Origin of the sequence: Pseudomonas sp. SBT1-2 (assembly GCF_028640875.1) — a bacterium.
In the GTDB taxonomy this organism is placed as follows: Bacteria; Pseudomonadota; Gammaproteobacteria; order Pseudomonadales; family Pseudomonadaceae; genus Aquipseudomonas; species Aquipseudomonas chlororaphis_I.
This window is the reverse complement of the sequence record NZ_JAQZAA010000082.1, coordinates 110,303-165,791: the sequence shown is the minus strand read 5'-3', so window position 1 is coordinate 165,791 and position 55,489 is coordinate 110,303. Positions and strand designations below refer to the sequence as shown.

50 protein-coding genes and 5 tRNA genes (2 of these 55 cut by a window edge) are annotated in these 55,489 nt (G+C 62.3%); 35 read left to right on the top strand and 20 right to left on the bottom strand.

The genetic code is table 11. The features are described 5' to 3' along the window. Both lolD and PVZ78_RS16075 read left to right on the top strand, forming a co-directional pair. A protein-coding gene (lolD, locus tag PVZ78_RS16080) for a lipoprotein-releasing ABC transporter ATP-binding protein LolD (protein ID WP_164485193.1) crosses the window boundary here: on the top strand, nucleotides 1-437 show its 3' portion. Its footprint begins 247 nt before the window's first position; 437 of the gene's 684 nt are visible here — the last part of the coding sequence; its start codon lies beyond the left edge, outside the window; its stop codon occupies nucleotides 435-437. A 64-nt stretch (nucleotides 438-501) separates the two neighbouring features. Then, nucleotides 502-1,746 (top strand): lipoprotein-releasing ABC transporter permease subunit, encoded by a 1,245-nt coding sequence (locus PVZ78_RS16075; protein WP_009047979.1) that lies wholly within the window; start codon nucleotides 502-504, stop codon nucleotides 1,744-1,746. Between the two features lie 62 nt (nucleotides 1,747-1,808). On the opposite strand, the gene PVZ78_RS16070 is transcribed toward PVZ78_RS16075, so the two are convergent. Both PVZ78_RS16070 and PVZ78_RS16065 read right to left on the bottom strand, forming a co-directional pair. Then, nucleotides 1,809-3,170 (bottom strand): heavy metal sensor histidine kinase, encoded by a 1,362-nt coding sequence (locus PVZ78_RS16070; protein ID WP_016704933.1) that lies wholly within the window; start codon nucleotides 3,168-3,170, stop codon nucleotides 1,809-1,811. Further along, nucleotides 3,170-3,850 (bottom strand): heavy metal response regulator transcription factor, encoded by a 681-nt coding sequence (locus PVZ78_RS16065; protein ID WP_007926961.1) that lies wholly within the window; start codon nucleotides 3,848-3,850, stop codon nucleotides 3,170-3,172. The genes PVZ78_RS16070 and PVZ78_RS16065 overlap by 1 nt, the downstream gene beginning before the upstream one ends. A gap of 155 nt (nucleotides 3,851-4,005) precedes the next feature. On the opposite strand from PVZ78_RS16065, the gene copI reads away from it, so the two are divergent. Both copI and queF read left to right on the top strand, forming a co-directional pair. Continuing rightward, nucleotides 4,006-4,560, top strand: coding sequence for a copper-resistant cuproprotein CopI (copI, locus tag PVZ78_RS16060; RefSeq protein ID WP_009047981.1), 555 nt, complete (start codon nucleotides 4,006-4,008; stop codon nucleotides 4,558-4,560). Between the two features lie 68 nt (nucleotides 4,561-4,628). Beyond that, on the top strand, nucleotides 4,629-5,459 hold the full coding sequence (gene queF, locus PVZ78_RS16055; protein WP_016704931.1) for an NADPH-dependent 7-cyano-7-deazaguanine reductase QueF: 831 nt from the start codon (nucleotides 4,629-4,631) through the stop codon (nucleotides 5,457-5,459). Between the two features lie 48 nt (nucleotides 5,460-5,507). On the opposite strand, the gene PVZ78_RS16050 is transcribed toward queF, so the two are convergent. Continuing rightward, complete coding sequence (locus PVZ78_RS16050) at nucleotides 5,508-5,771, bottom strand: DUF4404 family protein (protein ID WP_007926964.1); 264 nt, start codon at nucleotides 5,769-5,771, stop codon at nucleotides 5,508-5,510. A 113-nt stretch (nucleotides 5,772-5,884) separates the two neighbouring features. Further along, nucleotides 5,885-6,505, bottom strand: coding sequence for a hypothetical protein (locus PVZ78_RS16045; protein ID WP_009047983.1), 621 nt, complete (start codon nucleotides 6,503-6,505; stop codon nucleotides 5,885-5,887). 202 nt (nucleotides 6,506-6,707) lie between these two features. Here PVZ78_RS16045 and PVZ78_RS16040 point away from each other — a divergent pair, with 202 nt between their 5' ends. After that, entirely contained in the window at nucleotides 6,708-7,391 is a 684-nt protein-coding gene (locus PVZ78_RS16040; RefSeq protein WP_009047984.1) for an MlaA family lipoprotein, read from the top strand. Between the two features lie 60 nt (nucleotides 7,392-7,451). Here PVZ78_RS16040 and PVZ78_RS16035 read toward each other — a convergent pair whose 3' ends face one another. Then, nucleotides 7,452-7,751 carry a PilZ domain-containing protein gene (locus PVZ78_RS16035; protein WP_016704930.1) on the bottom strand — a complete coding sequence of 100 codons (300 nt, stop codon included), beginning with the start codon at nucleotides 7,749-7,751 and terminating at the stop codon, nucleotides 7,452-7,454. Nucleotides 7,752-8,028: 277 nt separating this feature from the next. Here PVZ78_RS16035 and rssB point away from each other — a divergent pair, with 277 nt between their 5' ends. After that, nucleotides 8,029-9,210: a two-component system response regulator RssB gene (rssB, locus tag PVZ78_RS16030; RefSeq protein ID WP_007926968.1), complete on the top strand. Its 1,182-nt coding sequence runs from the start codon at nucleotides 8,029-8,031 to the stop codon at nucleotides 9,208-9,210. Continuing rightward, nucleotides 9,210-9,692, top strand: a complete 483-nt coding sequence (rssC, locus tag PVZ78_RS16025; RefSeq protein ID WP_007926970.1) for an anti-sigma factor antagonist RssC — start codon at nucleotides 9,210-9,212, stop codon at nucleotides 9,690-9,692. Before rssB ends, rssC begins: the two co-directional genes overlap by 1 nt. A 74-nt stretch (nucleotides 9,693-9,766) precedes the next feature. On the opposite strand, the gene tal is transcribed toward rssC, so the two are convergent. The 3 genes from tal to PVZ78_RS16010 all read right to left on the bottom strand — a co-directional run bounded on the left by tal (nucleotide 9,767) and on the right by PVZ78_RS16010 (nucleotide 12,748). Then, nucleotides 9,767-10,693 (bottom strand): transaldolase, encoded by a 927-nt coding sequence (tal, locus tag PVZ78_RS16020; RefSeq protein ID WP_009047986.1) that lies wholly within the window; start codon nucleotides 10,691-10,693, stop codon nucleotides 9,767-9,769. 189 nt (nucleotides 10,694-10,882) lie between these two features. Next, nucleotides 10,883-11,884, bottom strand: coding sequence for a tRNA dihydrouridine(20/20a) synthase DusA (dusA, locus tag PVZ78_RS16015; RefSeq protein ID WP_080768798.1), 1,002 nt, complete (start codon nucleotides 11,882-11,884; stop codon nucleotides 10,883-10,885). Nucleotides 11,885-12,109: 225 nt separating this feature from the next. Further along, nucleotides 12,110-12,748, bottom strand: coding sequence for an FMN-dependent NADH-azoreductase (locus PVZ78_RS16010; protein ID WP_028682984.1), 639 nt, complete (start codon nucleotides 12,746-12,748; stop codon nucleotides 12,110-12,112). Nucleotides 12,749-12,842: 94 nt separating this feature from the next. Between PVZ78_RS16010 and PVZ78_RS16005 the strand changes: the two genes are divergently transcribed. Further along, nucleotides 12,843-13,697, top strand: coding sequence for a LysR substrate-binding domain-containing protein (locus PVZ78_RS16005; RefSeq protein ID WP_273828945.1), 855 nt, complete (start codon nucleotides 12,843-12,845; stop codon nucleotides 13,695-13,697). A 52-nt stretch (nucleotides 13,698-13,749) separates the two neighbouring features. Here PVZ78_RS16005 and PVZ78_RS16000 read toward each other — a convergent pair whose 3' ends face one another. Beyond that, entirely contained in the window at nucleotides 13,750-14,238 is a 489-nt protein-coding gene (locus PVZ78_RS16000) for a hypothetical protein (RefSeq protein WP_038631255.1), read from the bottom strand. 250 nt (nucleotides 14,239-14,488) lie between these two features. Here PVZ78_RS16000 and PVZ78_RS15995 point away from each other — a divergent pair, with 250 nt between their 5' ends. Then, nucleotides 14,489-16,051 carry a sensor domain-containing diguanylate cyclase gene (locus PVZ78_RS15995; protein ID WP_009048079.1) on the top strand — a complete coding sequence of 521 codons (1,563 nt, stop codon included), beginning with the start codon at nucleotides 14,489-14,491 and terminating at the stop codon, nucleotides 16,049-16,051. 3 nt (nucleotides 16,052-16,054) lie between these two features. Here the strand turns inward: PVZ78_RS15995 and PVZ78_RS15990 are convergent, their stop codons facing one another. Then, nucleotides 16,055-16,645 carry a GNAT family N-acetyltransferase gene (locus PVZ78_RS15990; protein WP_016704926.1) on the bottom strand — a complete coding sequence of 197 codons (591 nt, stop codon included), beginning with the start codon at nucleotides 16,643-16,645 and terminating at the stop codon, nucleotides 16,055-16,057. Nucleotides 16,646-16,832: 187 nt separating this feature from the next. Here PVZ78_RS15990 and PVZ78_RS15985 point away from each other — a divergent pair, with 187 nt between their 5' ends. Then, complete coding sequence (locus PVZ78_RS15985; protein WP_101282064.1) at nucleotides 16,833-17,669, top strand: arylamine N-acetyltransferase family protein; 837 nt, start codon at nucleotides 16,833-16,835, stop codon at nucleotides 17,667-17,669. A 12-nt stretch (nucleotides 17,670-17,681) separates the two neighbouring features. Here PVZ78_RS15985 and PVZ78_RS15980 read toward each other — a convergent pair whose 3' ends face one another. Next, on the bottom strand, nucleotides 17,682-18,104 hold the full coding sequence (locus tag PVZ78_RS15980) for a DUF4952 domain-containing protein (protein WP_009048082.1): 423 nt from the start codon (nucleotides 18,102-18,104) through the stop codon (nucleotides 17,682-17,684). A gap of 61 nt (nucleotides 18,105-18,165) precedes the next feature. After that, entirely contained in the window at nucleotides 18,166-18,585 is a 420-nt protein-coding gene (locus PVZ78_RS15975) for a hypothetical protein (protein WP_041988511.1), read from the bottom strand. Between the two features lie 239 nt (nucleotides 18,586-18,824). Here PVZ78_RS15975 and PVZ78_RS15970 point away from each other — a divergent pair, with 239 nt between their 5' ends. Continuing rightward, nucleotides 18,825-20,363, top strand: a complete 1,539-nt coding sequence (locus tag PVZ78_RS15970) for a nucleobase:cation symporter-2 family protein (RefSeq protein WP_273828944.1) — start codon at nucleotides 18,825-18,827, stop codon at nucleotides 20,361-20,363. Nucleotides 20,364-20,418: 55 nt separating this feature from the next. On the opposite strand, the gene PVZ78_RS15965 is transcribed toward PVZ78_RS15970, so the two are convergent. Further along, complete coding sequence (locus PVZ78_RS15965; RefSeq protein ID WP_273828943.1) at nucleotides 20,419-21,576, bottom strand: MFS transporter; 1,158 nt, start codon at nucleotides 21,574-21,576, stop codon at nucleotides 20,419-20,421. A 562-nt stretch (nucleotides 21,577-22,138) separates the two neighbouring features. Beyond that, nucleotides 22,139-22,214: transfer RNA gene (locus tag PVZ78_RS15960), tRNA-Asn, on the bottom strand. Nucleotides 22,215-22,484: 270 nt separating this feature from the next. On the opposite strand from PVZ78_RS15960, the gene PVZ78_RS15955 reads away from it, so the two are divergent. Continuing rightward, nucleotides 22,485-22,718: a hypothetical protein gene (locus PVZ78_RS15955; protein WP_273828942.1), complete on the top strand. Its 234-nt coding sequence runs from the start codon at nucleotides 22,485-22,487 to the stop codon at nucleotides 22,716-22,718. A 6-nt stretch (nucleotides 22,719-22,724) separates the two neighbouring features. Here the strand turns inward: PVZ78_RS15955 and PVZ78_RS15950 are convergent, their stop codons facing one another. Beyond that, nucleotides 22,725-22,919, bottom strand: coding sequence for a hypothetical protein (locus PVZ78_RS15950; RefSeq protein WP_009048087.1), 195 nt, complete (start codon nucleotides 22,917-22,919; stop codon nucleotides 22,725-22,727). A gap of 134 nt (nucleotides 22,920-23,053) precedes the next feature. Then, nucleotides 23,054-24,250 carry an amino acid aminotransferase gene (locus PVZ78_RS15945; RefSeq protein WP_009048088.1) on the bottom strand — a complete coding sequence of 399 codons (1,197 nt, stop codon included), beginning with the start codon at nucleotides 24,248-24,250 and terminating at the stop codon, nucleotides 23,054-23,056. A 335-nt stretch (nucleotides 24,251-24,585) separates the two neighbouring features. Between PVZ78_RS15945 and uvrB the strand changes: the two genes are divergently transcribed. From uvrB to PVZ78_RS15880, 13 genes are all read left to right on the top strand, one after another. Then, a complete protein-coding gene (uvrB, locus tag PVZ78_RS15940) occupies nucleotides 24,586-26,601 on the top strand; it encodes an excinuclease ABC subunit UvrB (protein WP_273828941.1) in 2,016 nt (671 codons plus the stop codon). 240 nt (nucleotides 26,602-26,841) lie between these two features. Further along, nucleotides 26,842-28,323, top strand: coding sequence for a glutamate--tRNA ligase (gltX, locus tag PVZ78_RS15935; RefSeq protein ID WP_101282067.1), 1,482 nt, complete (start codon nucleotides 26,842-26,844; stop codon nucleotides 28,321-28,323). Between the two features lie 237 nt (nucleotides 28,324-28,560). Next, nucleotides 28,561-28,636: transfer RNA gene (locus tag PVZ78_RS15930), tRNA-Ala, on the top strand. A gap of 78 nt (nucleotides 28,637-28,714) precedes the next feature. Continuing rightward, nucleotides 28,715-28,790: transfer RNA gene (locus PVZ78_RS15925), tRNA-Glu, on the top strand. A 53-nt stretch (nucleotides 28,791-28,843) separates the two neighbouring features. Continuing rightward, nucleotides 28,844-28,919 (top strand) — tRNA-Ala (locus PVZ78_RS15920). An 80-nt stretch (nucleotides 28,920-28,999) separates the two neighbouring features. Beyond that, nucleotides 29,000-29,075 (top strand) — tRNA-Glu (locus PVZ78_RS15915). 182 nt (nucleotides 29,076-29,257) lie between these two features. Next, nucleotides 29,258-29,797 carry a TetR/AcrR family transcriptional regulator gene (locus PVZ78_RS15910; RefSeq protein ID WP_273828940.1) on the top strand — a complete coding sequence of 180 codons (540 nt, stop codon included), beginning with the start codon at nucleotides 29,258-29,260 and terminating at the stop codon, nucleotides 29,795-29,797. Nucleotides 29,798-29,826: 29 nt separating this feature from the next. After that, complete coding sequence (locus PVZ78_RS15905; RefSeq protein ID WP_009048090.1) at nucleotides 29,827-30,660, top strand: alpha/beta fold hydrolase; 834 nt, start codon at nucleotides 29,827-29,829, stop codon at nucleotides 30,658-30,660. A gap of 48 nt (nucleotides 30,661-30,708) precedes the next feature. Further along, complete coding sequence (locus tag PVZ78_RS15900) at nucleotides 30,709-31,146, top strand: acyl-CoA thioesterase (RefSeq protein WP_009048091.1); 438 nt, start codon at nucleotides 30,709-30,711, stop codon at nucleotides 31,144-31,146. A gap of 100 nt (nucleotides 31,147-31,246) precedes the next feature. Next, nucleotides 31,247-32,206, top strand: a complete 960-nt coding sequence (locus tag PVZ78_RS15895) for a tRNA dihydrouridine synthase (protein ID WP_273828939.1) — start codon at nucleotides 31,247-31,249, stop codon at nucleotides 32,204-32,206. Between the two features lie 120 nt (nucleotides 32,207-32,326). Continuing rightward, the gene (locus PVZ78_RS15890; RefSeq protein ID WP_038580533.1) at nucleotides 32,327-32,773 is read left to right on the top strand and encodes an Hsp20 family protein; all 447 of its coding nucleotides are present in this window, start codon (nucleotides 32,327-32,329) and stop codon (nucleotides 32,771-32,773) included. Between the two features lie 186 nt (nucleotides 32,774-32,959). After that, nucleotides 32,960-33,658, top strand: coding sequence for a DUF1266 domain-containing protein (locus tag PVZ78_RS15885; RefSeq protein WP_016704918.1), 699 nt, complete (start codon nucleotides 32,960-32,962; stop codon nucleotides 33,656-33,658). Next, on the top strand, nucleotides 33,655-36,339 hold the full coding sequence (locus PVZ78_RS15880) for a DUF805 domain-containing protein (RefSeq protein WP_273828938.1): 2,685 nt from the start codon (nucleotides 33,655-33,657) through the stop codon (nucleotides 36,337-36,339). Before PVZ78_RS15885 ends, PVZ78_RS15880 begins: the two co-directional genes overlap by 4 nt. On the opposite strand, the gene PVZ78_RS15875 is transcribed toward PVZ78_RS15880, so the two are convergent. From PVZ78_RS15875 to PVZ78_RS15865, 3 genes are all read right to left on the bottom strand, one after another. Then, a complete protein-coding gene (locus tag PVZ78_RS15875) occupies nucleotides 36,336-38,027 on the bottom strand; it encodes a molecular chaperone HscC (protein WP_273828937.1) in 1,692 nt (563 codons plus the stop codon). The two genes, PVZ78_RS15880 and PVZ78_RS15875, sit on opposite strands and share 4 nt — an antisense overlap. A 108-nt stretch (nucleotides 38,028-38,135) precedes the next feature. Continuing rightward, nucleotides 38,136-41,414, bottom strand: a complete 3,279-nt coding sequence (locus tag PVZ78_RS15870) for an EAL domain-containing protein (RefSeq protein WP_009048096.1) — start codon at nucleotides 41,412-41,414, stop codon at nucleotides 38,136-38,138. 81 nt (nucleotides 41,415-41,495) lie between these two features. Then, nucleotides 41,496-42,386: a LysR family transcriptional regulator gene (locus PVZ78_RS15865; protein ID WP_009048097.1), complete on the bottom strand. Its 891-nt coding sequence runs from the start codon at nucleotides 42,384-42,386 to the stop codon at nucleotides 41,496-41,498. Nucleotides 42,387-42,531: 145 nt separating this feature from the next. On the opposite strand from PVZ78_RS15865, the gene leuC reads away from it, so the two are divergent. From leuC to PVZ78_RS15835, 6 genes are all read left to right on the top strand, one after another. Next, nucleotides 42,532-43,950, top strand: a complete 1,419-nt coding sequence (gene leuC / locus PVZ78_RS15860; RefSeq protein ID WP_009043027.1) for a 3-isopropylmalate dehydratase large subunit — start codon at nucleotides 42,532-42,534, stop codon at nucleotides 43,948-43,950. A gap of 10 nt (nucleotides 43,951-43,960) precedes the next feature. Beyond that, entirely contained in the window at nucleotides 43,961-44,605 is a 645-nt protein-coding gene (leuD, locus tag PVZ78_RS15855; protein WP_273828936.1) for a 3-isopropylmalate dehydratase small subunit, read from the top strand. A 227-nt stretch (nucleotides 44,606-44,832) separates the two neighbouring features. Further along, a complete protein-coding gene (gene leuB, locus PVZ78_RS15850; RefSeq protein WP_273828935.1) occupies nucleotides 44,833-45,915 on the top strand; it encodes a 3-isopropylmalate dehydrogenase in 1,083 nt (360 codons plus the stop codon). A 54-nt stretch (nucleotides 45,916-45,969) separates the two neighbouring features. Further along, a complete protein-coding gene (gene asd, locus PVZ78_RS15845; protein ID WP_007921989.1) occupies nucleotides 45,970-47,082 on the top strand; it encodes an aspartate-semialdehyde dehydrogenase in 1,113 nt (370 codons plus the stop codon). Nucleotides 47,083-47,266: 184 nt separating this feature from the next. Next, nucleotides 47,267-48,277, top strand: coding sequence for an aspartate-semialdehyde dehydrogenase (locus PVZ78_RS15840; protein WP_257374363.1), 1,011 nt, complete (start codon nucleotides 47,267-47,269; stop codon nucleotides 48,275-48,277). A gap of 202 nt (nucleotides 48,278-48,479) precedes the next feature. Continuing rightward, the gene (locus PVZ78_RS15835; RefSeq protein WP_210532789.1) at nucleotides 48,480-51,089 is read left to right on the top strand and encodes a FimV/HubP family polar landmark protein; all 2,610 of its coding nucleotides are present in this window, start codon (nucleotides 48,480-48,482) and stop codon (nucleotides 51,087-51,089) included. A gap of 78 nt (nucleotides 51,090-51,167) precedes the next feature. Here the strand turns inward: PVZ78_RS15835 and PVZ78_RS15830 are convergent, their stop codons facing one another. Then, a complete protein-coding gene (locus tag PVZ78_RS15830; RefSeq protein WP_273828934.1) occupies nucleotides 51,168-51,827 on the bottom strand; it encodes a M24 family metallopeptidase in 660 nt (219 codons plus the stop codon). Between the two features lie 230 nt (nucleotides 51,828-52,057). Here PVZ78_RS15830 and truA point away from each other — a divergent pair, with 230 nt between their 5' ends. The 4 genes from truA to folC all read left to right on the top strand — a co-directional run. Next, nucleotides 52,058-52,882 carry a tRNA pseudouridine(38-40) synthase TruA gene (truA, locus tag PVZ78_RS15825; protein ID WP_016704910.1) on the top strand — a complete coding sequence of 275 codons (825 nt, stop codon included), beginning with the start codon at nucleotides 52,058-52,060 and terminating at the stop codon, nucleotides 52,880-52,882. 64 nt (nucleotides 52,883-52,946) lie between these two features. Further along, a complete protein-coding gene (locus PVZ78_RS15820) occupies nucleotides 52,947-53,570 on the top strand; it encodes a phosphoribosylanthranilate isomerase (RefSeq protein ID WP_016704909.1) in 624 nt (207 codons plus the stop codon). 268 nt (nucleotides 53,571-53,838) lie between these two features. After that, nucleotides 53,839-54,759 carry an acetyl-CoA carboxylase, carboxyltransferase subunit beta gene (gene accD / locus PVZ78_RS15815; protein WP_007921980.1) on the top strand — a complete coding sequence of 307 codons (921 nt, stop codon included), beginning with the start codon at nucleotides 53,839-53,841 and terminating at the stop codon, nucleotides 54,757-54,759. Beyond that, nucleotides 54,756-55,489, top strand: partial view of a bifunctional tetrahydrofolate synthase/dihydrofolate synthase gene (folC, locus tag PVZ78_RS15810; protein WP_273828933.1) — the 5' portion only. It continues 574 nt past the right edge of the window; only the first 734 of its 1,308 coding nucleotides appear in the window; the start codon lies at nucleotides 54,756-54,758; the stop codon falls past the right edge of the window. Before accD ends, folC begins: the two co-directional genes overlap by 4 nt.

Below are 55,489 nucleotides of genomic sequence, written 5' to 3'. Positions count from 1 at the left end.
GCCTGTTGCGCAACCGCTCCCTCGGTTTCGTCTACCAGTTCCACCACCTGCTGCCGGAATTCACCGCCCTGGAAAACGTCTGCATGCCGCTGCTGATCGGCAAGACCGCGATCCCGGAAGCCCGTCAGCGGGCCACGGCCTTGCTGGAGCGGGTCGGGCTGGCCCATCGCCTGGAGCACAAGCCGGCCGAGCTGTCTGGTGGCGAACGCCAGCGTGTGGCCATCGCTCGCGCCCTGGTCAACAAGCCAGGGCTGGTGATGCTCGACGAGCCGACCGGCAACCTCGATTCCCACACCGCGCAAGGCATTCAGGACTTGATGCTGGAACTCAGCACCTCGATGCGTACCGCGTTCCTGGTGGTGACCCACGACATGAACCTGGCTCGCCAGATGGATCGCGTCCTGCACCTGCAGGAAGGTTGCCTGACGCCCATCTGACTGGCTGCAACCCGGCGCCTGAAACAGGCGCCGGGTCTTTAATTTCCATACGGTGCCCCAGCGAATGTTCAGACCGTTATCGATCTTTATCGGCACGCGCTATACCCGCGCCAAGCGCCGCAATCGCTTTGTTTCCTTCATCTCCATGACCTCGATGATCGGCCTCGCCCTGGGCGTGCTGGCGATGATCGTGGTGTTGTCGGTGATGAACGGTTTCCAGCGCGAAATGAGCTCGCGCATCCTCGGCATGGTGCCCCACGCCACCATCGTCGGCGTCAAGCCGATCGACGACTGGCAGCCGGTGGCCGCCGCGGCGATGAAAAATCCCGAGGTGACGGCCGCGGTGCCGTTCACCGAGATGGAGGGCATGCTCTCCTACAAGGGCTCGATGCAGCCGATTCAGATCAGCGGCATCGACCCGGCCCAGGAAGGCAAGGTCTCCATCGTTGCCCAGCACATCGTGCAGGGCCGTCTGGATGCCTTGAAACCGGGCGAGTTCGGGGTGGTGATCGGTGAGATCACGGCACGCCGCTTCCGCCTGAATGTCGGCGACAAGCTGACCCTGATCGTGCCGGAAATCAGCTCTGCGCCGGGCGGCATCACCCCGCGCATGCAGCGTTTGAACGTGGTCGGGGTGTTCAAGGTCGGGGCCGAACTCGACGGTTCCATGGGCTTGATCCATGTGGCCGATGCCGCCGAGATGCAGCATTGGCAGCCGAACCAGGTGCAGAGCGTGCGCCTGGCGGTCAAGGACCTGTACGCCGCGCCCAAGGTTTCCAGCGACATCGCGGCCAGCCTGGGCGCTGGCTTCAAGGCCGATGACTGGACCCACACCCAGGGCAGCCTGTTCAGCGCGATGAAGATGGAAAAGACCATGATCGGCCTGTTGCTGCTGATGATCGTCGCCGTGGCCGCGTTCAACATCATCGCCACGCTGATCATGGTGGTGAACGACAAGGGCGCGGACATCGCGATCCTGCGCACCATCGGCGCCACGCCACGGCAGATCATGGCGATCTTCATGGTCCAGGGTACGGTGATCGGTATCGTCGGCACCTTGATCGGTGGCGTGCTGGGAGTGATCGCGGCGTTGAACGTCAGTGCGCTGGTGGGTTGGCTGGAACGGGTCAGCGGCCAGCACATCTTCAGTTCCGACGTGTACTTCGTCAGCAACCTGCCTTCCGAGCTGCAGGGCGGCGATGTGGCCCTGATCTGCACCGCGGGTTTTGTCCTGAGCTTCCTGGCGACCCTGTATCCGGCCTGGCGCGCGGCCAAGGTCGAGCCGGCGACGGCGTTGCGTTACTCGTAAGATCCAGGACCGCCATCGCGAGCAAGCTCGCTCCTCCGGGGAGCTTGCTCGCAACCCCTGCGCTAGTCCTGCCTCGGCAACTCAATCACAAAGCTCGTCCGGCCCTGCGCCGATTCGCAACGAATCTGCCCGCCATGGGCGCGGATGATCGATTGAGTGATGGCCAGCCCCAAGCCTGCATGTTCACTGCTGCCTTCATGGCGCGCCGGGTCGGCGCGGTAGAATCGGTCGAACAGTCGTGGCAAGCGTTCAGGCGGAATACCTTCGCCGGTGTTTTCCACCCGCAGGAATGAACCCTTGGCGGTCTCGCCAAGCCGCACCCGCACTTCGCCGCCAGCCGGGGTGAAGCGCAGGGCGTTGTCCAGCAGGTTGGAAAGGGCGCGACGCAACATGCTGCGGTCGCCCTGGATCTTCGCACTGCCTTCGCGCCCCAGGGCGATGCCGGCGTCTTCGGCCAGCGGCGAATAGAACTCCAGCAGCATGTCGGTTTCGTCACCCAGCTCCAGTGCTTCGCGCTTTGGCGTCAGCAGGCCATGGTCGGCCTTGGCCAGGTAGAGCATGTCGTTGACCAGTTGGGCCATCCACTGCAGCTCTTCGAGGTTGCTGTGCAGCGCTTCGCGATAGTCTTCCAGCGCCCGTGGGCGGGTGAGGGTGACCTGGGTGTGGGTCAGCAGGTTCGACAGTGGGGTGCGCAGTTCATGGGCGATGTCCGCCGAGAACGCGGAGAGACGCTGGAAGGAGTCGTCCAGGCGCCCGAGCATGGCATTGAAGGCCTGGGCCAGTTCGGCCAGTTCGCCGGGCATCTGCTGCTCCGGCAAGCGCTGGGTCAGCGAGCTGGCTGAAACACCCGCGGCGACCTCGCTCATCCGCCGTAACGGACGCAGGCCGCTGCGCGCCGCCCAGGCCCCGAGCAGCGCAGTGGCCAGTGCCGAAAGGCCGACGGTCAGCCAGATCAGGTGCTGCATGCGTTGCAGGAAGTGCTGGTGGTGGGTGATATCGAGCATCAGGGTCAGCTCTGGCGAGCCGGCCTGGCCGGGCTCCAGGGCTGCACTGTAGATGCGGTAGGCGGTACCGTCGTGTTGCAGACTGTGCAGTCCGGTCGGCTGGGCCGCAGTGGCCGGCAACCCCTTGGCGCTGTCGAACCAGACGGCGCCATCCGCGCCTGTGACCCGCAGCGTCAGGTCCGGTTGATGGCTGAGTTCATCCTGCAACTGCGCCTTGCGTTCGGCAAAGCGTTGCGGGTCGGCGGCGCCCTGCAGCGCACTGCGCATGGCGATCAGCTTGCCTTCCAGCAGTTGCTGGTCGAGTTCGATGAAGTGCGCCTCGCTGGCGCGGCTGAACAGCACCCCGGCGAGCAGCGAAACCACCGCGGTGCAGCCGGCGAACAACAGGGCCAGGCGCCCACTCAGGGTCAAGCGGCGCATCAGGCCTGGCGCTCTTCGAGCACGTAGCCCATGCCGCGCACGGTGTGGATCAGCTTGTTGGGGTAATCGTCATCGATCTTCAGGCGCAGGCGGCGGATCGCCACTTCGATGACATTGGTGTCGCTGTCGAAGTTCATGTCCCAGACCTGAGAGGCGATCAGCGTCTTGGGCAGCACTTCGCCCTGGCGCCGCAGGAGCATTTCCAGCAGCGAGAACTCCTTGGCGGTGAGGTCGATGCGTTGGCCGTTGCGTTCGACCCGTCGGCGAATCAGGTCCAGGCGCAGGTCCGCCAGTTGCAGGGTGGTTTCCTGGGGCGTGGAGCTGCCGCGGCGCAGCAGGCTGCGAACCCGGGCCAGCAGTTCGGAGAAGGCGAAAGGCTTGACCAGGTAATCGTCGGCGCCCAGCTCCAGGCCGTGAACCCGGTCTTCCACCGCATCGCGCGCGGTCAGGAACAGTACCGGTATCTCCAGCCCGGCGCCGCGCACGGCTTGCAGGATCTGCCAGCCATCGCGGCCCGGCAGCATCACGTCGAGAATCAACAGGGAATAGTCGCCGGTCAGCGCCAGGTGTTGGCCGGTGGTGCCATCGGCCACCAGCTCGGCATTGAAGCCGGCCTCGCTCAGGCCCTGGCGCAGGTAGTGGCCGGTTTTCGGTTGGTCTTCGACGATCAGCAATTTCATGGGCGACTCATGGCAAATGGAACGCGGGCTTTATACCGTGGGCAACGGCCGCATGGCACAAGCTGACAAAGTTGTAATTTAGCAGTCAGCCAGCTGGCAGCGGTGCGGCCTTAGAGTTTCACACACGCTGAACCTCATCTTATTGGAGTACGACTATGTTTTTACCCAAGAGTGTTTTACCTCGTTCGTTGACGCTGGCCGCGTGTTTGCTGGCATTGGGTGCGCCGGCCTGGGCATCGCCGGCGCAGACCTACGATTTCGGTCAGGCGGCCTCGGCGGCCAAGGCCACGCGTACGGTGGAAGTGGTCATGAACGACATGTCCTACACCCCCAAGAGCCTGGACATCAAGGCTGGCGAGACCGTGCGTTTCGTCTTGATCAACAAGGGCCAGTTGCTGCATGAGCTCAATCTCGGTACCGCGGCCATGCATGCCGAGCACCAGCAGGAAATGCTGAAGATGCAGCAGAGCGGCATGCTGACACCTACCGCGATGAAGAGTATGCCCGCCGGGGCCATGGATCACGCCGCCATGGGGCATGGCGCGATGCCCGGCATGAAGCACGACGATCCGAACAGCGTGCTGGTGGAGCCGGGCAAGACCGCTGAGCTGACCTGGACCTTCAGCAAGGCCGGCAGCCTGGAGTTCGCCTGCAATATCCCGGGGCACTATCAGGCGGGCATGGTCGGCAAGCTGACCGTCAGCCAGTAAGCGCCTGGGGCTCAAAGGCGGAGGCAAAGACTGATAGAATCGCCTGATTCTTCAGTCAGGTTTCCGCCATGCATCCCGCAGCCGAACATTCGCCGCTGGGCAAGTCCAGTGAATACGTCTCCACCTACACACCGTCCTTGCTGTTCCCGATCCCGCGGGCGGCGAAATGGGCCGAGCTGGGCCTGAGCGCCGACACCCTGCCTTATAAAGGCGTGGACTTCTGGAACTGCTTCGAGCTGTCCTGGCTGCTGCCTTCCGGCAAGCCGGTGGTGGCCATCGCCGAGTTCAGCATTCCGGCGGACTCACCGAACATCATCGAGTCGAAGTCGTTCAAGCTGTACCTCAACTCGCTGAACCAGACCCCTTTCGCGGATCGCCAGAGCCTGGAAGAAACCTTGCGTGCCGACCTCTCGGCGGCGGCCGGCAAGCCGGTGGGCGTGCGGATCCGCAGCCTGGGCGAAGTGGAGGCGGAAGGTGTGGTGGCCTTGCCGGGGACCTGCATCGACGAGCTGGATATCAACGTCAGCAGCTATGAACATCCACGTCCGGAGCTGCTGCAGTGCGACAGGTCGCGGATTGTCGAGGAGAGCGTGCACAGTCATCTGCTCAAATCCAATTGCCCGGTCACCAGCCAGCCGGACTGGGGCAGCGTGGTGGTGGAGTACCGTGGCCCGGCGCTGGACCACGCCAGCCTGCTGGCCTACCTGGTGAGCTTCCGCCAGCACTCGGACTTCCATGAGCAATGCGTGGAGCGGATTTTCCTCGACCTGCAGCGTTTGCTGCAGCCGGAGAAGCTCACGGTGTATGCGCGTTATGTGCGTCGTGGCGGCCTGGACATCAACCCGTATCGCAGCACCGAAACCGCGAGTTTCGCCAACTTCCGACTGGTTCGCCAGTAATGAAAAAGCCCCGCTCTGGTAGCGGGGCTTTTTTTGTTTGTAAGGGGGTTAAATCCCCATGTTGCCGAGGGTTTGCACGATGTTGCGCAAGGTGCCGGCAATGGCGGGGTGCTCAAGCTCGAAGCGTTCGACGGCGAGGTTGACCCCGTCGGCCAGGCTGGTGTCCTGGGTGGCGTTTTCCAGTTTGAGCTCGAGCTCGATCTGTTGCATCAATTCCTGCAGATTGGCGCGTTCTGCTTCCGAAAGCGGTGGGTTCTGCTCCAATTGCTCGCGCAGGGTATTGAGCTGTTCTTGCAGTTCGCGGGCAGGCATGGCGTTCTCCCTTCATTGATAGGCACAGCCATGGACCGCGCCGATTCGCTAAAGGTCCATGTCTGAACCTTAGCGTAATCCACTCGCGGGCAATGTGCATGATCTTGATCAAGTCAGGGTTTTTCACCCTTCAGGCGACGCTGGCCGATGTCGGCGAGGCAGGTCGGCAGCTCTCCCAGATGGTCGATCACCGAGTGCACGCCGAGGCTGAATAGATGCAGGGTCGCCTTGCCACGCTTGAGCTCGCGTTCCTGCTGACTCAGCGCCTGCCATTGCGCCGGGCTCATGCCACAGAGCGAACCGCAGGACGCCAGGCCGATGGTCCACAGGCCGGCGTTGAGGCCCGATTGCAGCAGGCGCGGTTCGCCGCTGACCAGCACGCAGCCGTCCAGCCGGCTGGCATTCAGGGCCATCAGCGCCTGCCAGCAGGCATCGGGAGCAGGCCAGCGGGAGCCTGTGTTGGGGGAGGCGATGACCCAGTCGGGTAGTGAACTCGCCAGGCGCTGGCTGAGACTGTCGGGCAATTCGTCGAGCCAGGCGCAAGGTACGCCTTGTTGTTGCAGGCTGTGCAGGATGTCCAGGGCGCCGTGGGTGGCGTGGGCCTGTTCCAGGACCGGGTGATCGGCGCTGTGCAGGCGCATCCGCGCGCCGAAATCCACCAGGCAACCGCTGAGGCCAAAGAGCACGGCGGTCAAGGTGGGGGCGGATACAGGCAAGGCTTCGGCGTGAGGCATCGTGACGTCCCTGAAATACCTTGCAAGCGTATCGACGGCAGATGACCGTTGGGTGACAGCCCCGTGAACAGGCCATGCAAACGAGGGGGGAGAGGGCTAAGCGCTGCGCCAGTGCTGCATAAATGGATATATCCGACTTATACTAGCGCGCTTACCGCCAGGGCATAGCGCCCGCGACAGTACAATCCAAGGAGTTTCTGCTATGCGCTGGAGCAATCGTCTCGCTCAGCTTATGTGTGCCGGCATGCTGCTGGTGCCGGTTTTGGCCCACGCTGCGGAAGACGATCCGTGGGAAAGCATCAACCGCCCGATCTTCACCTTCAACGACACCATCGATACCTATGCGCTGAAACCCTTGGCAAAAGGTTATCAGGCCGTAACGCCGCAATTTCTCGAAGACGGCATTCACAACTTCTTCCGTAACATCGGTGATGTCGGCAACCTGGCCAACGATATCCTGCAGGCCAAGCCCCATGCCGCTGCCGTCGACACTGCGCGGCTGTTGATGAACACCACCATCGGCGTAGCGGGCTTTTTCGATGTGAGCACCAAGATGGGTTTGCAGCGTAACGATGAAGACTTCGGCCAGACCCTGGGTTACTGGGGGGTCGGCAGCGGTCCTTACGTGATGCTGCCGTTCTTCGGTCCGAGCACCCTGCGCGACGCGCCGGCCAAGTATGTGGACAGCTTTACCGACGGTTACCGTTATGTGAACGACGTGCCGGTGCGTAACAGCGTGTTTGCCCTGGAGGTCGTCGACACTCGCGCCAGTCTGCTGTCGAGCGAGAAGCTGATCAGTGGCGACAAGTACACCTTCATTCGCAATGCCTACCTGCAGAACCGCGAGTTCAAGGTCAAGGACGGCAAGGTCGAAGACGATTTTTAAGCTTTGACCCAGTCATGAAAAAGGCGGCCTCGAGGCCGCCTTTTTTCATGGGTTTCAGAATCAGTTCATCTTCAGGATTGTAAGGCCAAGTTTCTGGCCGTTGCCTTCCAGTTCGGTGACCCAGACCACTTCGGTGTCCGCTTCCAGTCCCCTGAGGGCAGCATGGTCGGAATCGATACGCACGCTGAGCTGGTCGCCAACCTTGAATGAGCGTGGTGCCCGGACCTGCATGCCACTGCTGGAAAGGTCGATACAGACGGCTGGAATCACCTGGCCCTGATGGATCAGCGTGACCTCTGCATCCACCCGCATGCGGATGTAATCGCGCTTTTCACTGTAGTCACGATCGTTTGGGCTCATAGGCTCCATCCTGCGTTTAAGTTGCGGATTTGTCTGTTCTTATAACTCCCGGTGATTTGAGGTGTAAAGACGTCCAGCGACCATCGGCATGAGCTTGAAACGCCCCGCGGATGGGAGTACCGTCTGCGCCTTAGAAGGGCACCTCTGATGGTCGAGCGTGCAGGGCTACGGGCCCTGGCTCCGTTTCCAGAGTGGCTAGAAAGCGAATCCAGTAGTGTGTGTCCAGGCCTCGTGCCCAGCCACCTACGCCAACCTAATTCTGGCGCCGTTTGCCCACATGCCAAAAACCAGTGCCACGCTGCTGATAATCGATGACGACGAAGTAGTGCGCGCGAGCCTCGCGGCCTATTTGGAAGACAGTGGCTTCAGCGTCCTGCAGGCCAGTAACGGCCAGCAGGGACTTCAGGTGTTCGAGCAGGAAAAGCCCGACTTGGTGATCTGCGATCTGCGCATGCCGCAGATGGGCGGCCTCGAACTAATCCGTCAGGTAACCGACATCGAGCCGCAAACCCCGGTCATCGTGGTTTCCGGTGCCGGTGTGATGAACGATGCCGTCGAGGCCCTGCGCCTGGGCGCAGCGGACTATCTGATCAAGCCGCTTGAAGACCTCGCGGTGCTGGAGCACTCGGTGCGCCGGGCACTGGATCGTGCGCGCCTGCTGCTGGAAAACCAGCGCTACCGGGAGAAGCTGGAAGCCGCCAACCGTGAGCTCGAAGCCAGCCTGAGCCTGTTGCAGGAAGATCAGAACGCCGGGCGCCAGGTGCAGATGAACATGCTGCCGGTGAGCCCCTGGACCATCGATGAGTTCAAGTTCGCGCACCAGATCATCCCGTCGTTGTACCTGTCCGGTGATTTCGTCGATTACTTTCGTGTCGACGAGCGCCGCGTAGCCTTTTACCTGGCGGATGTTTCCGGACATGGCGCGTCATCGGCCTTTGTCACGGTGCTGCTCAAGTTCATGACCACGCGCTTGCTGTTCGAGTCCAAGCGCAATGGCACTTTGCCGGAATTCAAGCCGTCGGAAGTTCTTGGCCATATCAACCGTGGTCTGATCAGCTGTAAGCTGGGCAAACACGTGACAATGGTCGGTGGCGTCATCGACGAGGAGACGGGCTTGTTGACCTATAGCATTGGCGGACACCTGCCATTGCCTGTGTTGTACACGCCAGACAGTGTGCGTTACCTGGAAGGGCGCGGTCTGCCGGTAGGCTTGTTCAATGAAGCCACCTATGAAGATCACATTCTGGAACTGCCTCCGAGCTTCAGCTTGACGCTGATGTCTGATGGCATTCTGGACCTTTTGCCGGAACCCACACTCAAAGAGAAAGAGGCCGCCTTACCTGAACGGGTGAGAACGGCAGGCGGCAGCCTGGATGGTCTGCGGCAAGTTTTTGGATTGGCCACGCTAGGGGAGATGCCGGATGATATCGCCCTGTTGGTGTTGAGCAGGAATCTTTAATGAGTACCGGTAGAATCCAGTTCGCCGAGCAGGACGGCACCTTTGTCCTGAAGTTTATCGGTGAAGTGCGCCTGACCCTGTGTTCGGCGCTGGATGCGACTATTGAGCGGATCTTCACGGCGCTGAATTTCTCGGCGATCGTGATCGACCTGACCGAAACCCGTAGCATCGACAGCACCACCCTGGGCCTGCTGGCCAAGCTGTCGATCCTGTCGCGGCAAAAGGTCGGCCTGTTGCCGACCGTCGTCACCACCCACGAAGACATCACTCGGCTGCTGCAGTCCATGGGCTTCGATCAGGTGTTCAACATCGTTGACCGTCCGATCCCATGCCCGGAATGCCTGACCGACCTGCCATCCCAGGACCAGTCGGAAGAGGTGGTGCGGCTCAAGGTGCTGGAAGCGCACAAGATCCTCATGGGCTTGAACGACTCCAACCGCGAGGCGTTCCACGATCTGGTGAATGCCCTGGAACGTAACTGATCCGATAAAAGCGGCAGCGCATAAAAAAGGGCGAACCCACGAGGGTTCGCCCTTTTGCGTTGGCGCTCGCTCGATCAGAGCTTGGCGGCCAGCAGTGCCTCGAGTTTTTCCTGGTCGCGGGCGAACTGACGAATACCTTCGGCCAGTTTCTCGGTAGCCATCGCGTCTTCATTGGAGGCCCAGCGGAACTGCGCTTCGTTCAGGCTCTGGCGGGCTTCGCCAGCATGGCCCGGCGTCAGTTTGCGCTCCAGCTTGCCGGTATCGGCGGCCAGCTTCTCGATCAGGTCGGGGCTGATGGTCAGGCGGTCGCAGCCGGCCAGTTGCTCGATCTGGTTCAGGTTACGGAAGCTTGCACCCATGACCACGGTCTTGTAGTCATTGGCCTTGTAGTAGTTGTAGATGCGGGTCACCGATTGCACGCCCGGATCGTCGGCGCCGGTGTAGTCGTTGCCGCTGGCCTTTTTGTACCAGTCGTAGATACGGCCCACGAACGGCGAGATCAGGAACACGCCGGCCTCGGCGCAGGCGATCGCCTGGGCGAAGGAGAACAGCAGGGTCAGGTTGGTCTGGATGCCTTCGCGTTCCAGTTGCTCGGCAGCGCGGATGCCTTCCCAGGTGGAGGCGATCTTGATCAGTACACGATCACGGCCGATGCCAGCCTTGTCGTACAGCTCGATCAGGCGATGGGCGCGCTTGAGCATGGCGTCGGTGTCGAACGACAGGCGTGCATCCACTTCGGTGGAAATACGGCCCGGGATCAGTTTGAGGATTTCTTTACCCACCGCGACGCCAAAGCGGTCGCTGGCCAGGCCGACATCGCCCTTGACGTCGCTGACGCAGGCATTCAGCAGCTCGGCGTAACCCGGAATGGCCGCGGCCTTGAGCAGTAGGGAAGGGTTGGTGGTGGCGTCTACCGGTTTGACCCGGGCGATAGCGTCGAAGTCGCCGGTGTCGGCAACCACGGTGGTGAACTGCTTGAGTTGTTCCAGCTTGGAAGTCATGAGTGTGCTCTGTCCTGTGGGTCTGTTGACATTACCCGAGCGCTGACAGCCGCTCAAGGGCGTGAAGAGGTAAGCGGAGGCCTAAACAAGCCCCAAGGGCAACAACCTGAAAAACAGGTGTTTGAATGCTGGGGCGCTATCCGTTTACTACGATGCCAAAACACCCGTCAGGTTCAACCCGCGCGACCGTTAGCGACCTTCGAGCAACTGCCCCGCCTGATCCAGCAGCGCCAGCGGATCCTTGGCCTTGTGGATGTCCACCGAGAGCAGTTGGCGGAACTTGCGCGCCCCCGGAAAACCGGTGCCCAGCCCCAGTACATGGCGAGTGATGTGGTGCATGGCGCCACCTGTGGCCAGGTGCCTGGCGATATAGGGCCGCAACTGTGCCAGCGCTTCGGCCCGGGAAATCACCGGCGCCGTGCTGGCGAACAACTGTTGATCCACCTCCGCCAGCAGGTAAGGATTGTGATAAGCCTCGCGGCCCAGCATCACCCCGTCGAAAGTCTGCAAGTGCTCATGGCAGGCTTCCAGGGTCTTGATGCCGCCGTTGAGGATGATCTCCAGCTCGGGGAAGTCCGCCTTCAGTCGTGCCGCCACGTCATAACGCAGCGGAGGAATGTCACGGTTTTCCTTCGGCGATAGTCCTTCAAGAATCGCGATCCGCGCATGCACGGTAAAGCTGGTGCAGCCGGCCTCGCGCACCTGGCCGACGAAGTCGCACAACTCTTCATAACTGTCGCGGCCATTGATGCCGATCCGATGCTTGACCGTCACCGGAATGCTCACCGCATCGCGCATCGCCTTCACGCAATCGGCCACCAACCCCGGATGCCCCATCAGACAGGCACCGATCATATTGTTCTGCACCCGATCGCTCGGGCAGCCGACGTTGAGGTTCACCTCGTCGTAACCATGCTCCTGCGCCATCCGCGCACAAGCCGCCAGATCCGCCGGCGTACTGCCACCCAACTGCAACGCCAGGGGATGCTCGGACTCGTCATGACGCAGAAAACGCTCATGATCGCCATTGAGCAACGCACCGGTGGTGACCATCTCGGTGTAGAGCAGGGCGTGCTTGGACAGCAGGCGCAGGAAGAAGCGGCAATGGCGGTCAGTCCAATCCATCATCGGCGCCACAGAGAAGCGGCGAGAAAGGACTGGCGAAGCAGTTGGAGCAGGAGATAAGAGCATTGGGCAATCTGGATGGGTGAGGCGAAGGAGGGGAAGTTTATCAGGAATGGCGTTCCGGGGTTGGGAGGGCGCGTGTATCAGGAGGATGAATGGTCTTCGTTTCTTATGTTCCGGTCGGTTGTATGAATAGCAGCAGGGTAATAAAAAGCGGGCAGCCTTAAGGTTGCCCGCTTTTTTGTTTGGTCCGATAGCTGCTTGGTTAGGCGAATTTTCGCTGCATTTGAATCACTTGAAGCAATCTGCCAACTCCCTGGCGCGATTCCCGGCCTCTTGTCGCGCCGCCTGATCCACCTCATACCCCAGGATGGTCTTTTCCACGATCAACGCGTGCACCTGGGTAACTCCGACGAACTTCAGCCAGGCCTCGACGTAGGGCTTCTGGAAGTCGAAGCGCTCTGCTGGTGTGTCGGATTGCGGCGAGAAGTCGAGGCCGCGGGCGTAGGCGACGACCGCGGTTTTGTTGTGCAGCAGGCCGCGCAGGCCGTGTTCGGCGGTGAAGCTGAAGAGGATGTCTTTCTGCGTGACCAGGTCGATGAAGTGCTTGAGCTTGTAGGGAATGCTGTAGTTCCACAGGGGTACGGAAAGTACCAGCAGGTCGGCGTTGTGCAGGTGGGCGGCGAGGGTTTCGAGGGTACTCCAGGCGTCTTGCTGGTCGGGGGACAGGGCTATGCCTTGCAGGCCGGCGTATTTGGCGTCCATGGCGTGCTGGTCGAACTCCGGCAGGTCCAGGCTCCACAGGTCCAGGGTGCTGACTTCGGTGTGGGGATGGTGGGTCTGGTAGCGGTCGATAAAACCGCGGGCGATTTGTTGCGAGGCGGAGCGCTCTTTGCGGGGGGAGCATTGGATATGCAACAGGCGGGTCATGACGGCATCTCGGAGGAGGAATGCCGGCATTGCAACATAGCGCTTGGCGGAATATAAATCGTAAATAAATGGCTGATTGATCACGTATCTCTATATGTTCGATGTTCTGTTGCTCAAGACTTTTGTGACGGTGGTGGACGAGGAAGGCTTCAGCCGTGCCGCCGAGCGGCTGCACCTGACGCAGTCGGCGGTCAGCGGGCATCTGCGGCGCCTGGAAGAGCAGGTTGGCAAGCCGTTGCTGACCCGTACCACGCGTTCCCAGCATTTGACCGCCGATGGCGAGCGCCTGATGGCCTATGCCCGCGCCATCCTCGCCTTGAACCGCGATGCCTGGGCCGAGCTGACGCGTTCGCCGTTTCACGGCCGGGTGCGGATAGGCATGTCCGAGGACTTTGTCGAGCCCCGCCTGCTGCGCCTTTTGCAGGAGTTCGCGGCGCAGTACCCGGGCATGGAAATCGATATACAAGTGAATATTCCCGGCACGCTGCTGGAGCGCATGCAGCAGGGCGGTCTTGAGGTGGTCATCGGTTCGCTGTGTGAAACCCGTGAGTCGGGCCTGCTGCTGTGGCAGGAACCGCTGGTATGGGCCAGTTCCGCGTACCTGGTCGGGCGCTTGCCGACACCCTTGCCGCTGGCGCTGTTTCCCGAGCCATGCCCTTATCGGGCGGTGGCCCTGCAGCGTCTGGCGCAAGCGGGAATCGCCCAGCGTACGGCAATGCTTTGCCCCAGCAACGCGGCGTTGCGCACGGCCGCCCTGTCCGGGTTTGCGGTGGCGCCGATAGCTACGAGTCAGGTGGGGCAGGGGCTTGCGGTGTTAGGGGTCGAGCATGGCTTGCCGGCATTGCCCGATGCGGAGTTTCGGTTGTTCACGGCCAAAGATGCCGATCAGGGCATAGTGGCTGCGTTGTCCCAGGTGATCGTGGCCTATTGTGCGGCGCGGCGGGTCTAGCCGTCGGCCTCAGCGGCGCGACTGCCCGAAGGGGCAGTCGCTTGAGCGAAGGTCAGAGATCCAGACCTTCCTGGATCACCGACAGCAGGGTGTCTTCATTGAGTTCGAGCGGGTCCGGCCTGGTTTTACCGGGACCTGGAACCGTCTGGATCAGCCAGTGCCCCTCGCCATGCTCGCTACCGCTGCGCAGCATGTAGCGCTCCGGGCCTTTGCCATGGATTTCGACACGCCCGGCGCCACCGGTGGTGAAGCGGGCGATGGGGTCGAGGAGGATGCTTTTATGGTTGCCCTCGATCAGCAGTTGATCGATGGCATAGTTGAAGGTGGCGCCAGAGGAGTGGCTCTCGAACACGCGAGTGGGGACGCGCCGGATATTCAGGCCGACCTCTGACAAGGGTGTCAGCCAGGTCTCGACCTGGTGGTACATCTCATAGACCTGTGCAGGCCACAGCTCGATGGCCTTGTCTGCCGAGATGTCCTCCTTGGCCCAGCTGTCCTGTTTTTGTTTCAGCCTTGCGGCGAGTTCATCGACCTTACTCATTCCGATTTCCTATCGTGATGTGAGGGTAAGTGTAGTCTCGGAAGGTACTTTACCTTGGCGGACGGTGACCAGCGATTCATGACCATCTGCCGATGCTTGTATTGTGACGAGGTGTTTTTTATATATCCCTGATGGGCATCAGAAAAATGCTCTACATTTTCAGACGGTGCCACCCTGAATTGTCCGCTATTACCTCTTAGGATTGGCCAGCCCGGCTGCATCGCATGCCTTACCTTGCCAGGATGATGCTTTGCCTATCCCGATTCACGATCCTCACCATTCTTCCGATCGAACCTTGAAGCGGCTGCCGCTGCTCAAGGCCGCGGTGGTATTCATTTCGATGGTTTGCCTGTGCCTGTGCGGCCTGCTTTATCTGCAGCTGGCGCAGTCCTATCACTACGATATGGCGCGGGCGCAGGTCGCCTCGTCGAACCTGACCCGGGCCATGGCGCAACAGGCCGAGGACACCTTCATCGAGGCCGACCTGGTGCTGGCCAGCCTGGCCGACTGGATTCAGAAGGACGGTTATGGCCCGGCGCAGAAGCCTTTCCTGCAGAAGATCTTTGCGCAGAGGGCGCAGGCGCTCAAACAGATGCATGGGCTGTTCCTGTTCGACCGGACGGGGCAATGGGTGGTCACCTCGTTCGATCGCTTGCCCCGCGGCGAAGGCGTGGCCAATCGGGACTACTTCCGCTTTCATCAGCAGAACACTTCCTTGCTGGCTCATGTCGGGCCGGCGATCCGCAGCCGGGAAAACGGTGAGTGGATCATTCCGCTGACACGGCGGCTGAACGACAGGCAGGGCAATTTCGAGGGCGTATTGCTGGCCGGCATCAGGCTGGCCTATTTCGACCAGTTCTTCAAAAGCTTCGATATCGATGACAGCGGCACCATGTTCCTCGCCCTGTCCGATGGCACCTTGCTGGCGCGGCGCCCGCTGGAGGAGCGGCAGATCGGTGCGTCCCTGGCGCGCGGGGAGATTTTCAGCAAGTACTTGCCCGAGGCGCCCTCGGGCACTGCGATGATTCGTTCGCTGGTCGACAAAAAGATGCGGCTCTACGGCTATCGCCAGCTGGAGGCCTACCCGCTGGTGGTAGGCGCGGCCAGCTCGAAGGATGCGGTCCTCAAGGACTGGTATGCCAGCGCCTACCAGTCCAGCGCCATTGTCGCCCTGGTGGTGCTGGGCATCGGCCTGTTCGGCTGGGTGTTCGTGCATCAGCTGCGCAACGGCGAACGCATCGAGGCGGACCTGCGGGCCGCGCAGGCGGCGCTGGAGGTGATCGCGACCCATGACAGCCTGACCGGCCTGGCCAATCGCCGGCTGCTCGAGCGGGCGCTGGAGACCGAGTTCGGGCGTGGAGGGCGGCAGGCGAGCCCGCTGAGCCTGATCATGCTCGATATCGATTTTTTCAAGCGCTACAACGACACCTACGGCCATGTCGCCGGAGACCAGTGCCTGGCCGAGGTGGCGCAGGTGCTGAGGGATTGCTGTCAGCGCAAGGCCGACCTGGTGGTGCGTTATGGCGGGGAGGAATTCGTGGTGCTGTTGCCTGACACCGAGATGCCGGGCGCCCTCGCCATGGCCGAGCAGATTCGTCGCAGCGTCATGGAAAAACACATCCCGCACACCGGCTCGCCCTTTGGCCGGGTCACTCTCAGCCTGGGGTGCTACTGCTTCGTGCCGAGCGGGCGCGACAGCATCGAGGCGTTCCTCGAACACGCCGATGCCGCGCTGTATCAGGCCAAGAAATCCGGGCGCAATCAGGTGGCGATCGAGAGCGTCAACCAGCCGTTGGCGCGCTCGGACCGCTGACAGTCAGGCTTGGTCCTGATCCGGGTAGCCCAGCTTGCGTTCGAGCTGTTGCCTCACTTGTGGCCACTCATCGTCGATGATGCTGAAGCGCACCGAGTTGCGCTTGCGCCCATCGGGCATGATCCGTTCATGACGCACGATGCCTTCCTGCTTGGCTCCCAGGCGCAGGATGGCGTTGCGCGATTTCTCATTGATTTCGTCGGTGGTGAATTGCACTCGCACACAGCCGAGCACCTCGAAGGCATGGCGCAGCATCAGGTACTTGGCTTCGGTGTTGACGAAGGTTTTCTGCCAGCGCGTGGCGATCCAGGTGCTGCCGATTTCCAGCTTGCGGTTCTTGCGGTCGATCTTCCAGAAGCGGGTGCAGCCGATCACCTCGTTGCTGGCCTTGAGGACGGTGGCGAAGGGCTGGACTGTGCCAGCATCGCGGCCGCCGAGGGCAATCTGCAAGTAATCGTTCACAGTCTCGCTGGACGGCACCACGGTGAACGGCAGGTTCCACAACTGGCCATCCTCGGCGGCCTTGACCAGGGCGTCGGCGTCGGAGAGTTGCAGCGGTCGCAGGAGGATTCGCGGGCCTTCCAGTGTTTCCATGACAGGTTTTTCCGGCAGTGATGGAGGGGGCTTCGGCCGCCTATTACAGGCACACGCCCAAGCCTTGGCAAGGTCCATTAATGGGCTGTTTCGAGCAGGGATATTGGCCAAATCAATTGTCGGTTCGGGGCATTAATGGCTTATACATAGCGCCGATATGCGACACCTCATGCATAAGGACAACCCCATGAGTCAGCCCCACCTGATGAACTTCGCGCTTTACCTGCAACGGCTCGGCTATGACAGTGCACCGCCACCGACCCTGGCGACCTTGCGCGAGCTGCAGTTGCGCCACACCAGCACCTTCGCTTTTGAAAGCCTGTCGACCCTGTTGCGCGTGCCGGTGCCGATCGACCTGGCTTCGGTGGAGCACAAGGTCCTGCATGAGGGCCGTGGCGGTTACTGCTACGAACTCAACCAGATGTACCAGGTGCTGTTGCAGCACCTGGGCTACGAGGCGCGCGGCATTACCGGGCGGGTGGTGATGGGCGGGCCGGAAGATGCCTGGTCCGCGCGCGCTCACCGCCTGGTGCTGCTGACCCTGGACGGCGTGCGTTATGTTTCGGATGTCGGCTTTGGCGGCATGGTGCCCACCGCGCCGCTGCTGCTCGATACCGAGGACGAGCAGGCCACGCCCCACGAGCCCTATCGCATCACCCAGCGTGATGGCAGCTACACCCTGCGCGCCAAGGTCGCCGGCGAGTGGCGGGCGATGTATGTATTCGATCTGCAGCGGCAGGAAGCCGTGGATTACGAAATGGGTAACTGGTTCGTCTCGACCCACAAGAACTCGCCGTTTCTCGGTCAGCTGAAAGTCGCGCTGATGGGTGAAGGCCTGCGCCGGACCCTGAATAACGGCAGCTACGCCGTGCATCGCCTGGGCCAGGACAGCGAGCGGCGGCAGATCACCGACCCCGACGAGTTGATTGCCCTGTTGCAGAACGAGTTCGCCATTCGGGTTCCGCAACATCCGCGGCTGCGAGAGGTCCTTGGCGAATTGCTCGCGCTGCCGCAACCGGCCTGATCGGTCCGGGCTTCAGGGTTCCTCGGTGTCGAGGTCGATAGTCAGATAGAAATAGTCGATATCCCCCCAGGCTTCGCGGCGATCGACGAAGGTTTCCGCCGACCCCATGAATACGCTGTAGCCCAACTGGTTGCGCGGGTCGCGGTAGAAGCCAGGCGGCGCATCCCAGACACAACAGGAGCGCCGCAGGGGCGGCATCCGGAACTGCTCGCCCAGGTAGCGTTCGGCAGCCTGGGCATCACGCCCTGCCAGGCGATAGGTGGCGCGCAGCGGCTTGGTTTGCAACTCGGGTTCGGCGTGACATTCGAGGAACTCGATATAGGTGGGTTTGTTGCCGATTTGTACCAGGAAATCGCCGCAGACCGGCGCGGCCTGGGCGCTGGACGCCAGTATCAACAATGCAGGGCTGATCAGGATCGAGAGGCATCTGTTCATGTGGCGATTCCTTCCAGGCTGAGCAGTCTTTTGCTGAGCAAGGCCCCCGGGCAGCTCAGGGTCAGCGCCATAAAGGCATCTGCTCATCACCATCCTTCAGCTGCCGGCGATACGTCCAGTGAGTCAGCAGCGCAATCAATGCACTGTCCAGCAGCCAGAGCGGCATCAGCAAACGCAAGGCTGGGTGAAGGCAGAGCACTCCGGCAATCGTCAATCCCAGCAGCAGGCTGCTGAGCCAATTGGCCAGGCCCTTGGCGCAGAGCAGGGCGTACAGCGGGGTAAACACCAGCGCCATGGGCAGAAAGCCGAATATCGCGCCGCCGGCGACGAACAGGGCAAAGGTCCCCAAGCCAGCCCAGAACCCTTGCCATAGGCTGTCGGTGAAGCTGGCGCTGTACATGGCCAGGACAAAACCCTGTAAGGCCACGACCGTGCGGAAGCTGCCATAGGCGAGGATAAAGGTTTGCCATAGATGATTCATTCAAGCGCTTCCATGCGTAGACGAAGGGCGTTGCCTGGGTAGGCGCCCTTTGGAGGCGGGGGATTCTATCAGGGTGTCTGACGCAGTGTTCGGCAGGTGAAAGGCGGGGGCGGGTTATCGGGTATCGCGGTTTTATGAGGTTGGGCTGTGTCGAATAAAGTGTATACAACTCTATAGACATTTGTCTCTACTGTTGAATACAGTGTGCCCCATAACAAAAACCAGGGAACCCCCCAACCATGAAAACGCCCTCTGTTTCACCGCAACGGCCTGAAGATGAAAACCTCGGTCTTGGCGCGAATATGGCTTACGGCCTGCAACATGTTCTGACCATGTACGGCGGTATCGTTGCGGTGCCTTTGATCGTCGGCCAGGCTGCTGGCCTGGCCCCGGCGGACATCGGTCTGCTGATCGCGGCGTCGTTGTTTGCCGGCGGCCTGGCGACACTCCTGCAGACCCTCGGCCTGCCGTTTTTCGGTTGTCAGTTGCCGCTGGTCCAGGGCGTGTCCTTCTCGGGCGTGGCGACCATGGTGGCGATTGTCAGCAGCGGTGGCGAAGGGGGCTTCCAGTCGATTCTCGGGGCGGTGATCACCGCCTCGCTGATCGGTCTGCTGATCACTCCGGTGTTTTCACGCATCACCAAGTTCTTTCCGCCGCTGGTCACGGGCATCGTGATCACCACCATCGGCCTGACCTTGATGCCGGTGGCCGCGCGCTGGGCCATGGGTGGTAACAGCCATGCGGAAAACTTCGGCAGCATGGCCAATATCGGCCTGGCAGCAATCACCCTGGTGTTGGTATTGCTGCTGAGCAAGATCGGCAGCGCGACCATCTCGCGGCTGTCGATCCTGCTGGCCATGGTGGTGGGGACGATTATCGCGGTGTTCCTGGGCATGGCCGATTTCTCCATGGTCACCCAGGGGCCGATGTTCGGCTTCCCGACGCCGTTTCATTTCGGCATGCCGACCTTTCATTTCGCCGCCATCCTGTCGATGTGCATCGTGGTCATGGTGACCCTGGTGGAGACCTCGGCCGACATCCTCGCGGTGGGTGAGATCATCGACACCAAGGTTGACTCCAAGCGTCTGGGCAATGGCCTGCGCGCCGACATGCTGTCGAGCATGATCGCGCCGATCTTCGGTTCCTTTACCCAGAGCGCCTTCGCCCAGAATGTCGGGCTGGTGGCGGTGACCGGGATCAAGAGCCGTTATGTGGTGGCCACCGGCGGGGTGTTCCTGGTGATCCTCGGCCTGCTGCCGTTCATGGGGCGGGTGATTGCCGCGGTGCCGACCTCGGTGCTTGGCGGTGCCGGTATCGTGCTGTTCGGCACCGTGGCGGCCAGCGGTATCCGGACCCTGTCCAAGGTCGACTACCGCAACAACGTCAACCTGATCATCGTCGCCACCTCGATTGGCTTCGGCATGATTCCCATCGCTGCGCCGAATTTCTACGACCATTTCCCAAGCTGGTTCGCCACCATCTTCCATTCCGGCATCAGCTCGTCGGCGATCATGGCCATCGCGCTGAACCTGACGTTCAACCACTTCACCCTGGGCAACTCGGATCAGCAGTCGGTGTTCGCCGTGGCGTCCGAGCGCACCCTGCGTTACCAGGACCTGGCGGCGCTGCGTGAAGGCGATTATTTCAGCGGCGGCAAGCTGCACGATGCCGAGGGTAATGAGATCCCGGTGCTGGATACCTCCCATGGCGAGCACTCTGCGGCTGCTCATCAGTCCTCGGCCCATGCCTCGGGCGCGGCCCAAGCCAGCAAGGTCTAGGGCCGGTTGATCGAGTCGCCAGGCTGGCCGCAATCAGTCCAGGCCTGGCGGCCGGTTACTCCGCGACCCGGTCCGGCAGCCCTTGCCGGACCAGCGACAAGGCGAACAGCACCACCACTGCGGCGGCCGCTGATAGCGCCAAGGGCAGGCCGTGGGCGCTACCGCTCATGGCGGCGCCGCTGAGCAGCGGCCCCAGCAGGCTGCCGATACCCCACAACAACCCCGCGCTGGCGTTGGCCGTGACCAGGTCGGGGCCGCTGAATTCCTGGCCGATCAGGATGATCGCCAGGGTATACACCCCGCCAGCCGCCGCGCCGAGTATCACCAGGCTCGGCCAGAGCAGCGTCGGGTAGTTCATCAGCAACGGCAGCCCCAGGCCGATCACCAACGACACCACGCCGCAGCCCAGGTAGATGGCGGCGCGTCCGGCCTTGTCCGACAGCCAGCCCAGGGGAAACTGGAACGCCGCATCCCCCAGCAGAATGATGCTGACCATCAGCGCCGCGAGTTTGATGGCGTAGCCGTGAGTTGCGGCGTAGACCGGAAACAGCGAGAGAACCACCGTATCGAAGAAGGCGAAGAACAGGATGCCCACGCACAGCGCCGGCGCCACTCGGATAAAGCCCAGTACCGAGAAACTCTTGTTCTCGGCGTGGGCGGCGACAGGGCGCTGGCGTGGCAGGGTCAGCCAGATCACCGCAATGGCCAGCAGGTAACCCGCGCTGACGCTGGCGATCACTGCTGGACCTTCGGTGCCGAGCAGGGCCACCAGGCCCGGGCCAATCATTTGGAACACCGTGAAGCAGGTGGTGTAGACCGCGATCACCCGCCCGCGCACGGTGTCCGTGGCCATCTCGTTGACCCAGGTTTCCCCCAGGATGATGATCAGCCCGGCGCCGAAGCCCATGACGATCCGCGCCAGCCCCAGGCTGGTGAGGCTGATCCCGGGGATTTCCAGGGCGCCGATGCTGAGGGCGCACAGACTGAAACACAGCAGGTAGATCTGCCGGCGGCTGAGTCTCTGGCACAGGCCGTTCACCAGGAACGCCGACAGCATCATGCCGGCGGCGGGAAGGGCCGACATGATGCCGATCTGGGTGTTCGAGGCGCCGGCCTGGTACAGGCGCAAGGCAATGACCGGCACGGTGGAGCCGATGCTCAGGCCGACAATCGAGATGCCGAGGATCAGCGCGGCCAACAGGGTTTTGTTCATGGAAGACACCTGCGCCCGACGAGTCGGGCGCTCAAAGACGGTTTGCGGTGGCGCGGCGCTTTGGTTCGGGCAGGGTTCCGGTTCGACTTACGCAGGCGTAGGCCGGGCCGGGAGTCTGCGGTGCAAAGCGGCGGATGGATCGGTACGCGGCGGGCAAGGGCCGCTGCGGCATCAGCTCCGCGCCGGGTTCGGACGCAACGGTGGCGTCAGGCGTGAGGGGAGAAGGTGAAGGCGAACAGCACGCTGCGGCGGCGTCGATTGATCGCGCAGTCGGATTGCGACATCGCGAAGGTCTGCGATGGGCTCATCGAGAGAAAACTGTGATGGGACTGTGCGGGAAAAAACATGAGTCGTGACGGCTGGCGTGAGAAGGGGCACAGCCTACTTCAGGCGCTGGCGTCAGGCAATCGGAGACAGGCCGGAATCGGGCGCAGCGCAAACACCTATCCGCATGCCGATCTGGCATGCGGTGAATCGATCTTGGGGGAGGGTGACGCTGAGCTGATTCGCCGTAGGAGCAGGGCGCTCCTGGAAGTATTGCTGGCTAATCAGTGTAGGAATATGGCTCCACGACCTGGACTCGAACCAGGGACCCAGTGATTAACAGTCACTTGCTCTACCAACTGAGCTATCGCGGAATGCGGCGTATCTTACTGATTAAAAAGGAGAAGTCAAGCATCCAAAAACAAAGTTTGGCTTGGGTGGGCTTGTTTGGTCCTGGTCACGACGCCAATCCGCGGCTATTTGCCCGTTGGCGGTTACCGGAACCGCGGCACAGGTCTACCATGGCGCCCCGGCAGTGGTTTCACGCGCTCCCGGCTTCTCGCCGAAAAGGTAACGCTCATGACCCTGTTCAAGTTTTTACCCGCCGTAGTGCTTGCCCTGTCGCCTCTGTCTGGGGAGGCCCTATGAGCATCGAGCAAATCAGCCTGCCCAAAGGCGTCGGTCCCCAGGCCATGAAACTGTGGGACGCCATTATCCAGGCCGGATCGGCCGCTGAATTGAGCCGTGCAGGTGGCAAGGCCGAGGGTTTTGTCCTGGGGCTGGAAAGCACCAAGGCCATCAAGGGCCAGGTCGCCGAGTCGCTGTATGTGGCGTTCGATGATGCCGCCAGCCAGCGCAGCGTTGAACTGGCCGGTTGAGCGCTCTTAACCGCCGAAGGTAAAGGTGCCCAGCATGAACTTCGCGGCCAGCGAGGTGGCGGCCAGTTGCACCAGCCACAGCGCCAGGCCGCCGAGAAATACCCCCAGGGCAATTTGCAGGACCAGGTTCTTTTCGCGTTTCTGCGGGCGGGGGAAGTGGTCCAGTTCGTCGCGGTCGGCTCGCAGGTCGTCGTGTCTCATGGGGATTCTCGATAGGGAAGCGATGGGGAAGAAGGAAAGCTGGATTCAGTCTAGTGGGCATCCGGCCGGCGAGGGCGGCCCACAAAAAAGGGGGAAGCCTGAAAGCTTCCCCCTTTTCATTCACCGCACGTGGCTCAGATCACCTGGATGATGGCCTTGGTCACGACGTCGATGTTGCTCTGGTTCAGCGCGGCCACACAGATGCGGCCGGTGTCCAGGGCATAGATGCCGAACTCGTTGCGCAGGCGCGTCACTTGATCGACGGTCAGGCCGGAGTAGGAGAACATGCCGCGCTGACGGGCGACGAAGCTGAAGTCGCGCTGTGGCGCTCCCTTGGCCAGCAGGTCGACCATCTGCAGGCGCATGCCGCGGATGCGCAGGCGCATTTCGGCCAGTTCGGCTTCCCACTGGGCGCGCAGTTCCGGGCTGTTGAGCACCGCGGCGACGATGCTTGCACCGTGGGTCGGCGGGTTGGAGTAGTTGGTGCGGATTACGCGTTTGACTTGCGACAGCACGCGCGCGCTTTCTTCTTTCGACTCACTGACGATCGACAGGGCGCCAACGCGCTCGCCATACAGCGAGAACGACTTGGAGAACGAGCTGGAGACGAAGAAGGTCAGGCCCGATTCGGCGAACAGGCGCACGGCGGCGGCGTCTTCGGCGATACCGTCACCGAAGCCCTGGTAGGCCATGTCGAGGAACGGCACGAGGTTTTTCGCCTTGATCACCTGCAGCACGTTTTTCCAGTCTTCCGGGCTCAGGTCGACGCCGGTCGGGTTGTGGCAGCAGGCGTGCAGGACCACGATCGACTGGGCTGGCAGGGCATTCAGGTCTTCCAGCAGGCCGACGCGGTTCACATCGTGGGTGGCGGCGTCGTAGTAGCGGTAGTTCTGCACCGGGAAGCCGGCGGTTTCGAACAGCGCGCGGTGGTTTTCCCAGCTTGGATCGCTGATGGCCACGACTGCGTCAGGCAGCAGCTGCTTGAGGAAGTCGGCACCGATCTTCAGTGCGCCGGTACCGCCGACGGCCTGGGTGGTAACCACGCGACCGGCGGCCAGCAGCGGCGAATCGTTGCCGAACAGCAGTTTCTGCACGGCCTGGTCGTAGGCGGCGATACCGTCGATCGGCAGGTAGCCACGGGAAGCATGTTGAGCGGCGCGGATCGTCTCGGCTTCGACAACGGCGCGCAGGAGTGGAATTCGCCCCTCCTCGTTGCAGTAAACACCGACCCCCAGGTTGACCTTGTTGGTACGGGTATCGGCGTTGAATGCTTCGTTGAGGCCCAGGATAGGATCGCGTGGTGCCATTTCGACAGCGGAGAACAGGCTCATTATTACGGCGGCTCTGAATGGAGTGTGGAGGGACGTGTCGCGCTCCAGCCGAATGCACTAGAGCGGTGCACAAACGGGGAGCTAGTATAGAGGCCATCACTGTGCGCGGCGACAGCTGAAAGGGCTTTTCCGGCAAGTTTTTCGGTTTATTTTTCGACCGTTAGTCTTATTGCAACGTCAAAGTCGTAGAGGGGCTTGGGAGCTTTACCTTGAAAGCTGTGGAATTTGCCTCCACATCCAGCACAATCCAGTATTTTCCCTGCGACACTCGTCGTTTGCGGTCTTTCTCGTTCCTGTGCGGCGGCGTCGTGCTGGAGTGAACCCAGAGGTACGTTATGTCTGAATTCCAGCTAGTCACCCGCTTCCAGCCCGCCGGCGATCAGCCGGAAGCCATCCGCCTGATGGTCGAGGGCATCGAGGCCGGGTTGGCGCACCAGACGCTGCTCGGTGTGACCGGCTCGGGCAAGACCTTCAGCATCGCCAACGTGATCGCCCAGGTGCAGCGCCCGACCCTGGTGCTGGCGCCGAACAAGACCCTGGCCGCGCAGCTGTACGGCGAGTTCAAGGCGTTCTTCCCGAACAACGCGGTGGAGTACTTCGTTTCCTACTACGACTACTACCAGCCGGAAGCCTATGTGCCGTCCTCCGACACCTTTATCGAGAAGGACGCCTCGATCAACGACCATATCGAGCAGATGCGTCTGTCGGCGACCAAGGCGCTGCTGGAGCGCAAGGACGCGATCATCGTCACCACGGTGTCCTGCATCTACGGCCTGGGCAGCCCGGAAACCTATCTGAAGATGGTGTTGCACGTCGATCGCGGCGACAAGCTCGACCAGCGCGCCTTGCTGCGCCGCCTGGCCGACCTGCAATACACCCGCAACGACATGGATTTTGCCCGCGCCACCTTCCGCGTGCGTGGCGATGTGATCGATATCTACCCGGCGGAATCCGACCTGGAAGCGATCCGCATCGAGCTGTTCGATGACGAGGTGGAAAGCATCTCCGCCTTCGACCCGCTGACCGGCGAGGTGATCCGCAAGCTGCCGCGTTTCACCTTCTATCCCAAGAGCCACTACGTGACGCCGCGGGAAACCCTGCTGGATGCCATCGAGGGGATCAAGGTCGAGTTGCAGGAGCGCCTGGAATACCTGCGCAGCAACAACAAGCTGGTGGAAGCCCAGCGCCTGGAGCAGCGCACCCGTTTCGACCTGGAGATGATCCTCGAGCTGGGTTACTGCAACGGTATCGAAAACTACTCGCGCTACCTGTCCGGACGGCCGGCCGGGGCGGCGCCACCGACCCTGTACGACTACCTGCCGGCGGACGCCTTGCTGGTGATCGACGAGTCCCACGTCAGCGTGCCGCAGGTCGGCGCCATGTACAAAGGCGACCGTTCGCGCAAGGAAACCCTGGTGGAGTACGGCTTCCGCCTGCCCTCGGCGCTGGACAACCGGCCGATGCGCTTCGACGAATGGGAAGGGGTCAGCCCGCAGACCATTTTTGTCTCGGCCACGCCGGGCAACTATGAAGCCGAACATGCCGGCCGGGTGGTCGAGCAGGTGGTTCGCCCCACCGGCCTGGTCGACCCGCAGGTGGAAGTGCGTCCGGCGCTGACCCAGGTCGATGACCTGCTGTCGGAAATCACCAAGCGCGTGGCCGTGGAAGAGCGGGTCCTGGTGACCACCCTGACCAAGCGCATGGCCGAGGACCTGACCGATTACCTCGCCGATCACGGCGTGCGTGTGCGTTATCTGCACTCGGACATCGACACCGTGGAGCGGGTCGAGATCATTCGCGACCTGCGCCTGGGCACCTTCGATGTGCTGGTGGGGATCAACCTGCTGCGCGAAGGCCTGGACATGCCGGAAGTGTCGCTGGTGGCGATTCTCGATGCGGACAAGGAAGGTTTCCTGCGTTCCGAGCGCTCGTTGATCCAGACCATCGGTCGTGCCGCGCGTAACCTCAACGGCCGGGCGATTCTCTACGCCGACCGCATCACCGGCTCCATGGAGCGGGCGATCGGCGAGACCGGGCGCCGTCGCGACAAGCAGATCGCCTTCAACCTGGCCAATGGCATCACCCCCAAAGGCGTGTTCAAGGACGTCGCCGACATCATGGAAGGCGCCACCGTGCCCGGTTCGCGCAGCAAGAAGCGCAAGGGCATGGCCAAGGCCGCCGAGGAAAATGCCCGCTACGAAAACGAACTGCGTTCGCCCAGCGAGATCACCAAGCGCATCCGCCAGCTCGAAGAGAAGATGTACCAACTGGCCCGCGACCTGGAGTTCGAAGCCGCGGCGCAGATGCGCGACGAAATCGGCAAGCTGCGCGAGCGTTTGCTGACGGTCTGATCTGCAATTGCTGCCTGTAGCCGCTACCGCAGGCTGCGATCGGCCCTTACGGCCTTGGCATTCTTGAAATCGCTGGAGGTCCTGCGGACCTATCGCAGCCTGCGGCAGCGGCTACAGATTCGTTTCGATTAGCCCCGACCCTGGCTTAAATGCCCTGCTCACTGGAGCGGGGCCGGCATCGCCTGTTACCATTCGCCTCTTGTTTGATCTTCGCTTTTCATATTCTTTCCGAGACATGCCATGACCACCGTCCGCACGCGTATCGCGCCATCGCCTACCGGGGATCCCCACGTAGGTACCGCTTACATCGCCTTGTTCAACTACTGCTTCGCCAAGCAGCACGGCGGTGAGTTCATCCTGCGCATCGAAGACACCGATCAACTGCGTTCGACCCGCGAGTCCGAGCAGCAGATTTTCGACGCCTTGCGCTGGTTGGGCATCAACTGGAGCGAAGGCCCGGACGTGGGCGGCCCGCACGGCCCTTACCGGCAGAGCGAGCGTAGCGAGATCTACCAGAAGTACACCCAGCAGCTGGTCGACATGGGCCATGCCTTCCCGTGCTTCTGCACCGCCGAAGAGCTGGACCAGATGCGCGCCGAGCAGATGGCCCGTGGCGAGACGCCACGCTACGACGGCCGCGCGCTGCTGCTGTCCAAGGAAGAGGTCGCCCGCCGCCTGGCCGCTGGCGAACCGCATGTGATCCGCATGAAGGTGCCGAGCGAAGGCGTCTGCGTGGTGCCGGACATGCTGCGTGGCGATGTCGAGATCCCGTGGGATCGCATGGACATGCAGGTGCTGATGAAGACCGATGGCCTGCCGACCTACTTCCTGGCCAACGTGGTCGACGACCACCTGATGGGCATCACCCACGTGTTGCGTGGCGAAGAATGGCTGCCTTCGGCGCCGAAACTGATTCTGCTCTACGAGTATTTCGGCTGGGAGCAGCCGCAGCTGTGCTACATGCCGCTGCTGCGCAACCCGGACAAGAGCAAGCTGTCCAAGCGCAAGAACCCGACCTCGGTGACCTTCTACGAGCGCATGGGTTTCATGCCGGAAGCCATGCTCAACTACCTGGGCCGCATGGGCTGGTCGATGCCGGACGAGCGCGAGAAATTCTCGCTGCAGGAAATGGTCGACAACTTCGACCTGTCGCGCATCTCCCTGGGGGGGCCGATCTTCGATATCGAGAAGCTGTCGTGGCTCAATGGCCAGTGGCTGCGCGACCTGCCGGTGGAAGAGTTCGCCAGCCGCGTGCAGACCTGGGCGCTGAACCCTGAATACCTGATGAAGATCGCGCCGCACGTGCAAGGCCGGGTGGAAACCTTCAGCCAGATCGCACCGCTGGCCGGGTTCTTCTTCGCTGGTGGCGTGACCCCGGATGCCAAGCTGTTCGAGTCGAAGAAACTGTCGGGCGACCAGGTACGGCAGCTGATGCAACTGATCCTGTGGAAGCTGGAAAGCCTGCGTCAGTGGGAAAAGGACAGCATCACCGCGACCATCCAGGCCGTGGTCGAATCCCTGGAGCTGAAGCTGCGTGATGCCATGCCGCTGATGTTCGCCGCGATCACCGGTCAGGCCAGCTCGGTCTCGGTGCTCGATGCCATGGAGATTCTGGGGCCGGACCTGACCCGTTTCCGCCTGCGCCAGGCCATCGACCTGCTGGGTGGCGTGTCGAAGAAAGAAAACAAAGAGTGGGAAAAGCTGTTGGGCGCGATCGCCTGATTCAGCACTCTGATTCGTGGGAGCCGGCACGCTGGCTCCCGCGGAACTGTGCAAGACGTGAAATTGCGGTCGTTGGCGGAGGGCACAACGGTCCGCAAAAGCCCCGGATTTACGGGGGAGGGCGGTAAGTGATTGTTATGCCGGCAAATTTTTTTAAAAAAAGCTGAAAAAAAATTTGACAGCCTTCCGATACGCCCTTAAGATTCGCCCCGTCCTCAGCGATGACATCAACGATGAGGGGCTATAGCTCAGCTGGGAGAGCGCTTGCATGGCATGCAAGAGGTCGACGGTTCGATCCCGTCTAGCTCCACCAATTTACAGTTCAAGGTCTGGCCACGCCGGCCTTGAATCGATCAGTTCTCAGCGCTGATCAGTTGTTAGAAGGGTTTGCGTCCCCTTCGTCTAGTGGCCTAGGACACCGCCCTTTCACGGCGGTAACAGGGGTTCGAGTCCCCTAGGGGACGCCAGTTTTACAGAAGCGATGTTACAAGATGTCGCTCCGCCGCGAGGCGAAAAATCCGGGGCTATAGCTCAGCTGGGAGAGCGCTTGCATGGCATGCAAGAGGTCGACGGTTCGATCCCGTCTAGCTCCACCAATTTTACAGTTCAAGGCCTGGCCACACCGGCCTTGAATCGATCAGCTCTCAGCACTGATCAGTTGTATAGAAGGGTTTGTGTCCCCTTCGTCTAGTGGCCTAGGACACCGCCCTTTCACGGCGGTAACAGGGGTTCGAGTCCCCTAGGGGACGCCACGATTACCCGCTCTGCGGGATTTATAAGGGTCATTCAATTATTGAATGGCCCTTTTGTTTGTCTGGCGTTTGGCCAATTCTCCCTTTCTCCCCACACTGTTCTCCTGACCGGCGGTCACACTAACGACTTGCGAAAATTTATTATGAGAATAATATTTTGATCGTAATATTCGGAGGCAACGATGAACGATAAAAAAGCTCAAACCCGCGAACGCATTCTCCAGGCCGCCAGCTCCGCGCTGGTACAACGTGGCCCGGCCGAGCCGAGCGTGGGCGAAGTGATGGGTGCCGCGGGCCTGACGGTCGGTGGCTTCTACGCGCATTTCGAAAGCAAGGACGCCCTGATGCTGGAAGCGTTCAGCCAATTGTTGGCCCAGCGCCGGGGCCTGATCGCCGATATGGATGCGTCGCTGACCGGCGAAGAGCGACGAGCGCTGGTGGCGGCGTTCTACCTGTCACGCAAACACCGCGATTCCACCGATCAGGCCTGCCCGATCCCCGCATCGGTCGGTGAGATGGGGCGCCTGCCGGATGATTTCCGCAGAGTCCTGAATGAACACATCGAGCTGATGCTGGCTCAGTTGGCGACCACGCCTGAAGACATCGACAAGGCCCTGGCCGACCTGGCCCTGATGGTGGGTGGCTTGTCCCTGGCCCGGGCGCTGGGGGCCGGTGAGCTGTCGGACCGTTTACTGCGCGCTGCCAAGTCGGCGGTGCTATGACCTGAGGCGCTGGCCTGAGGAGAGGAGCGATGAGCACGTTAAGTTGGGTTCGTGGCGTTAATGGCACCTTGGGCTGGGTTGCACCAAAGCTGGTCGCAAGCAAGATGCGGCTGGCATTCATGACGCCGCGCGAGCGGCTGCCGCGTGACTGGGAGCTGCCGCTGCTGGCGCGTTCGGAGCGCATCACCCTGCGGTTCGGGCTCTCGGCATTGCGCTGGGGCCAGGGGCCGGCGGTGCTGCTGATGCATGGCTGGGAAGGGCGCCCGACGCAGTTCGCCAGCCTGATCGATGCGCTGGTGGGCGCCGGTTACAGCGTTGTGGCGCTGGATGGCCCCGCTCACGGACGCTCTCCCGGGCACGAGGCCAATGTGATGCTGTTTGCCCGGGCCATGCTCGAAGCCGCCGCGGAGTTGCCGCCGCTGCGCGCAGTCATCGGCCATTCCATGGGGGGCGCCAGCGCCATGCTGGCGGTGCAACTGGGCTTGCGTACCGAGACCCTGGTCAGCATCGCCGCCCCGGCGCGGATACTCGGTGTATTGCGCGGTTTCGCCCGTTATGTGCGCCTGCCGCCCAAAGCGCGCTCGGCCTTTATCCGCCAGGTGGAGCAGGATGTCGGCATGCGCGCCGCGGCCATGGATGTCGCGCACTACCAGTTGGATATGCCCGGGTTGATCGTGCATGCCGAAGACGACAACTTTGTCCCGGTCAAGGAATCCGATCTGATCCACGAGGCCTGGTTCGACAGCCGCTTGTTGCGCCTTAAGGAAGGCGGGCATCAGCGCGTATTGGCCGACCCACGTGTGATCGAGGGGGTGCTGACGCTGTTGGCCGGCCGCAGCCTGCAAGCGCGCCAATCCGCCTGAGCAATCCGTTACACTGCCCCGGTCGAATAATCTGACCGGGAGTGGGGCATGGGCTGGGATCTGGCAACGCCATTTATCATCGATCTGCAGGTGGGTGCCGAAGACATCGACGGCTTGGGGCATGCCAACAACGCGGTGTATGTCACCTGGCTCGAGCGTTGCGCCTGGCGTCATTCCCAGCGCCTGGGCCTGGACCTGAGCGAGTACCGCCGCCTGGATCGGGCCATGGCGGTGGTGCGCCACGAGATCGACTACCTGGCGGCGGCCTATGAAGGCGACGAGCTGCAACTGGCGACCTGGATCGTCGATTGGGATCAGCGCCTGAAGATGTCGCGGCGCTTCCAGCTGGTGCGTCCGAGCGACGGCACCACCTTACTGCGGGCCCAGACGACCTTTGTCTGCATCGAGCTGTCCAGCGGCAAGCCCAAGCGCATGCCGGCGGAATTTCTCGAAGGTTATGGGCCGGCGTTGCAAGGCGCGAGCTGAATCAGCTCGCGACCATCCACCCGTTGAAATACCTGCTCCCCGGCGAAACCCAGTAAACTGCCGCACGTTTTTTTATCGCGTTTTACGTTGAGTGTGATTCATGCAAATTGCTTTGGCGCCCATGGAGGGGTTGGTCGATGACATCCTGCGGGATGTGCTGACCCGGGTCGGTGGTATCGACTGGTGCGTGACCGAGTTCATCCGGGTCAACGACCAGTTGCTCACGCCGGCCTATTTCCACAAGTTCGGCCCCGAGTTGTTGAACGGCGCGCGGACCGCGTCCGGCGTGCCGCTGCGGGTGCAACTGCTGGGTTCCGATCCGGTGTGCCTGGCGGAAAACGCCGCCCTGGCCTGTGAGCTCGGTTCTGAAGTCATCGACCTGAACTTCGGCTGCCCGGCCAAGACCGTCAACAAATCCCGTGGCGGCGCGGTGCTGCTCAAGGAGCCGGAGCTGCTCAACCAGATCGTCGAGCATGTGCGGCGTGCCGTGCCTGCGCATATCCCGGTGACCGCCAAGATGCGCCTCGGCTTCGACAGCCCGGATGGCTCGCTGGTGTGCGCCACGGCGTTGGCCGAAGGTGGCGCGGAACATATCGTGGTGCATGCGCGGACCAAGGTCGACGGCTACAAGCCGCCGGCGCACTGGGAATGGATTCCGCGGGTGCAGGACGTGGTCAAGGTGCCGGTGTTCGCCAACGGCGATATCTGGAGCGTCGACGACTGGCGCCGCTGCCGGGAAATCAGCGGCGTCGAAGACATCATGCTCGGTCGCGGCCTGGTATCGCGCCCGGACCTGGCCAAACAGATCGCCGCCGCACGTGCCGGCGAGGAAGTCATCGAGATGACCTGGGCCGAGCTGATGCCGCTGATCCAGGACTTCTGGCTGCAAGCCAAGGCTCAAATGACGGCGCGCCAGTCGCCGGGTCGTTTGAAGCAGTGGCTGGCCATGTTGACCCGAAATTATCCCGAGGCCACCGAGCTGTTTACCGTACTTCGCCGAGAGACCGAGCCGGATCAAGTCTCGCGTTTGCTCGGCTTGCCGGTGGCCGAGGCGGCCTGAAAAAATCTGCAAAAAGTCTCTTGAAATGCAATCGGCGGTCCCTATCTAAGGGTTACGCGATGCCGAATTCGGGTCGCGGAGACAAAAAAACTTGCTGATTGTTTTCAGGAGATTTGAACCATGAGTACTGCATTTTCCCTCGCGCCACTGTTCCGTTCCTCGGTGGGTTTCGACCGTTTCAACGACCTGTTCGAAACCGCCCTGCGCAATGAGCCAGGCAGCACCTATCCGCCCTACAACGTCGAAAAGCACGGTGACGACCAGTACCGCATTGTCGTGGCCGCCGCCGGGTTCCAGGAAGAAGACCTGGAGCTGCAAGTCGAGAAGGGCGTGCTGACCATCAGTGGCGGCAAGCGTGACGCGAACGAAGGCGTCACCTTCCTGCACCAGGGCATCGCCCAGCGTGCGTTCAAGCTGTCCTTCCGCCTGGCCGATCACATCGAGATCAAGGCCGCCGGCCTGAGCAACGGTCTGTTGAGCATCGACCTGTTGCGGGTGATCCCGGAAGAAGCGAAAGCCAAGCGCATCCCGATCAACGGGACGCAGCAGCCAGCCCTGCAGCATTGATCCCTGCGCCGCCACACCGGCGTGTGATCAAGCGCTGAGTCGCTGAAAAAGGCCCCGACCAGTCGGGGCCTTTTTTATGCCCGGGAAAATCATCGTTCGCCTTTGCCGCGTAGTGGCGCTTTCTCTACAATCCGCCGCAGTTTTGCCGACCCCCCATTCCTCACCGGTCGGCCTGGAGCCTTTTTCATGGACGAGATACAGCAGCGCTGGCTGTGGAGCCTCTCTGCGCCGATGGTTGCGCTCAACCCTCGCGCCGGATACGACAACCCCGCGTTCTACCCCGGCTCGGACTCCATCGACCTGCAAGGCAGTTGGGGCATCAGTGACCGACGGCAGTTGCTGGGCATGCTGGAAAGGATGACTGACAACGGTCATGCCACCCACCTCGACGACGCGTATCGCGCCTGGCAGCGTTGTCTGCCGAGCGAATGGCAGGCCTTGCTCGAGACGCTCGAACCCCGTGAACGCATCCTGCACCAGTTCGCCAGCCGTACCTTTGGCGCTTGTGGCCCGGGTGGGATCCTGGCCTGGGATTACGGGCGCATGGGGTTTCTCTTGCGTTGCGGTGTGCGCAACCAGTGGATCGATCTGGCCGAGAGCCTGTGGTTGCACGGCCGGCTGGCGGTCAGGGCGCAATACCACTACGGCAGTTGGTTCGCTTATTTCAATGGATTCCTCGTTGGCCGCGCGTTCTGGGGTTGCCAGGGCAATAGCGATGACGAACTGGCTTACGAGCTGGATCGACAGGGGGAGAACCCCCTCAGCCAGATGATTGCCCGCGGGCTCGCTGAAAACATGGCGGATTGTCTGGCGGACTTGCCTTGGCACCTGGATCTCGACTTGCCGCAGCGTCCGGCGTCGCTAGAGGAGTTCGACTGGTCATGAGTTGCTGGATAAAGCTGGGCATCGACCCTACCACCGATGAAACGCTGATTCGCAATGCCTATCGGGCCCGTCTGCCGGAGCATCACCCGGAGACCGATCCCGAAGGGTTCCAGGCGCTGCGCCAGGCCTACGAAAGTGCTCTGCGGCTGGTGCGTGACAACGAGCAGGAGCTTGAGGCGTCGCAGGAGAGCGAGCCTGCGCCTGCGCAAGCCATCCTCGATTTTGATGCGCTGCTGAATGATCCGGCGCGCCGCTTCAATCCCGATGCCTGGCAGGCCTTTATCAAGGCGCTGGATCAACTGCCGCTCGGCCTGCTCGATGACTTGCGCTGGGAGTTGTTCCAGCGGACGGCCAACGCCGGGCCGCTTTCCTACCGTTGCGCGGGCCTGCTGGCCCAGCGCATGGGCTGGGAGCATCAGTTGCTGGAGCTGGGTTTCGATCAGGCCCGCCATGTCGAGGACTATCTGAACCGGATCAAGGCCCCGGACCCATTCGATACGGCGCTGATGGGGAACTGGTCGGAACCGGCGCAGACCGAAAGCCTGTGGTTCGCGCGCAGCCTCGACTTCATCTTCGACCGGCGACCGCTCCACGAGTACGAAGGCTTCGCCAGCCAACACACCTGCCTGCCGTTACCGAACGATGCAGTGTTCATTAAGCGCCTGCTGGTGCAATTCACCCAGGCCGGTATCGGTGGCCAGGGGCTGCTGCAGTTGTGCATCGAGCAGCAGCGCGAAGCGCCGGATGATGTGGACTGGCTTTACCTGTTGGCGTGCCAGAACAGCCTGCTGGGGCTGGACGATCAGGCATTGCCTTGCTGGGTCCGGCTGTGGCAGGAGCATCGTCATCCCAAGGCCGAGAGCCAATTGCTGGCGCTGTGCGCCAAACGTCAGCCGGACTTTTTGCCGCTGCTGATTCAGGCCTTTGATCGTCTGGAGAACTTCAGCGACTGGTCCACCGATCTCGCCCACGTCACCCAGGAATATGGCAGCCCTTCACAACGTCCCGAGACGCTGATCCGCTGGCTCGGTGTTGGCCGGCTCGAGCTGCAGGGGTTGGCGCAGGCCTTTATCGATTGGCGGATGAGCGGCGACGAGTTGCCCTTGCTGGCGCAGTTGCTTGGCCAGAATGCCGATACCCGGTTGTTGCGCCTGTACCGGCATGCCTGGGCCTTGCACCGTGGCGCAGCAGAGCTGTTGCAACAGGTGCTGGATGAGCCGCAGCCGCTGGATGCCCTCGAAGCCCTGGTGCTGAGCGGGTTCAAGGACCAGGCCGGGCAGCACTTGCGCTGGTTGAACCAGGCGCCGATTCCGTTGGCGATGAAGACCTTCATCGATGAGGAGTCTGCTTCGGCGCAACTGGCCGATGCGCTGACAGCCGGTGAGCCGCACCAGATCTGCCGTTTGTGGCTGCGCCGATTGCGCCCTTACGGTCATGCCGCCCTGGAGCGTATCGCCGAGTCTTTCGAATTGAGCGATATCGATGCCGCGAGCGATCTGTCGGAACTGAACCTGCTGCTGCAACTGAGCCAGCGCGGCGTCGTGTTGCCGCCACCAGGGACGGGCGAGGCGCTCTGGCACTGGTACGCCCATACGCTGTTCCTGATGGCATTGCTGGAGCAGCCGGAACGCTGGTGGCAATTGATCGACTCGCAGTGTCTGGCGCGTCTGGCGCTCAATCCGTCCCATCCGCTCAGCCGGCTGCAGCCGCAGCTTGCCCAGTTGCGGCGCGAACAGGGCGACCTGAGCGCTTTGCTCGGCTGGCTGCAATTGGACGATCCGGTGCATGCCTTGCTCGACCGGCAGTTGCTTGGCGTCCAGGAAGCGCTCGACAGTGCGCGGTTGTTGAGCAATGAGCGCCTGTTTGCATGCCTGCGCGGTGACCTGCCGGCCTTCGCGGACGATTTGCTCGGGCGCATGCTCTTGAGTGGCGTGCTGTATCACGACCCGGTGATCGATGCGCAGCAGCGTCGATACCTGCTCGACCGGATTACCGAAATCACCAACCCCCAGGACTGGTTCGACGGCTTTCGCCACGGCTTGATCAAGGGCGAGCCGCCACGGCCGCCGCATCAGACGCTGGCCGAAGACGAAGGGATCGACAGCGAGGCCTTTTACCTGGCGCTCGATGTGCTCAAGGGGCTGGTGCGTTACGGCAGTGCCGGTGTGCCACGGCAGAAAGTGCTGCTGCGCATGCAGCGGGCCAAAGACAACCCGGAGCACGGGCTTGGCCTGCGGTTTACCTTCAGCGCGCTGCTGTCCTGGAGCGAGCGTCTGTTGCTGGCCAAGGGCGACAGCCGTCCGACGCCGGCCACGGCTTTCTGGCGTCTGGGCACGCGTCTGGGGCGTGGAGCGTTCTTCTGGCAGGTGCTGGGCGCCTTGCTGGTCACGCCGCTGGCCGCGTTATTCAGCGGCACATCGCTGTCCGCGATCGTTGTGTCGTTGCTGGGCACTGTGTTTTTGCTCGGGGCGATTCTGCGTCGTCTGCATGACATAGGCCGTGGCATCCCGACCTTGCTGGTGCTGGGCGGTCTGTCGGTGTTCTTTCCATTCCTGGCGCTGATTCTTTTTGCCTTCCCTGGCGACAAACTGCCCAACCGCTATGGCATACCGCCGGACAGCGCTGGTGAAGACGCACTGCCTGGCGGTTTGCAGGCCTGCTTGCGGCGGCTCGACTGCTAGAGACGTAGTTGATCCAGCGCCTTGTTCAGCTGGGTTCGATGGCTGGCAATCTCCGCCGGTTGCTGGCCACCGAGCACGGCGGTGAAGGTGTCCAGCCAGTCGGCGATGCGCTCGCGCTCGTCGCCCAGGCTTTGCATCCACGCCCGCTCCAGGCGGGCCAGCAGGGTACGGTTGGGCAGGGCGTCGCGAGGGTGGATTTTCAGCGCGGTCAGTCGCTCATGGCTGGCCTGCCGGGATTGCGCATCGAGCCCGGTGGGGCTGCGGTCGATGCTGTGGCTATGGCGTTCGCCGCTGGCCAGCAGGGTGACGTCGACTTCGAGCAGGCCATTGATGTCATAGCTGAAACGTACGTCCAGGGACTGGATCTGTTCGCTGGGCGTCAGGGGCACGTCGAAGGAATCAATGAAAATATTGTCCCGCACCCAGGGCCGCTCGCCCTGATACACCGCAATGCGGATAAACGCCTGGTGCGGGTGCGTGGTGTAGAACTGCTGCACCCGTGACGTCGGGATCACCGTATTGCGTTCGATGATCGGCGAAAAGGCTCCACTGACCTGTTCGCCGCGACTGGTCGCAATCCCCAGGGTGTAGGGGCAGACGTCGGTCAGGATCAGTTCTTCGATGGCCCCGTCCCGGGCCTTGCAGGCGGCCTGGGTGGCGGCGCCCAGCGCGACAATCGTATCCGGGTCGAGGTGGCGGTAAGGCAGGCGCCCAAAGAGTGTGGCGACCATTTGCTGCACCGCCGGCATCCGGGTGGCGCCGCCCACCAGCACCAGGCTGTCGAGGTCGCGGGGCTTGAGGCGGGCGTCGCGCAGGGCCTGCTCGATGGGTGCTCGCAAGCGGGCCAGCAGCGGCTCCCAGATCTTCAGCGCCAGCGCTTCGTCCAGGGTCCATTCATATGACCGGTCCCCATGACGCCAACTGAGTGACTGAGTGCCGTCGGCGAGTTTGCACTTGAGCTGCTCCAGGGCGTCACCCAGGCTGGCCATGCCCTGCGCGTCGATCTGCGCCGGGGTGAGTTGCCAGTCCTTGAGGCAGGCCTGCAACAAGGCCTCGGTAAAGTCTTCGCCGCCCAGGAAGTTGTCGCCCGTGGAGGCGTGCACTTCAATCAGCGGCAGTGCGTATTCCAGCACCGTGACATCGAAGGTGCCGCCGCCCAGGTCGAAGATCAGCGTGCGTTCGAACTTCTGTTCATGCAGCCCGTAGGCCATGGCGGCCGCGGTCGGTTCGTTGATCAGCCGCGACACCGTCAGGCCCGCCAGTTCGGCGGCGAATAGAGTGCGCTTGCGTTGTTCGTCGCTGAAGTAGGCCGGCACCGAAATCACCGCTTCCTGCACCGGATGGCCGAGAAAGGCTTCGGCATCCTGTTTGAGCGAGCCGATCACCAGCGCCGAGAGTTCTTCCGGGCTGAACGGCCGTCCGCCCAGTTCGAGGCGCTTGTCGCTGCCCATGAAGCGCTTGAAGGCGGCCACCGTGCGTTCCGGGTGGGTCGTCAGGCGGGCTCGCGCGGCTTTGCCCACCAGGATGCTGTCGTCTTCATCGAGGCTGACCACCGACGGGGTGAGGACATCGCCGAGGGCGTTGGGGATCAGCTGGGCGCGGCCGTCCTGCCAGACGGCGATCAGGCTGTTGGTGGTGCCAAGGTCAATGCCCAGCAAAGCCGGGCGGGGGAGGGTTGCATCCTGCATGATCGATCTCGTGGGGCGTCACAAAAAACGCGACCCTACAGGTTGCGCCAGACACTGGCAATTGCTGTCCCGTTGATCTGTCAGGCTGGTGATTGTGTCGTCGTCCGTTCAGGCCAGCAGGGCTTTCAAGCCCTCCAGCGGCAGCGGTCGACTGTGCAGGTAACCCTGATACAGATGGCACCCCAGGCCTTGCAGGAACTCGAGCTGCTCCGCGGTTTCCACGCCTTCGGCGATCACATTCAAGTCCAGGCTGCGGGCCATGGCGACGATGGCGCGAACGATCTCCGCGTCGTTGGGGTCGTGGGTCGCATCGCGGACGAAGGACTGGTCGATCTTCAGCGCATCCACCGGCAAGCGCTTGAGGTAGGTCAGCGACGAATAACCGGTGCCGAAGTCGTCCATGGCGAAACTCACGCCGAGTTTTTTCAGGCGCCGCATCTTGCTGATGGTGTCTTCCAGGTTCTGGATCACGATGCCTTCGGTGATTTCCAGCTTCAGCAGCGAAGACGGCAGTTGGTATTGGCTCAGGCTGCGCTCTATGCGCTCGACGAAGTCGTTCTGGCGGAACTGCCGCGGGCTGATGTTCACGCACAGGCTGAAATCGAGCGGGTCCACCAGGCCTTCGGCGATCAGCTGGCTGAAGGCCTGGCAGGCTTCGTCGAGAATCCAGGTGCCGACCTCGAGGATCAGGCCGCTGTCTTCCAGGACCTTGATGAACTCGGTGGGCGATTGCGCCCCCAGTTCGGGGTGGTGCCAGCGCACCAGGGCTTCGGCGCCGACGATGCGGTTGTCGCGGGCGTCGACCTGGGGCTGGAAGTGCAGGCTGAACTCGCCCCGGGACAGGGCCAGGCGCAGGTCGGTTTCCATGCGCAGGCGCTCGCTGGCGGCTTTCTGCATGGTGTTGTGGAACATCTGGGTGGTGTTGCGCCCGGAGTCCTTGGCCCGGTACAGCGCGATATCGGCGCGCTTGAGCAGGTCGGTGGGGGTCGAGCCGTGATCGGGAATCAGGGCTACGCCTATGCTCGGGGTCACCTGCAGGCGCTGGCCGTCGAGGAACATCGGCTCGGACAGCAGTTCACGCAGGGTATCGGCCAGCTCCCGTACCTGGTCGCTGACTTCGCTGCGGCTGCCCTCCAGGCCGCTGAGCAGGACCACGAACTCGTCGCCGCCCAGGCGCGCCACGGTGTCTTCCATGCGCACGCTGGCTTCGAGGCGCGCGGTGACGATCTTCAGCACGGTGTCGCCCACCGGATGGCCGAGGGAGTCGTTGATGTGCTTGAAATGGTCCAGGTCGAGAAACAGCAGGGCGCCGCGCAGGTTGTGGCGCTTGAGCAGGGCGATCTGCTGGCTCAGGCGATCCATCAGTAGCGCGCGGTTGGGCAGGTTGGTCAGCGGGTCGTGGTAGGCCAGGTGGCGAATCTGCGCCTGGGCATTTTTCAGCAGGCTGACATCCCGCGCGGTGAGCAGCAGGCAGGCGGTTTCGTTGAGGGTGATGGGCTCGACCGAGACCTCGACCGTCAGGATCTCTCCGCGCTTGTTGCGGCCGAGCATTTCCAGGTGATTGACCCGACCTTTGAGCTGTAGCTCGGCAAGCAGGATCGAACGCTGTTTTTCCTCGGCCCAGATGCCGACCTGATACACGGTGCGGCCGATCACTTCCTCGGCGCGGTAACCGGTCAGCCGGCAGAAGCCGTCGTTGACCTCCAGGTAGCGCCCGGTGTCGCGCTCGGTGATGGTGATGGCGTCGGGGCTGGAGTGGAACGCCTTGGCGAACTTCTCTTCGCTGGCCTTGAGCGCGGCCTCGGAGCGTTGTTGCTGGGTGATGTCGCGCAGCGTGGTGACAATGCAGGGTTGTTTGTCGACGGTGATCTGCCGGCTGGAAATGATGCAGGTCAGGGGTTGCCCGTCCTTGTGCCGGACCAGCACCGCGACGTTGTTCAGCGCCTGTTCGCGGATCACCTGCTCGACCCGTTGCAGGCGCTGCGCGGAATCGTCCCAGAGACCGATTTCGTCGGCGCTGCGGTTGAGCACTTCGTCGACGGTCCAGCCGAAGGTCTGGGTGAAGCTGGAGTTGATTTCGATGAACTGCCCGGTTTCCTGGAGCGTGACGCAGATCGGGTCCGGGCTGACCTGGAACAGGCTGGCGAACTTCTCCTCGGATGTCACCAGGCGTTGCTCGCGCTCGACCTGTTCGGTGATGTCCAGCAAGGTCCCGGCCATGCGCAGCGGGTTGCCTTGCTCATCGCGGTAGAGGCGGGCACGGCTTTCCAGAAAGCGTGACGAGCCATCGGCCAGCTGTACGCGGTAGGTCAACTGATAATTGCCGGCCGGGCCTTCGCGCAGGCTGCGGTAGGCATCGCGCATGCTGTTGCGCTCTTCGTCGGGCACACCCTCGAAAAACGCATCGAACGACTCGTGGAACGGCATCGGCTCCAGGCCATGCAGCTGTGCGGCGCGGGCCGAGCCGTAGAGCATGCCGCTGGGAATGTGCCAGTCCCAGGTGCCGAGCTGGGCCGAGTCCAGCGCCAGGTCGAGGCGCTCCTGGCTGTCCTTGAGGGCCTGTTCGGCGCGCTTGCGTTCGCTGGTGTCGAGGAAGGTGCTGAGCAGGTAGGCCTGGCCTTCCAGCTCGACTTTCTGGGCGCTGAGGATGCCATCGTGAATCTGCCCGTTGCTGGCGCGCAGTTGCACCTCGAGGGTGGCGGCCTGGCCGCGCTTCTGCACCGCCTTGACCATTTGCGCGCGTTGTTCCGGGTCGACCCACAGGCCCAGTTCGAGGGTGGTGCGGCCGATGACGTGCTGCAGCGGCCAGCCGAAGAGGATTTCGAAGTACTGGTTGGCCTCGCTGATCAGGCCATCTTCCAGGCGGGTCAGCAGCACCATGTTCGGGCACAGGTGAAACAGCGTGGCAAAGCGTTTTTCCGAGCTGCTGAGGGCCTGTTCCCGCTGGCGTTGGTGGGTGATTTCGCGAATCACCCCGATCATCCGCGGCTTGCCGTGCTTGTCCGGCAGCACGCTGCCATTGATTTCCAGCCAGTGCAGGCTGCCGTCGGGCCAGCGGATGCGGTGATGCATCGCCTGCTCCAGCGGCGCGCCGGCCAGTACCGAATGGAAGGCGCGAATGGTTTTGGCGCGATCTTCCTCGGGCAGCAGGTCGAGGTATTCCAGGTCTTTGGGCAGCGGCTGGCGCGGATCGAAGCCAAACAGCGCCTGGGTGCCCCGCGACCAGCTGATTTGCCCGCTTTCGATGTCCCAGTACCAGGCGCCCAGTCGTGCGCCATTGAGTGCGGCGAGCAGTTGCGGGGCGCTCTCCCAGCTTTGCTCCGACTGCTTGGGGTCGAGCGCGTGAATGCGCGGCATGGGCGGTAGACGGTCAGCGGGTTTGGGCATGAGCAGCGGGCCTTGGGCTGATAAGAGCGTTAGGCGCGGGTTCAGGCAATCAAGGAGGTGGCATAAGTCTTGCCGGGACGCTTACGCCTTGGTCCCTGGCCAATCGACTTGTGCATCCAGTAAGGCCATGAAAGCCCGCGCAGCATTCGACAGCGTCCGTTCGGTATGCAGGATATAGCCTAGCTGGCGAGTGAGCTGTATGCCCGGTAAAGGAATGCGCGCCACCTGCTCATCGAGCATGGTGCGGGGCAAGACGCTCCAGGCCAGGCCGATGGACACCATCATCTTGATGGTTTCCAGGTAGTTAGTGCTCATGGCGATGTTCGGGGTCAGGCCCTGGGCCTCGAACAGGCGCTGGACAATATGGTGGGTAAAGGTGTTGCCACCGGGAAATACCGCCGGATGCAGGGCAACATCGGCCAGGCTGACCGTGCCGTTGCTCACCAGCGGATGCTCGGGGGCGGCGACGAAGTCCAGCGGGTCGTTCCACACCGGCGTGGCCTTGACCAGCGCATGGGGCTCGGGGGCCAGGGTGATCACCGCCAGTTCGGCGCGACCGTGGAGGATCTCTTCGTAGGCCACTTCCGAGTCGAGAAACTGGATGTCCAGGGCCACTTCCGGGTAACGCCGGGTAAAGGCGCGCAGCAGGGGTGGCAGGCGGTGCAGGCCGATATGGTGGCTGGTCGCCAGGGTCAGGCGACCGGTGACTTCGCCGGTCAGGTTGGTCAGCGCCCGGCGGGTGTCGTCCAGTACGTTGAGGATCTGATAGGCCCGCGGCAGCAGGGCGCGTCCGGCCTCGGTCAGGCCCACTTCGCGGCCCAGGCGATCGAACAGCCGCACATTGAGTTGTTGCTCAAGGCCGGCGATGCGCTTGCTGATGGCTGGCTGGGTCAGGTGCAGGCGTTCGCCGGCTCCGGAGAAGCTGCCGGTTTCGGCAATCGCGATAAAGGCATTGAGGTTGGCCAGGTCCATGGTCGCATTCCAGTTGGTTATCCAAAGTATAAAAAATATGAATTTGAGTTATTTAATGTAACGCCATAGCATCAGCCTCACAAGCCAAGGGGTTATTGACCGGTGTCAGAGACCCGCGGCATAGAAAATGATGAGGAACCGTCTGATGGCCGGCAAAACGCTCTACGACAAGCTCTGGGATTCGCATTTGGTCAAGCAGCGCGACGATGGCTCGGCGCTGATCTATATCGATCGTCACATCATCCACGAAGTGACTTCGCCGCAAGCCTTCGAAGGCCTGCGCCTGGCCGGGCGCAAGCCTTGGCGCATCGATGCCAACATCGCGACCCCGGACCACAACGTACCGACCACGCCGGAGCGCAAGGGCGGCATCAGCGCCATCGCCGACCAGGTCTCGCGTTTGCAGGTTCAGACCCTCGATGACAACTGTGACGAATACGGCATCGTCGAATTCAAGATGAACGACGTGCGCCAGGGCATCGTTCACGTCATCGGCCCGGAGCAGGGCGCGACCTTGCCCGGCATGACCGTGGTCTGCGGCGACTCCCATACCTCGACCCACGGTGCCTTTGGCGCCCTGGCCCACGGTATCGGCACCTCCGAGGTCGAGCACGTGCTCGCCACCCAGTGCCTGGTCGCCAAGAAAATGAAAAACATGCTGGTGCGGGTCGAGGGCAAGTTGCCATTTGGCGTGACCGCCAAGGACATCGTCCTGGCCGTGATCGGCAAGATCGGCACGGCCGGCGGTAACGGCCATGCCATCGAGTTCGCCGGCAGCGCGATTCGCGACCTGTCCGTCGAAGGCCGCATGACCATCTGCAACATGTCCATCGAAGCCGGCGCCCGCGTGGGCCTGGTGGCGGCGGACGAAAAGACCGTGGAATACGTCAAGGGTCGTCCGTTCGCACCCAAGGGCGCGGAATGGGACCTCGCCGTCGAAGCCTGGAAAGACCTGGTCTCCGACGCCGACGCCAAGTTCGACACCGTGGTCGAGCTGGATGCCGCACAGATCAAGCCGCAAGTCAGCTGGGGCACTTCGCCCGAGATGGTGCTGGCCGTCGATCAGAACGTGCCGGACCCGGCCAAGGAAATGGACCTGGTCAAGCGCGACTCCATCGTCCGTGCCTTGAAATACATGGGCTTGACCGCCAACCAGGCGATCACTGACATTCAGCTGGACCGGGTATTCATCGGTTCCTGCACCAACTCGCGGATCGAAGACCTGCGTGCTGCGGCCGTCATCGCCAAGGGCCGCAAGGTGGCCTCGACCATCAAGCAGGCCATCGTGGTCCCGGGTTCGGGTCTGGTGAAGGCCCAGGCGGAGTCGGAAGGCCTGGACAAGATCTTCCTCGAGGCAGGCTTCGAATGGCGCGAGCCGGGTTGCTCGATGTGCCTGGCGATGAACCCGGACCGTTTGGAGTCCGGCGAGCATTGCGCCTCGACCTCGAACCGCAACTTCGAAGGTCGGCAGGGTGCCGGTGGGCGTACTCACCTGGTCAGCCCGGCCATGGCCGCGGCCGCCGCCGTCAACGGTCGTTTCGTCGACGTCCGTGAATTGATCTAAGGAGCGCAGCATGAAAGCTTTCACCCAGCACACCGGTCTTGTCGCGCCTTTGGATCGTGCCAACGTCGACACCGATCAGATCATTCCCAAGCAGTTCCTCAAGTCGATCAAGCGCACCGGCTTCGGCCCGAACCTGTTCGACGAGTGGCGTTACCTGGATGTCGGCCAGCCGTACCAGGACAACTCCAAGCGTCCGCTGAACAAGGACTTCGTGCTCAACGCCGAGCGTTACCAGGGCGCCAGCGTGTTGCTGGCCCGGGAAAACTTCGGTTGCGGCTCCAGCCGTGAGCACGCCCCTTGGGCGTTGGAAGAATATGGTTTTCGCAGCATCATCGCGCCGAGCTATGCCGACATCTTCTTCAACAACAGCTTCAAGAACGGCTTGCTGCCGATCATCCTCAGCGACGCTGACGTCGATGAACTGTTCCAGCAGGTCGAGGCCGAGCCGGGCTACCAGCTGCAGATCGATCTGCAGGCCCAGACCGTGACCCGTCCCGATGGCAAGGTGTTGAAATTCGAGATCGATGCGTTCCGCAAGCATTGCCTGCTCAACGGCCTGGACGATATCGGCCTGACCTTGCAGGATGGCGACGCGATTGCCGCTTTCGAGGCCAAGCATCGGGCCAGCCAGCCGTGGTTGTTTCGCGACGCCTGATCGGCGTTAAAGTGACGCAGTGATCGCGAGCAAGCTCGCTCCGGCAGGAAAGGACACACAACCTGTAGGAGCGAGCTTTTTGCTCGCCGGAACCGCCAAAAAAGCCATGGCGGTTTGATATTCGGGCCAGCGCTTCGTTCTTTACAGGTGAACGGACGCCGCAGGCCAGGCAACAGTATTTTTCCGGGCGTGCCGACCAGCACACCGACAGAGCAAATGAGGAAAGCATGAGCAAGCAGATTCTGATTCTCCCAGGTGACGGTATCGGCCCGGAAATCATGGCCGAGGCGGTCAAGGTGCTGGAGCTGGCCAACGCCAAGTACAGCCTGGGTTTCGAGCTGAGCCACGACGTGATCGGTGGCGCGGCCATCGACAAGCACGGCGTGCCGCTGGCCGACGAGACCCTGGATCGTGCTCGGGCAGCCGACGCGGTCCTGCTGGGCGCCGTGGGCGGCCCGAAATGGGACAAGATCGAGCGTGATATCCGCCCTGAGCGCGGCCTGCTGAAGATTCGCGCGCAACTGGGCCTGTTCGGCAACCTGCGTCCGGCGATCCTTTATCCGCAACTGGCCGATGCTTCCAGCCTCAAGCCGGAAATCGTCTCTGGCCTGGACATCCTTATCGTCCGCGAGCTGACCGGCGGTATCTACTTCGGCGCGCCACGTGGCACCCGCGAGCTCGAAAACGGCGAGCGTCAGTCCTACGACACCCTGCCGTACAGCGAGAGTGAAATCCGCCGCATCGCCCGTGTCGGCTTCGACATGGCCCGTGTGCGCGGCAAGAAGCTTTGCTCGGTGGACAAGGCCAACGTCCTGGCGTCCAGCCAGCTGTGGCGCGAAGTGGTCGAGCAGGTGGCCAAGGATTACCCGGATGTCGAGCTGAGCCACATGTACGTCGACAACGCCGCCATGCAACTGGTGCGTGCGCCGAAGCAGTTCGACGTGATCGTCACCGACAACATGTTCGGCGACATTCTTTCCGACGAAGCGTCGATGCTCACCGGTTCCATCGGCATGCTGCCGTCGGCGTCGCTGGATGCCAACAACAAGGGCATGTACGAGCCATGCCACGGTTCGGCGCCGGACATCGCCGGGCAGGGCATCGCCAACCCGCTGGCGACCATTCTGTCGGTGTCGATGATGCTGCGTTACAGCTTCAACCTGAACGACGCGGCGGATGCCATCGAGCAGGCCGTGAGCCTGGTACTGGACCAGGGATTGCGCACTGGCGACATCTGGTCGGCCGGTTGCACCAAGGTGGGTACGCAGGAAATGGGCGATGCAGTAGTCGCCGCGCTGCGGAATCTGTAATCTTTCGGGCCCACCGCTCAGACGGTGGCCCACTTTTGTATAGGTGTAGTTGCGATGAAACGTGTAGGTCTGATCGGTTGGCGCGGTATGGTCGGTTCCGTGCTCATGCAGCGGATGCTGGAAGAGCAGGACTTCGATCTTATCGAGCCGGTGTTTTTCACCACTTCCAATGTCGGTGGCCAAGGCCCGTCCGTGGGCAAGGACATTGCTCCGCTCAAGGACGCTTACAGCATTGAAGAGCTGAAGACCCTCGACGTGATTCTGACCTGCCAGGGCGGCGACTACACCAGCGAAGTCTTCCCCAAGCTGCGCGAAGCCGGCTGGCAGGGCTACTGGATCGATGCCGCTTCCAGCCTGCGCATGCAGGATGACGCGGTGATCATCCTCGACCCGGTGAACCGCAAGGTCATCGACCAGCAGCTGGATTCCGGCACCAAGAACTACATCGGCGGCAACTGCACCGTCAGCCTGATGCTGATGGGCCTGGGCGGCCTGTTCGAAGCCGGTCTGGTGGAATGGATGAGCGCCATGACCTACCAGGCGGCGTCTGGTGCCGGCGCGCAGAACATGCGTGAACTGATCAAGCAGATGGGCGCGACCCACGCCGCCGTGGCGGATGACCTGGCCAACCCGGCCAGCGCCATCCTTGACATCGACCGCAAGGTCGCCGAAGCCATGCGCAGCGATGCCTACCCGACCGAGAACTTCGGCGTACCGCTGGCCGGCAGCCTGATCCCGTGGATCGACAAGGAACTGCCGAACGGCCAGAGCCGCGAAGAGTGGAAGGCCCAGGCCGAGACCAACAAGATCCTCGGTCGCTTCAAGAGCCCGATCCCGGTCGACGGCATCTGCGTGCGCATCGGCGCCATGCGCTGCCACAGCCAGGCGCTGACCATCAAGCTGAACAAGGACGTGCCGATCGCCGATATCGAAGGGTTGATCAGCCAGCACAACCCTTGGGTCAAGCTGGTACCGAACCAGCGCGACATCAGCATGCAGGAGCTGAGCCCGACCAAGGTTACCGGCACCCTGAACATCCCGGTGGGCCGTCTGCGCAAGCTGAACATGGGCTCGCAGTTCCTCGGTGCGTTCACCGTCGGCGACCAGCTGCTGTGGGGCGCCGCCGAACCGCTGCGCCGCATGCTGCGGATCCTGCTCGAGCGTTGATCCTCTGATGCGTTGAAAGAGCCCGCTCCTTGCAAGAGGCGCGGGCTTTTTTATGTCGGAGCCGCTGCTGATTACTGGCTATGAGCATGTTTGCGAAAAGTCTGATGTGTCAGGTCTGATAAATTGCCTCGCCCCCAAGCGCCGGGTAAAGTGCCGCTCCCCCCGTTTCGCCAGAGGTAGCACCATGAACCAGTCCTTCGATATCGCCGTGATCGGTGCCACCGGTACTGTCGGCGAAACCCTCGTCCAGATTCTCGAAGAGCGCGATTTTCCGATCGCCAACCTGCACCTGCTGGCCAGCAGTGAGTCGGCGGGGCATTCGGTGCCGTTTCGTGGAAAAAATGTGCGGGTGCGCGAGGTCGACGAGTTCGATTTCAGCAAGGTACAGCTGGCGTTTTTCGCTGCCGGCCCGGCGGTGACCCTAAGCTTCGCCCTGCGGGCCACGGCGGCCAATTGCGCGGTGATCGACCTGTCGGGCGCATTGCCTTCGGCCCAGGCGCCGAATCTGGTGCCGGAAGCCAACGAGCGCGTGCTGGCTGGCCTGAAGAAGCCCGTTCAACTGAGCAGTCCCAGCGCCGCGGCCACGTCGCTGGCGGTAGTCCTGGCGCCCTTGCAGGCATTGTTCGAGATCCAGCGGGTCAACCTGACCGCCAGCCTGGCGGTGTCCACCCAGGGCCGCGAAGCGGTAACCGAACTGGCACGGCAGACCGCCGAACTGCTCAATGCGCGCCCATTGGAGCCACGCTTCTTCGACCGGCAGATGGCCTTCAACCTGTTGGCGCAGGTCGGCACGCCCGACGAGCACGGTCACACCCTGTTGGAAAAACGCCTGGTCCGGGAGTTGCGCGAGGTGCTGGCGCAGCCTTTATTAAAGATTTCTGTCACTTGTGTTCAAGCCCCGGTGTTTTTTGGCGATAGCTATAGCGTGACTCTGCAGTCAGCCACGGCGATCGACCTGGACGCGGTCAATGCCGCGCTTGAAGCGGCGCCCGGCATCGAGCTGGTCGAGGCGGGCGACTACCCGACCGCGGTGGGCGATGCGGTCGGGCAGGATGTGGTCTACGTTGGTCGGGTGCGCGGGGGGATCGACGACCCGGCGGAACTTAATCTCTGGCTGACGTCAGATAACGTACGCAAAGGGGCTGCGCTCAACGCGGTGCAGCTGGCTGAGTTGTTGATAAAAGACCTTCTGTAAAAGATACTTGGCAACAATTTGCAGAATGATTCTAGCTGGGCGCTATGCTTGGCTGGTTGCTGGAGGTGAGCTGTCGTCGCGCTCTTCCAAGGCATGCAGACATAATCGCGCGAAGCGGCCCTTCAGGCCGCACGCAATGCCTTACGGCAGCGCTACAACACCTTCTCGCTGGCCGAGGAATGTTCAAACAAAGGATGAGGCTATGGTTCAAGTTCGCAAACTGGTGTTAGCAATAGCGGCCGCGTCGGCGCTGTCCTCCGGTATGGCGCAGGCGCTTGGGCTCGGGGAGCTGACCCTGAAGTCGACTCTGAACCAGCCACTGGTCGCAGAAATCGAGTTGCTGGACGTCAAGGATCTCACCGCCGCCGAGGTGGTGCCGAGCCTGGCCTCGCCTGAAGATTTTGCCAAGGCGGGCGTCGATCGCCAGGCCTTTCTCAATGACCTGAGCTTTACCCCGGTGCTCAATGCCAACGGCAAGAGCGTGCTGCGGGTCACTTCGAGCCAGCCGCTCTCCGAGCCGATGGTCAAGTTCCTGGTGCAGGTGATGTGGCCCAATGGCCGTCTGCTGCGCGACTACAGCGTCCTGCTCGATCCGTCCAAGTTTTCCCCGCAAACCGCTGAGGCGGCCGCGCAATCCGCGGCGCAGGCTCCAGCGGTTGCCGCGCCGGTCACCGGTGCCAACAAACCTGCCCAATACACCACCTCGGCCCGCGACACCCTCTGGGAAATCGCAGCCAAGGCCCGTAATGGCGGTTCGGTCCAGCAAACCATGCTGGCCATCCAGGCGCTGAATCCGGATGCCTTTATCGACGGCAACATCAACCGGCTGAAAACCGGACAGGTATTGCGCCTGCCCGATGCCGTGCAGAGCACCAGCCTGCCGCAGCCACAAGCGATCGCCGAGGTCGCCGCGCAGAATACGGCGTGGCGTCAGGGGCGTCGCCTGGCACCACGCGGCGCTCAGCAGCAACTGGACGGCACCCGGCGCGCCGGTGCGGACAAGGCGCCTGCACAAGGCGCGGTCAAGGATAATCTGAGCCTGGTGTCTGCCGAGTCGGGCAAGGCGCGGGGCAAGGGTGCGGCTGGCGATAGCCAGGCGCTGAGCAACAAGCTGGCAGTGACTCAGGAAAGCCTCGATGCGGCCCGTCGCGATAATGCCGAGCTGAAAAGCCGCATGACGGATCTGCAGAGCCAGCTGGACAAGCTGCAACGCCTGATCGAATTGAAGAACGACCAGTTGGCCAAATTGCAGGCGGAAGGGGCGGGTGCCGTGGCGCCAGCACAACCGACCGCGGCCATGCCGGCGCAACTGGCCGAGCAGCCGGCGACCCCGGCAGCGCCAGTGACCGATCCTGCGGCAGCTGCGGGCGAGGCCCCGGCTGAAGCGGCCCAGGCGCAAGCGCCGGCGTCCGATGAAGGCAAATTCAATGACTTGCTGACCAACCCGATCCTCTTGGGGCTGGCGGGTGGCGGGGCAATCTTGGTGCTGTTGTTGCTGCTGTTGCTGGCTCGTCGCCGCAAGGCTCAGCTGGAAGCAGAAAAACACCTGCGCATGGCGCGTGCCCTGTCCGAAGAGGCTGAGCTGTCCAAGGACCTGGATCTGCCGGAAAGCAGCTTCGAAGGCCTTGAAGTTCCACCGCCGAGCGTCAAGCTGGCTCCAGCTCCAGCTCCAGCTCCAGCTCCAGCTCCAGCTCCAGCTCCAGCCGTGGCGCCTATGGTGACCGCGGCGCCGGTGGCTGCTGCGGTCGAGCATCCGGTCGATGTGCTGGATCAGGCCCAGTCCCATATCGATGGCGGTCGCCTGAACCAGGCGGCGGCGATCCTGGAGGAGGCCGTCAAGCTGGAGCCACAGCGTAGCGAGTTGCGTTTGAAGCTGATGGAAGTCTATGGCCATCAGGGCGATCGCAGCGCTTTTGTGGCCCAGGAACGTCAGCTGGTGGCCAATGGCAAGAACCACGCTGAAGTCGAGCAACTGAAAAGCCGTTTCCCAGCAATGGCTGCGGTGGCGGCTGCAGGTCTCGGCGCGGCTGCTGCAGCGGCCGCGCTGGATGCTCAATACGTCAAGGAACTGTTGCTCGACGAGCCACAGGAGCCTGCGTCGGCAGCGGCTGTCGACGACCTGGATACCGATTTCGATCTGAGTCTGGACGATCTGGAGGCGGCCTCTCCAGCGGCACCGGCTGCTCCTGCTGCTTCGACTCAAGCTGAGCCCGAGCTGGACGACTTCCCGCTGGATGACGACCTGAGTTTCGAGTCGGTGCTGCAGCAGCAAACCGAAGCCAAGGAAAGCCTGGACGACCTGTCGGATTTCGACCTGGATCTGGGTGAGGACCTGCCTGCTGCGGCGCAAGCCGATGAGGATTTCCTTCTCAGCCTGGATGACGACCTGAAGGATCTGCCGGCTGCCGAAGTGCCGACGGTGACCGAAGCTGCGCTCGACGATCTTGAACTGCCTGCGGACTTCGACTTGTCCCTGGCGGACGAGATGGATGCCCAGCCCGCTGCCAAGGATGCTTTCGCGTCCGAGCTGGACGATGTCAACGCCGAGCTGGATCGCTTGTCGCAAAGCCTTGAGCAGCCGGAATTGGCCGAGCCGACCTTTACCGCGGAAGACGCCGCGGGCAGTGCTGACGAAGGGGATTTCGATTTCCTTTCCGGCGCCGACGAAGTGGCGACCAAGCTCGATCTGGCCCAGGCCTACATCGACATGGGCGATAACGATGGCGCGCGGGACATTCTCGGCGAAGTCATCAGCGAAGGTAACGACGGTCAGAAAAGCGAAGCCAAGGAAATGCTCGCGCGTCTGGTCTGAGTCAGCGGTAGCAGCAAAAAAACGGCAGCCATCGAGGCTGCCGTTTTTGTTTCCGGGTCAATGACAGTGCTTGTGCTGTCAGGCCAACAGGTCTTCGTAGAAGGCGCCGAACGACCGGGCAGGGTGGGCGATCTGGATTTCCAGAATCCACAGGCCGACGTTGGGGCACGCCTCGAAGTTGCCCAGGTCGCCCGCTCGATAAATGGCATGGGGGAAGTCGCTGACCCGGTGGCCCTTGATCTCCAGATTCAGCACCCAGCCCATGGCGCTCGCCTGTTCTTCGGCATAGCGATACAGGGCGGGGCCGGCCACCTTGTGCTCGCTCCAGTGATCGCGGACCCGTTCGAACAGGGTTTGGGCTGCTGCGGCGCAGGCTTGCATCTCGGGATCGTTGCCAATGACGAAGGTCGCGCCGCAATCGCCTTCGTGGCAGTTCCAGACCACCCCCAGGTCGATAAAGAAGATGTCATTGTCGCCCAGTACCGGATCGCCTTCGGAGCGTTGCTTGAAGGTCTTCAGGGTGTTTGCGCCAAAACGCACCAGCGCCGGATGCCAGATCCTGTCCATGCCCAGCTCTGCAAGCACCTCCAGCCCCAGCGCGCGAGCCTGGGACTCGAGCATGCCTGGCCGGATGCGTGCGGCTATCTGGGTGATGGCTTCCCAGGTCTTGTGCTTGGCGTGAAGCATGCCCTGCAGGGTATAGGCGAGGCCCACGGCCTCCTTGTTGATGGCGGTCATTGGTCAGGTCCCGGTCGAGTGGATTTATGCTTATCGCTATATATTTGTCTATATAGCGTTGGTCCCGGTTTTCACGCAATCCTGTTTACGCCCGCCGGCGCATAATCGGCAAACCTCAACTAAAAGCGGGCCGCGCATGGCGTCTGTCTGCGCGCGCCTTATAATGGCCGCCTTTGCGCATATCAGCAGGCTGTAAGTTCTTGGCAAATATAGATAACGCGGCCGCCGAAATGGCGGCCGCAGGCTTTTTCAGAATCGCGTTGGGTGTCGAATACAAGGGCTCGCGTTATCGCGGCTGGCAGCGTCAGGCTTCCGGTGTCCCGAGTGTCCAGGAAACCCTCGAAAAGGCGCTGTCCCGGGTGGCGGATTCGCCGGTGCTGCTGTCTTGCGCCGGGCGTACCGACGCCGGCGTGCACGCCTGCGGGCAAGTGGTGCACTTCGATACCCAGGCCGAGCGTTCGATGAAGGCGTGGGTGATGGGGGCCAATATCAACCTGCCCCACGACATCAGTGTGAGCTGGGCCAAGGTCATGCCGGCGCATTTTCATGCGCGGTTCAAGGCGATTGCCCGCCGCTATCGCTACGTGATCTACAACGACCAGATCCGTCCGGCGCACCTGAACGAGGAAATCACCTGGAACCACCGCCCGCTGGATGTCGAGCGGATGGCCGAGGCTGCCCAGCATCTGGTGGGCACCCATGATTTCAGCGCATTCCGCGCCGGGCAGTGCCAGGCCAAGTCGCCGATCAAGGAAATCCACCATCTGCGGGTCACCCGGCACGGCAAGATGATTGTCCTGGATATCCGCGCCAGCGCGTTCCTGCATCACATGGTGCGCAATATCGCCGGGGTGCTGATGACCATCGGCGCGGGCGAGCGTCCGGTCGAGTGGGCCAGGGAAGTGCTGGAGAGCCGGATTCGCCGCACGGGCGGGGTGACGGCGCATCCTTTCGGGCTGTATCTGGTGCAGGTCGAGTACCACGATGAGTTCGAATTGCCCGAGCGATACATCGGGCCACATTTCCTCACCGGCTTCTCGGAACTTGACGGCTGACGCCCGGAAAAGCATTTGCTACCATCCGGGACTTTCCCCGGATTTGCCCTGAGGTTTAAACGACATGTCAGCCGTTCGCAGCAAAATTTGTGGGATTACCCGCATTGAGGATGCGCTGGCGGCGGTCGAGGCCGGGGCCGATGCCATCGGGCTGGTGTTCTACGCCAAGAGCCCGCGGGCGGTAAGCGTCCAGCAGGCGCGGGCAATCATTGCCGCGCTGCCGCCGTTCGTGACCACCGTGGGCCTGTTCGTCAATGCCAGCCGCTGCGAGCTGGGCGAGATCCTCGATGCAGTACCGCTGGACCTGTTGCAGTTTCATGGCGATGAAACGCCGGCGGACTGCGAGGGCTATCACCGGCCCTACATCAAGGCGCTGCGAGTCAAGGCCGGCGACGATATTGCCGGCAGTTGCGCAGCATATGCGCGGGCCAGCGGCATTCTGCTCGATACCTATGTCGAGGGCGTGCCCGGTGGAACCGGTGAAGCCTTCGACTGGTCACTGGTACCGCAAGGCTTGAGCAAGCCGATCATCCTGGCCGGTGGTTTGACTGCCGAGAATGTCGGCCAGGCGATAGCGCAGGTTCGCCCCTACGCGGTGGACGTCAGTGGCGGGGTGGAGCAGAGCAAGGGCATCAAGGATCACGCAAAGATTCGCGCATTTATGCAGGCCGTTCGCGGCAGCTGTTAGTCGATGTGACGGCTGGCAGTCTGCCGCCGTCCATAACACCACTGTACAAAACAGGCCGGCACCGTCGCTGGGCGGGCCGAAATCGAAGTGGCAACCGCTCTATCCGGGGGTTGCCGGGATGGCTGAGGAGCCGTTCGGTACAGGCAGGTCAAGCTCGCGCTGACCGCGGTAGCGAACAGATCATCGCCGCACACATGAATTTAGCTCAAGGGCATACGCGGGGCCGCGAACCAGAGCGTTCGGGCCGCCGGTACTGGAGAAAGAAAGCATGAGCAACTGGTTAGTAGACAAACTGATCCCTTCGATCATGCGTTCCGAGGTGAAGAAAAGCTCGGTGCCTGAAGGTCTGTGGCACAAGTGCCCATCCTGCGAGGCGGTGCTGTATCGTCCGGAGCTGGAAAAGACCCTGGACGTTTGCCCCAAGTGCAACCATCACATGCGCATCGGCGCTCGCGCCCGCATCGACATTTTCCTCGACGCTGAAGGCCGTGCCGAACTGGGTGCCGACCTGGAGCCGGTAGACCGTCTGAAGTTTCGCGACGGCAAGAAGTACAAGGATCGCCTGACCGCGGCCCAGAAGCAGACCGGTGAAAAGGACGCGCTGATTTCCATGAGCGGTACCCTGCTGGGGATGCCGGTGGTGGTATCGGCGTTCGAATTCTCCTTCATGGGCGGTTCCATGGGCGCCATCGTCGGCGAGCGTTTTGTGCGTGCTGCCAACTACGCGCTGGAAAAGCGTTGCCCGATGGTCTGCTTCTCCGCTTCCGGTGGTGCTCGGATGCAGGAAGCGCTGATCTCACTGATGCAAATGGCCAAGACCTCCGCGGTGCTGGCGCGTCTGCGTGAAGAAGGGCTGCCATTCATTTCCGTGCTGACCGACCCGGTCTACGGTGGCGTTTCCGCCAGTCTGGCGATGCTGGGTGACGTGATTGTCGCCGAGCCCAAGGCCCTGGTCGGTTTCGCCGGCCCGCGCGTGATCGAGCAGACCGTGCGTGAAAAACTGCCGGAAGGTTTCCAGCGCAGCGAGTTCCTGCTGGAGCATGGCGCCATCGACATGATTATCCCGCGTCAGGAGCTGCGTCCGCGCCTGGGCAACCTGCTGGCTCAGCTGATGGGCCTGCCGACGCCTGAGTTCGTGGCTGCGCCCGTCGAAGCGATCGTGGTGCCACCGGTGCCTGCAAATATATGACCGAACGTACCCTTGGCGACTGGCTTGCCTACCTTGAGCAGTTGCATCCGTCAGCCATCGACATGGGGCTGGAGCGCTCGCAAGAAGTAGCGTCCCGCATGGGATTGGGCAGGCTGGCGCCTCGGGTCATCACGGTGACCGGTACCAACGGCAAGGGTTCTACCTGTGCGTTCGTGGCGTCCTTGCTGCGAGCCCAGGGGCTGAAGGTCGGTGTCTACAATTCTCCCCATCTGTTGCGCTACAACGAGCGCGTGCAGATCGATGGCGTCGAAGCCAGCGATGCCTCGCTGTGCGAGGCCTTTGTCGCGGTCGAGGCCGGGCGCGGTGAAATTTCCCTGACCTATTTCGAGATGGGCACTTTGGCGGCCTTCTGGCTGTTCCAGCGCGCCGGTCTCGATGCGGTGGTGCTGGAAGTCGGCCTGGGCGGGCGCCTGGATGCGGTCAACCTGGTGGATGCCGATCTGGCGCTGGTCACCAGTATCGGCGTCGACCATGCCGATTACCTGGGCGACACCCGTGAATCCGTGGCCTTCGAGAAGGCCGGCATTTTCCGCCAGGGCGCGCCTGCGCTCTGTGGTGACCTGAATCCCCCTCAACCCCTGCTGGATAAGGCGCGTGAGCTGAGCTGCCCGTTCTTCCTGCGCGGTCGTGATTTCGACCTGGGGATTACCGAGGCGAACTGGCAGTGGCGTGGTCTCGATGCGCAGGGCAATGCCGTCGAGTTGCGGGA

Excerpts from the sequence above, each read along its gene's own strand:
- PVZ78_RS16075 (WP_009047979.1), top strand. The coding sequence starts at position 502 with ATGTTCAGACCGTTATCGATCTTTATCGGCACGCGCTATACCCGCGCC.
- PVZ78_RS16070 (WP_016704933.1), bottom strand. The coding sequence starts at position 3,170 with ATGCGCCGCTTGACCCTGAGTGGGCGCCTGGCCCTGTTGTTCGCCGGC.
- PVZ78_RS16065 (WP_007926961.1), bottom strand. The coding sequence starts at position 3,850 with ATGAAATTGCTGATCGTCGAAGACCAACCGAAAACCGGCCACTACCTG.
- copI (WP_009047981.1), top strand. The coding sequence starts at position 4,006 with ATGTTTTTACCCAAGAGTGTTTTACCTCGTTCGTTGACGCTGGCCGCG.
- queF (WP_016704931.1), top strand. The coding sequence starts at position 4,629 with ATGCATCCCGCAGCCGAACATTCGCCGCTGGGCAAGTCCAGTGAATAC.
- PVZ78_RS16050 (WP_007926964.1), bottom strand. The coding sequence starts at position 5,771 with ATGCCTGCCCGCGAACTGCAAGAACAGCTCAATACCCTGCGCGAGCAA.
- PVZ78_RS16045 (WP_009047983.1), bottom strand. The coding sequence starts at position 6,505 with ATGCCTCACGCCGAAGCCTTGCCTGTATCCGCCCCCACCTTGACCGCC.
- PVZ78_RS16040 (WP_009047984.1), top strand. The coding sequence starts at position 6,708 with ATGCGCTGGAGCAATCGTCTCGCTCAGCTTATGTGTGCCGGCATGCTG.
- PVZ78_RS16035 (WP_016704930.1), bottom strand. The coding sequence starts at position 7,751 with ATGAGCCCAAACGATCGTGACTACAGTGAAAAGCGCGATTACATCCGC.
- rssB (WP_007926968.1), top strand. The coding sequence starts at position 8,029 with ATGCCAAAAACCAGTGCCACGCTGCTGATAATCGATGACGACGAAGTA.
- rssC (WP_007926970.1), top strand. The coding sequence starts at position 9,210 with ATGAGTACCGGTAGAATCCAGTTCGCCGAGCAGGACGGCACCTTTGTC.
- tal (WP_009047986.1), bottom strand. The coding sequence starts at position 10,693 with ATGACTTCCAAGCTGGAACAACTCAAGCAGTTCACCACCGTGGTTGCC.
- dusA (WP_080768798.1), bottom strand. The coding sequence starts at position 11,884 with ATGCTCTTATCTCCTGCTCCAACTGCTTCGCCAGTCCTTTCTCGCCGC.
- PVZ78_RS16010 (WP_028682984.1), bottom strand. The coding sequence starts at position 12,748 with ATGACCCGCCTGTTGCATATCCAATGCTCCCCCCGCAAAGAGCGCTCC.
- PVZ78_RS16005 (WP_273828945.1), top strand. The coding sequence starts at position 12,843 with ATGTTCGATGTTCTGTTGCTCAAGACTTTTGTGACGGTGGTGGACGAG.
- PVZ78_RS16000 (WP_038631255.1), bottom strand. The coding sequence starts at position 14,238 with ATGAGTAAGGTCGATGAACTCGCCGCAAGGCTGAAACAAAAACAGGAC.
- PVZ78_RS15990 (WP_016704926.1), bottom strand. The coding sequence starts at position 16,645 with ATGGAAACACTGGAAGGCCCGCGAATCCTCCTGCGACCGCTGCAACTC.
- PVZ78_RS15985 (WP_101282064.1), top strand. The coding sequence starts at position 16,833 with ATGAGTCAGCCCCACCTGATGAACTTCGCGCTTTACCTGCAACGGCTC.
- PVZ78_RS15980 (WP_009048082.1), bottom strand. The coding sequence starts at position 18,104 with ATGAACAGATGCCTCTCGATCCTGATCAGCCCTGCATTGTTGATACTG.
- PVZ78_RS15975 (WP_041988511.1), bottom strand. The coding sequence starts at position 18,585 with ATGAATCATCTATGGCAAACCTTTATCCTCGCCTATGGCAGCTTCCGC.
- PVZ78_RS15970 (WP_273828944.1), top strand. The coding sequence starts at position 18,825 with ATGAAAACGCCCTCTGTTTCACCGCAACGGCCTGAAGATGAAAACCTC.
- PVZ78_RS15965 (WP_273828943.1), bottom strand. The coding sequence starts at position 21,576 with ATGAACAAAACCCTGTTGGCCGCGCTGATCCTCGGCATCTCGATTGTC.
- PVZ78_RS15955 (WP_273828942.1), top strand. The coding sequence starts at position 22,485 with ATGAGCATCGAGCAAATCAGCCTGCCCAAAGGCGTCGGTCCCCAGGCC.
- PVZ78_RS15950 (WP_009048087.1), bottom strand. The coding sequence starts at position 22,919 with ATGAGACACGACGACCTGCGAGCCGACCGCGACGAACTGGACCACTTC.
- PVZ78_RS15945 (WP_009048088.1), bottom strand. The coding sequence starts at position 24,250 with ATGAGCCTGTTCTCCGCTGTCGAAATGGCACCACGCGATCCTATCCTG.
- uvrB (WP_273828941.1), top strand. The coding sequence starts at position 24,586 with ATGTCTGAATTCCAGCTAGTCACCCGCTTCCAGCCCGCCGGCGATCAG.
- gltX (WP_101282067.1), top strand. The coding sequence starts at position 26,842 with ATGACCACCGTCCGCACGCGTATCGCGCCATCGCCTACCGGGGATCCC.
- PVZ78_RS15910 (WP_273828940.1), top strand. The coding sequence starts at position 29,258 with ATGAACGATAAAAAAGCTCAAACCCGCGAACGCATTCTCCAGGCCGCC.
- PVZ78_RS15905 (WP_009048090.1), top strand. The coding sequence starts at position 29,827 with ATGAGCACGTTAAGTTGGGTTCGTGGCGTTAATGGCACCTTGGGCTGG.
- PVZ78_RS15900 (WP_009048091.1), top strand. The coding sequence starts at position 30,709 with ATGGGCTGGGATCTGGCAACGCCATTTATCATCGATCTGCAGGTGGGT.
- PVZ78_RS15895 (WP_273828939.1), top strand. The coding sequence starts at position 31,247 with ATGCAAATTGCTTTGGCGCCCATGGAGGGGTTGGTCGATGACATCCTG.
- PVZ78_RS15890 (WP_038580533.1), top strand. The coding sequence starts at position 32,327 with ATGAGTACTGCATTTTCCCTCGCGCCACTGTTCCGTTCCTCGGTGGGT.
- PVZ78_RS15885 (WP_016704918.1), top strand. The coding sequence starts at position 32,960 with ATGGACGAGATACAGCAGCGCTGGCTGTGGAGCCTCTCTGCGCCGATG.
- PVZ78_RS15880 (WP_273828938.1), top strand. The coding sequence starts at position 33,655 with ATGAGTTGCTGGATAAAGCTGGGCATCGACCCTACCACCGATGAAACG.
- PVZ78_RS15875 (WP_273828937.1), bottom strand. The coding sequence starts at position 38,027 with ATGCAGGATGCAACCCTCCCCCGCCCGGCTTTGCTGGGCATTGACCTT.
- PVZ78_RS15870 (WP_009048096.1), bottom strand. The coding sequence starts at position 41,414 with ATGCCCAAACCCGCTGACCGTCTACCGCCCATGCCGCGCATTCACGCG.
- PVZ78_RS15865 (WP_009048097.1), bottom strand. The coding sequence starts at position 42,386 with ATGGACCTGGCCAACCTCAATGCCTTTATCGCGATTGCCGAAACCGGC.
- leuC (WP_009043027.1), top strand. The coding sequence starts at position 42,532 with ATGGCCGGCAAAACGCTCTACGACAAGCTCTGGGATTCGCATTTGGTC.
- leuD (WP_273828936.1), top strand. The coding sequence starts at position 43,961 with ATGAAAGCTTTCACCCAGCACACCGGTCTTGTCGCGCCTTTGGATCGT.
- leuB (WP_273828935.1), top strand. The coding sequence starts at position 44,833 with ATGAGCAAGCAGATTCTGATTCTCCCAGGTGACGGTATCGGCCCGGAA.
- asd (WP_007921989.1), top strand. The coding sequence starts at position 45,970 with ATGAAACGTGTAGGTCTGATCGGTTGGCGCGGTATGGTCGGTTCCGTG.
- PVZ78_RS15840 (WP_257374363.1), top strand. The coding sequence starts at position 47,267 with ATGAACCAGTCCTTCGATATCGCCGTGATCGGTGCCACCGGTACTGTC.
- PVZ78_RS15835 (WP_210532789.1), top strand. The coding sequence starts at position 48,480 with ATGGTTCAAGTTCGCAAACTGGTGTTAGCAATAGCGGCCGCGTCGGCG.
- PVZ78_RS15830 (WP_273828934.1), bottom strand. The coding sequence starts at position 51,827 with ATGACCGCCATCAACAAGGAGGCCGTGGGCCTCGCCTATACCCTGCAG.
- truA (WP_016704910.1), top strand. The coding sequence starts at position 52,058 with ATGGCGGCCGCAGGCTTTTTCAGAATCGCGTTGGGTGTCGAATACAAG.
- PVZ78_RS15820 (WP_016704909.1), top strand. The coding sequence starts at position 52,947 with ATGTCAGCCGTTCGCAGCAAAATTTGTGGGATTACCCGCATTGAGGAT.
- accD (WP_007921980.1), top strand. The coding sequence starts at position 53,839 with ATGAGCAACTGGTTAGTAGACAAACTGATCCCTTCGATCATGCGTTCC.